This is a genomic window from Photorhabdus tasmaniensis, assembly GCF_011189505.1.
In the GTDB taxonomy this organism is placed as follows: Bacteria; Pseudomonadota; Gammaproteobacteria; order Enterobacterales; family Enterobacteriaceae; genus Photorhabdus; species Photorhabdus tasmaniensis.
Genome location: NZ_PUJU01000021.1, coordinates 1 through 57,671, shown reverse-complemented (window position 1 = coordinate 57,671; position 57,671 = coordinate 1). Strand labels below are relative to the sequence as shown.

The 57,671-nt window shown below is 44.9% G+C and carries 53 protein-coding genes and 5 pseudogenes (1 of these 58 running past the window's edge); 28 read left to right on the top strand and 30 right to left on the bottom strand.

Annotated features, from left to right (window positions below; all coding sequences use genetic code 11):
• The 6 genes from C5471_RS11800 to C5471_RS11775 all read left to right on the top strand — a co-directional run.
• On the top strand, nt 1–55 hold the final stretch of the coding sequence (locus tag C5471_RS11800; RefSeq protein ID WP_207627308.1) for a type VI secretion system baseplate subunit TssF. The gene continues 1,694 nt to the left of window position 1, outside the view; the window shows 55 of its 1,749 coding nt (coding positions 1,695–1,749); its start codon lies beyond the left edge, outside the window; it ends in the stop codon at nt 53–55.
• Nucleotides 56–79: 24 nt separating this feature from the next.
• Complete coding sequence (locus C5471_RS11795; RefSeq protein ID WP_133813421.1) at nt 80–1,963, top strand: lipase family protein; 1,884 nt, start codon at nt 80–82, stop codon at nt 1,961–1,963.
• Nucleotides 1,964–1,965: 2 nt separating this feature from the next.
• On the top strand, nt 1,966–2,697 hold the full coding sequence (locus tag C5471_RS11790; RefSeq protein WP_133813422.1) for a hypothetical protein: 732 nt from the start codon (nt 1,966–1,968) through the stop codon (nt 2,695–2,697).
• Between the two features lie 20 nt (nt 2,698–2,717).
• Nucleotides 2,718–3,452 carry a hypothetical protein gene (locus C5471_RS11785; protein ID WP_133813423.1) on the top strand — a complete coding sequence of 245 codons (735 nt, stop codon included), beginning with the start codon at nt 2,718–2,720 and terminating at the stop codon, nt 3,450–3,452.
• Between the two features lie 133 nt (nt 3,453–3,585).
• On the top strand, nt 3,586–5,565 hold the full coding sequence (locus C5471_RS11780; RefSeq protein ID WP_133813424.1) for a type VI secretion system Vgr family protein: 1,980 nt from the start codon (nt 3,586–3,588) through the stop codon (nt 5,563–5,565).
• Nucleotides 5,562–6,347, top strand: coding sequence for a DUF4123 domain-containing protein (locus C5471_RS11775; protein WP_133813425.1), 786 nt, complete (start codon nt 5,562–5,564; stop codon nt 6,345–6,347). Before C5471_RS11780 ends, C5471_RS11775 begins: the two co-directional genes overlap by 4 nt.
• A gap of 1,014 nt (nt 6,348–7,361) precedes the next feature.
• Here C5471_RS11775 and cas6e read toward each other — a convergent pair.
• From cas6e to C5471_RS24340, 7 genes are all read right to left on the bottom strand, one after another.
• Nucleotides 7,362–8,036, bottom strand: a complete 675-nt coding sequence (cas6e, locus tag C5471_RS11770; RefSeq protein WP_133813426.1) for a type I-E CRISPR-associated protein Cas6/Cse3/CasE — start codon at nt 8,034–8,036, stop codon at nt 7,362–7,364.
• The gene (gene cas5e, locus C5471_RS11765; protein WP_133813427.1) at nt 8,023–8,769 is read right to left on the bottom strand and encodes a type I-E CRISPR-associated protein Cas5/CasD; all 747 of its coding nucleotides are present in this window, start codon (nt 8,767–8,769) and stop codon (nt 8,023–8,025) included. The genes cas6e and cas5e overlap by 14 nt, the downstream gene beginning before the upstream one ends.
• Nucleotides 8,770–8,779: 10 nt before the next feature.
• Complete coding sequence (gene cas7e / locus C5471_RS11760) at nt 8,780–9,814, bottom strand: type I-E CRISPR-associated protein Cas7/Cse4/CasC (protein ID WP_133813428.1); 1,035 nt, start codon at nt 9,812–9,814, stop codon at nt 8,780–8,782.
• Nucleotides 9,815–9,834: 20 nt separating this feature from the next.
• On the bottom strand, nt 9,835–10,416 hold the full coding sequence (gene casB, locus C5471_RS11755; RefSeq protein ID WP_133813429.1) for a type I-E CRISPR-associated protein Cse2/CasB: 582 nt from the start codon (nt 10,414–10,416) through the stop codon (nt 9,835–9,837).
• Nucleotides 10,416–12,020, bottom strand: coding sequence for a type I-E CRISPR-associated protein Cse1/CasA (gene casA / locus C5471_RS11750; RefSeq protein ID WP_133813430.1), 1,605 nt, complete (start codon nt 12,018–12,020; stop codon nt 10,416–10,418). The genes casB and casA overlap by 1 nt, the downstream gene beginning before the upstream one ends.
• 14 nt (nt 12,021–12,034) lie before the next feature.
• On the bottom strand, nt 12,035–14,752 hold the full coding sequence (cas3, locus tag C5471_RS11745; protein WP_133813431.1) for a CRISPR-associated helicase Cas3': 2,718 nt from the start codon (nt 14,750–14,752) through the stop codon (nt 12,035–12,037).
• An 807-nt stretch (nt 14,753–15,559) separates the two neighbouring features.
• On the bottom strand, nt 15,560–15,757 hold the full coding sequence (locus C5471_RS24340; protein WP_479687636.1) for a hypothetical protein: 198 nt from the start codon (nt 15,755–15,757) through the stop codon (nt 15,560–15,562).
• A gap of 113 nt (nt 15,758–15,870) precedes the next feature.
• Here C5471_RS24340 and C5471_RS11735 point away from each other — a divergent pair, with 113 nt between their 5' ends.
• The 3 genes from C5471_RS11735 to C5471_RS11725 all read left to right on the top strand — a co-directional run bounded on the left by C5471_RS11735 (nt 15,871) and on the right by C5471_RS11725 (nt 20,732).
• Entirely contained in the window at nt 15,871–17,184 is a 1,314-nt protein-coding gene (locus tag C5471_RS11735) for a TonB-dependent receptor domain-containing protein (RefSeq protein ID WP_133813432.1), read from the top strand.
• Nucleotides 17,185–17,932: 748 nt separating this feature from the next.
• Entirely contained in the window at nt 17,933–19,018 is a 1,086-nt protein-coding gene (locus tag C5471_RS11730; protein WP_133813433.1) for a PLL family lectin, read from the top strand.
• Nucleotides 19,019–19,613: 595 nt separating this feature from the next.
• Entirely contained in the window at nt 19,614–20,732 is a 1,119-nt protein-coding gene (locus tag C5471_RS11725) for a PLL family lectin (protein ID WP_133813434.1), read from the top strand.
• Here the strand turns inward: C5471_RS11725 and C5471_RS11720 are convergent.
• Nucleotides 20,718–21,251, bottom strand: a complete 534-nt coding sequence (locus tag C5471_RS11720; RefSeq protein ID WP_133813435.1) for a recombinase family protein — start codon at nt 21,249–21,251, stop codon at nt 20,718–20,720. The two genes, C5471_RS11725 and C5471_RS11720, sit on opposite strands and share 15 nt — an antisense overlap.
• A gap of 202 nt (nt 21,252–21,453) precedes the next feature.
• Here C5471_RS11720 and C5471_RS11715 point away from each other — a divergent pair, with 202 nt between their 5' ends.
• The 3 genes from C5471_RS11715 to C5471_RS11705 are packed head-to-tail and all read left to right on the top strand — an operon-like array spanning nt 21,454 to nt 22,707.
• Entirely contained in the window at nt 21,454–21,807 is a 354-nt protein-coding gene (locus C5471_RS11715) for an antitoxin VbhA family protein (protein WP_207627307.1), read from the top strand.
• Entirely contained in the window at nt 21,782–21,970 is a 189-nt protein-coding gene (locus C5471_RS11710; RefSeq protein ID WP_133813436.1) for a hypothetical protein, read from the top strand. The genes C5471_RS11715 and C5471_RS11710 overlap by 26 nt, the downstream gene beginning before the upstream one ends.
• On the top strand, nt 21,967–22,707 hold the full coding sequence (locus C5471_RS11705) for a Fic family protein (RefSeq protein WP_133813437.1): 741 nt from the start codon (nt 21,967–21,969) through the stop codon (nt 22,705–22,707). Before C5471_RS11710 ends, C5471_RS11705 begins: the two co-directional genes overlap by 4 nt.
• A 9-nt stretch (nt 22,708–22,716) precedes the next feature.
• Here C5471_RS11705 and C5471_RS11700 read toward each other — a convergent pair.
• A pseudogene (locus C5471_RS11700) lies at nt 22,717–22,836 on the bottom strand (AbiEi antitoxin N-terminal domain-containing protein); the annotation flags it as partial.
• Nucleotides 22,837–23,079: 243 nt separating this feature from the next.
• On the opposite strand from C5471_RS11700, the gene mutS reads away from it, so the two are divergent.
• Nucleotides 23,080–25,635 (top strand): DNA mismatch repair protein MutS, encoded by a 2,556-nt coding sequence (gene mutS / locus C5471_RS11695; protein ID WP_133813438.1) that lies wholly within the window; start codon nt 23,080–23,082, stop codon nt 25,633–25,635.
• Nucleotides 25,636–25,639: 4 nt separating this feature from the next.
• The gene (gene miaE / locus C5471_RS11690) at nt 25,640–26,401 is read left to right on the top strand and encodes a tRNA isopentenyl-2-thiomethyl-A-37 hydroxylase MiaE (protein ID WP_133813439.1); all 762 of its coding nucleotides are present in this window, start codon (nt 25,640–25,642) and stop codon (nt 26,399–26,401) included.
• A 149-nt stretch (nt 26,402–26,550) separates the two neighbouring features.
• Here miaE and rpoS read toward each other — a convergent pair whose 3' ends face one another.
• From rpoS to cysG, 12 genes are all read right to left on the bottom strand, one after another.
• The gene (gene rpoS, locus C5471_RS11685) at nt 26,551–27,549 is read right to left on the bottom strand and encodes an RNA polymerase sigma factor RpoS (RefSeq protein ID WP_133813440.1); all 999 of its coding nucleotides are present in this window, start codon (nt 27,547–27,549) and stop codon (nt 26,551–26,553) included.
• A gap of 51 nt (nt 27,550–27,600) precedes the next feature.
• Nucleotides 27,601–28,578 (bottom strand): murein hydrolase activator NlpD, encoded by a 978-nt coding sequence (nlpD, locus tag C5471_RS11680; RefSeq protein ID WP_207627306.1) that lies wholly within the window; start codon nt 28,576–28,578, stop codon nt 27,601–27,603.
• 171 nt (nt 28,579–28,749) lie between these two features.
• The gene (locus C5471_RS11675) at nt 28,750–29,376 is read right to left on the bottom strand and encodes a protein-L-isoaspartate(D-aspartate) O-methyltransferase (RefSeq protein WP_133813442.1); all 627 of its coding nucleotides are present in this window, start codon (nt 29,374–29,376) and stop codon (nt 28,750–28,752) included.
• Nucleotides 29,370–30,134 (bottom strand): 5'/3'-nucleotidase SurE, encoded by a 765-nt coding sequence (gene surE, locus C5471_RS11670; protein ID WP_133813443.1) that lies wholly within the window; start codon nt 30,132–30,134, stop codon nt 29,370–29,372. The genes C5471_RS11675 and surE overlap by 7 nt, the downstream gene beginning before the upstream one ends.
• Complete coding sequence (truD, locus tag C5471_RS11665) at nt 30,112–31,161, bottom strand: tRNA pseudouridine(13) synthase TruD (RefSeq protein ID WP_133813444.1); 1,050 nt, start codon at nt 31,159–31,161, stop codon at nt 30,112–30,114. The genes surE and truD overlap by 23 nt, the downstream gene beginning before the upstream one ends.
• A 3-nt stretch (nt 31,162–31,164) precedes the next feature.
• Entirely contained in the window at nt 31,165–31,638 is a 474-nt protein-coding gene (gene ispF / locus C5471_RS11660) for a 2-C-methyl-D-erythritol 2,4-cyclodiphosphate synthase (protein WP_036841446.1), read from the bottom strand.
• Between the two features lie 13 nt (nt 31,639–31,651).
• Entirely contained in the window at nt 31,652–32,383 is a 732-nt protein-coding gene (ispD, locus tag C5471_RS11655) for a 2-C-methyl-D-erythritol 4-phosphate cytidylyltransferase (RefSeq protein ID WP_133813445.1), read from the bottom strand.
• A 5-nt stretch (nt 32,384–32,388) separates the two neighbouring features.
• The gene (gene ftsB, locus C5471_RS11650; protein WP_133813446.1) at nt 32,389–32,709 is read right to left on the bottom strand and encodes a cell division protein FtsB; all 321 of its coding nucleotides are present in this window, start codon (nt 32,707–32,709) and stop codon (nt 32,389–32,391) included.
• Nucleotides 32,710–32,854: 145 nt separating this feature from the next.
• Complete coding sequence (gene cysC / locus C5471_RS11645; RefSeq protein WP_207627305.1) at nt 32,855–33,490, bottom strand: adenylyl-sulfate kinase; 636 nt, start codon at nt 33,488–33,490, stop codon at nt 32,855–32,857.
• A 1-nt stretch (nt 33,491) separates the two neighbouring features.
• Nucleotides 33,492–34,934, bottom strand: a complete 1,443-nt coding sequence (cysN, locus tag C5471_RS11640; protein WP_133813448.1) for a sulfate adenylyltransferase subunit CysN — start codon at nt 34,932–34,934, stop codon at nt 33,492–33,494.
• An 11-nt stretch (nt 34,935–34,945) separates the two neighbouring features.
• Entirely contained in the window at nt 34,946–35,854 is a 909-nt protein-coding gene (gene cysD, locus C5471_RS11635; protein WP_133813449.1) for a sulfate adenylyltransferase subunit CysD, read from the bottom strand.
• A gap of 9 nt (nt 35,855–35,863) precedes the next feature.
• Nucleotides 35,864–37,276, bottom strand: coding sequence for a siroheme synthase CysG (gene cysG, locus C5471_RS11630; RefSeq protein ID WP_133813450.1), 1,413 nt, complete (start codon nt 37,274–37,276; stop codon nt 35,864–35,866).
• 741 nt (nt 37,277–38,017) lie between these two features.
• Here cysG and C5471_RS11625 point away from each other — a divergent pair.
• A complete protein-coding gene (locus C5471_RS11625; protein WP_339959281.1) occupies nt 38,018–38,494 on the top strand; it encodes a CesT family type III secretion system chaperone in 477 nt (158 codons plus the stop codon).
• A gap of 34 nt (nt 38,495–38,528) precedes the next feature.
• A complete protein-coding gene (locus C5471_RS11620) occupies nt 38,529–39,827 on the top strand; it encodes a Tle-like phospholipase domain-containing protein (protein WP_133813452.1) in 1,299 nt (432 codons plus the stop codon).
• Between the two features lie 87 nt (nt 39,828–39,914).
• Here C5471_RS11620 and ampC read toward each other — a convergent pair whose 3' ends face one another.
• Nucleotides 39,915–41,072 (bottom strand): class C beta-lactamase, encoded by a 1,158-nt coding sequence (ampC, locus tag C5471_RS11615; protein ID WP_133813453.1) that lies wholly within the window; start codon nt 41,070–41,072, stop codon nt 39,915–39,917.
• Nucleotides 41,073–41,471: 399 nt separating this feature from the next.
• Here ampC and agaR point away from each other — a divergent pair, with 399 nt between their 5' ends.
• The 9 genes from agaR (at nt 41,472) to C5471_RS11570 (ending at nt 50,218) form a co-directional block, all read left to right on the top strand.
• Nucleotides 41,472–42,245 carry a transcriptional repressor AgaR gene (gene agaR / locus C5471_RS11610; RefSeq protein ID WP_133813454.1) on the top strand — a complete coding sequence of 258 codons (774 nt, stop codon included), beginning with the start codon at nt 41,472–41,474 and terminating at the stop codon, nt 42,243–42,245.
• Nucleotides 42,246–42,310: 65 nt separating this feature from the next.
• A complete protein-coding gene (locus C5471_RS11605) occupies nt 42,311–43,606 on the top strand; it encodes a D-tagatose-bisphosphate aldolase, class II, non-catalytic subunit (protein ID WP_133813455.1) in 1,296 nt (431 codons plus the stop codon).
• A complete protein-coding gene (locus C5471_RS11600; RefSeq protein WP_133813456.1) occupies nt 43,603–44,784 on the top strand; it encodes an AgaS family sugar isomerase in 1,182 nt (393 codons plus the stop codon). Before C5471_RS11605 ends, C5471_RS11600 begins: the two co-directional genes overlap by 4 nt.
• 2 nt (nt 44,785–44,786) lie before the next feature.
• Nucleotides 44,787–45,269 carry a PTS N-acetylgalactosamine transporter subunit IIB gene (agaV, locus tag C5471_RS11595; RefSeq protein ID WP_152963109.1) on the top strand — a complete coding sequence of 161 codons (483 nt, stop codon included), beginning with the start codon at nt 44,787–44,789 and terminating at the stop codon, nt 45,267–45,269.
• Between the two features lie 11 nt (nt 45,270–45,280).
• Nucleotides 45,281–46,066: a PTS N-acetylgalactosamine transporter subunit IIC gene (agaW, locus tag C5471_RS11590; protein WP_023044129.1), complete on the top strand. Its 786-nt coding sequence runs from the start codon at nt 45,281–45,283 to the stop codon at nt 46,064–46,066.
• Nucleotides 46,056–46,949, top strand: coding sequence for a PTS system mannose/fructose/sorbose family transporter subunit IID (locus tag C5471_RS11585; protein WP_133813457.1), 894 nt, complete (start codon nt 46,056–46,058; stop codon nt 46,947–46,949). The genes agaW and C5471_RS11585 overlap by 11 nt, the downstream gene beginning before the upstream one ends.
• Before the next feature lie 21 nt (nt 46,950–46,970).
• Complete coding sequence (gene agaF, locus C5471_RS11580) at nt 46,971–47,405, top strand: PTS galactosamine/N-acetylgalactosamine transporter subunit IIA (protein ID WP_133813458.1); 435 nt, start codon at nt 46,971–46,973, stop codon at nt 47,403–47,405.
• 9 nt (nt 47,406–47,414) lie between these two features.
• Nucleotides 47,415–48,275, top strand: a complete 861-nt coding sequence (locus C5471_RS11575) for a tagatose bisphosphate family class II aldolase (protein ID WP_133813459.1) — start codon at nt 47,415–47,417, stop codon at nt 48,273–48,275.
• A 38-nt stretch (nt 48,276–48,313) separates the two neighbouring features.
• Nucleotides 48,314–50,218 carry an alpha-galactosidase gene (locus C5471_RS11570; protein WP_133813460.1) on the top strand — a complete coding sequence of 635 codons (1,905 nt, stop codon included), beginning with the start codon at nt 48,314–48,316 and terminating at the stop codon, nt 50,216–50,218.
• Nucleotides 50,219–50,348: 130 nt separating this feature from the next.
• Here C5471_RS11570 and C5471_RS11565 read toward each other — a convergent pair whose 3' ends face one another.
• Both C5471_RS11565 and C5471_RS11560 read right to left on the bottom strand, forming a co-directional pair.
• On the bottom strand, nt 50,349–50,759 hold the full coding sequence (locus tag C5471_RS11565) for a type II toxin-antitoxin system HicB family antitoxin (protein ID WP_133813461.1): 411 nt from the start codon (nt 50,757–50,759) through the stop codon (nt 50,349–50,351).
• Nucleotides 50,760–50,780: 21 nt separating this feature from the next.
• Nucleotides 50,781–50,960 (bottom strand): type II toxin-antitoxin system HicA family toxin, encoded by a 180-nt coding sequence (locus C5471_RS11560; protein ID WP_166295889.1) that lies wholly within the window; start codon nt 50,958–50,960, stop codon nt 50,781–50,783.
• A gap of 238 nt (nt 50,961–51,198) precedes the next feature.
• Between C5471_RS11560 and C5471_RS11555 the strand changes: the two genes are divergently transcribed.
• Nucleotides 51,199–51,738 (top strand): cysteine hydrolase family protein, encoded by a 540-nt coding sequence (locus C5471_RS11555; protein WP_133813462.1) that lies wholly within the window; start codon nt 51,199–51,201, stop codon nt 51,736–51,738.
• Between the two features lie 134 nt (nt 51,739–51,872).
• Here the strand turns inward: C5471_RS11555 and speD are convergent, their stop codons facing one another.
• From speD to C5471_RS11540, 3 genes are all read right to left on the bottom strand, one after another.
• Nucleotides 51,873–52,667 carry an adenosylmethionine decarboxylase gene (speD, locus tag C5471_RS11550; protein WP_133813463.1) on the bottom strand — a complete coding sequence of 265 codons (795 nt, stop codon included), beginning with the start codon at nt 52,665–52,667 and terminating at the stop codon, nt 51,873–51,875.
• 28 nt (nt 52,668–52,695) lie between these two features.
• Nucleotides 52,696–53,559 (bottom strand): polyamine aminopropyltransferase, encoded by an 864-nt coding sequence (gene speE / locus C5471_RS11545; protein ID WP_133813464.1) that lies wholly within the window; start codon nt 53,557–53,559, stop codon nt 52,696–52,698.
• A gap of 111 nt (nt 53,560–53,670) precedes the next feature.
• Nucleotides 53,671–54,018, bottom strand: coding sequence for a YacC family pilotin-like protein (locus C5471_RS11540; protein ID WP_036849730.1), 348 nt, complete (start codon nt 54,016–54,018; stop codon nt 53,671–53,673).
• Between the two features lie 189 nt (nt 54,019–54,207).
• Between C5471_RS11540 and cueO the strand changes: the two genes are divergently transcribed.
• A complete protein-coding gene (cueO, locus tag C5471_RS11535) occupies nt 54,208–55,752 on the top strand; it encodes a multicopper oxidase CueO (RefSeq protein ID WP_133813465.1) in 1,545 nt (514 codons plus the stop codon).
• Nucleotides 55,753–56,095: 343 nt separating this feature from the next.
• Here the strand turns inward: cueO and C5471_RS11530 are convergent.
• Both C5471_RS11530 and C5471_RS11525 read right to left on the bottom strand, forming a co-directional pair.
• A pseudogene (locus C5471_RS11530) lies at nt 56,096–56,338 on the bottom strand (transposase); the annotation flags it as partial.
• Nucleotides 56,339–56,782: 444 nt separating this feature from the next.
• Nucleotides 56,783–57,105 (bottom strand): annotated as a pseudogene (locus C5471_RS11525) (IS630 family transposase); the annotation flags it as partial.
• Between C5471_RS11525 and C5471_RS11520 the strand changes: the two are divergent.
• Nucleotides 57,103–57,339, top strand: a pseudogene (locus C5471_RS11520) (transposase); the annotation flags it as partial. The pseudogenes C5471_RS11525 and C5471_RS11520 overlap by 3 nt on opposite strands.
• Nucleotides 57,340–57,560: 221 nt before the next feature.
• Here C5471_RS11520 and C5471_RS11515 read toward each other — a convergent pair.
• Nucleotides 57,561–57,671: pseudogene (locus C5471_RS11515) on the bottom strand (IS630 family transposase); the annotation flags it as partial.

Genomic DNA, 57,671 nt, shown 5'->3' with positions numbered 1-57,671 from the left:
AGAAATCTTGTGGGACTTTCAAGAGATGATGTTCGGACTGCGTCCCTATATTTAATGTTAAAAGAAGGAAGTTAAACCAATGGGTATATCAGATCCGCTTCTGTGTATAGATTGTAAGAAGTATTTGAGACACTGGGTAGAGTTTCAGTTGGTAGATGAACAGGATAAGCCGCTGGTTAACCAGCCTTATCATTTGATCAGTCACGGAACCCCGGGTTATGTGCGTCAGGGAGTAACCAATGGTTTCGGGGTGCTCAGGGAAGAAGACCTGTCAGCTTATCCAGTGACATTGTATGTCCATGCCCAATCACTGGCCGATGAGATGGAACAGCGCCCGTTGCGGGAAATACGTGGTGAAGCGGCGTCGATGGTGAAGCCAAAAGCCGAAGCTGACGGTCATCAATATCACTATGTAACTATCGGGCAGATCAGTGATGGGTTGCCGGTGATTAAGGATTGGCATGATCCTAAAAAAATTCCGCCTCCCTATCATTTTCCGGACCCTGAGCCAAGTGGCTACACGGTTCATCCATTAAATCAACGGTATGTACTGGAAATATGCCCGTTTCGAGCCTGGGTTTTGCAGTTGCATCATCAAAAAGAGTATTCCATCGTTAATGCGTATAACCAGTGTTTAATGAGCGTATTGGCTTATGCCGGTGGTGATGTTGATACTGAAGGCTCGGTGACTCACTTTTTTAATCGGCAAATGGTGGATGTTTCAACGCTGCCCTATAAAGTTGAGAAATTATCGGCAACGCCTGTGGTTTATGATGTGCCGTTTAGTCAACGTTATTCTCGGGTGGAGTTTATTGATTCAGCAAATGTTGATGGTGTAGGAGGTAATACCCAGTTGTTTTATGCGGCCAGCCCGCGTGATGTGGTTATCAGTTGGAAAGGCACGGCCAGTATGACGGATGCTATTACGGATGCGACGTACCAACCTTTGGGATTAAGTTGTGATGAGAAAGCATTGTGCAGTGGGTTTATTCACAGCGGTAAAGTGCATAAAGGGTTCTGGGAAGCATTTAGTTTGGTTGAAACGTTGACAATTCCCAATGATGAAACTACAGCAGTATTCCTTGATATAGTCAGATTGGTTAGAAACAAACGGTTATTCATTTGTGGTCATAGTTTAGGCGGTGCGTTGGCATTATTGCATAGTGCACAACTGAAAGAACATGATCCTTGTCTCTATAGCTACGGAATGCCACGAGTGTTAACGGTTAGTGCGGTACGGGAACTGGCGGATATCACCCATTATCGTCATGTCAATGAAGATGATCCGGTTCCTGCTGTGCCCCCGGAAAAAAATCTGGATAACTGGCTTTATAATTGTTGGGGACCACTGGGTTATCTATTCAGCCCTGTTGAATTGCTGGACTTTACCAACAGCGGTGAAGTTTTTCTGCATCACGGAAAAATAGTGCACTTTTGTAAAATCAATCTGGTTATTGAATGGCTGGAAGAACGTAACCCCAGTAATCATGTACGGCTCAGAACCACCTTACCCACCAAAACAAAATTGTATTTAGTTCCGTCATTAAACAGTGAAACAGAAAATAATCTGAAGGATGCCGGGGACATTCAGAAAAAATTTTTTCAACAGATCAGTGAGGCAGATAAAGCTAAATGGTTTCCATTGAATGAAAACCCGACCTTAAAAGATGCGCTGGGTTTCCCTGATCACAGTTCATTGAAATATGCTCGTTATATTGGCGCACGGCTTGCCGAACTGGTTGCGCCGGAGAAATACCATTTTTTCCGGGATCAAGAACAATTATTTGAAAAAACGTTGAATGAAAGGACCGATATTGTTCAAGGTATTCGGCAACGGGATGCATTATTTTTACAGATGGATCATCAGTTGACACAAGCATTGATTTGTACTCAACAGGATAAACAAGGTCCGTTGGCCTTATTACGCTATACGGATAACGGGGTAGGAATTGAGGAAAATTGATCATGATAAATATAAAAAAATACTTACTGGTATTGTTAGTTATATTAACCTCAGGATGTGCTGACTCAAATGAACCACTTTCACCTCCAAAAGATAATCAGTGGATCACAGTAGAAGGGGTGGTGCCGAAATACACAAAACCGTATGTGTCCGCTGTGTACAAATCAGAAAAATGTATTAAATATCAATTTCATGCTGACATGTCACCTTATAAAGTGCCGACCTATCACGGATTGCATCCAGATGTAAAAACCGATCCTCAAACAGGTTATTTTCAGACAAAGTTGCCTTTCGATGGTGGAGGGTGGTGTAAATGGAAAATTGACCGGGCTTTTGTATCGGTGAGTTATATTGATGTCAGTCATTTGATGAAAGATGTTGTTAATGAGGGAGGAAAAGGAACAGGTTTAACTGCGTTTATCAATGATGCAAAACAAAACTATGGTACTGAGATTAATGCATTGAATATAATAGATTTCAGACCTGTTATTTACCCTATTCTGGAAATGGTTGAGGGACTTCCTAAACGCCTATTCTTACGGGGTGAAGTAGGTACACGTTTCTTTCGATTGAAATTATCTCCTGGAGCTGAATGGAAAATCACTTTTAAGCCTAATCTAGATGAAACCAAAATTCCGAAGGTCACTGTGACCAAACAAGGAGAATGGGTTGAATATCCCAATGGACACATTGAAACCAATACCCAAGAAGTCGATTACCGATATATAAAGTAATCTCATCAGGAAAACTGACCATGATAAATATCAAACAATGTTTATTGGTTTTGTTAATTACATTAATCTCAGGCTGCGCTAACCCAAATGAGCCGCTTTCTCCCCCCAAAGAGAATCAGTGGATCACGGTAGAAGGAGTTGCACCAAAATACACAAAACCGAATGTGTCTGCTGTGTATATCTCAAAAGATTGTCTAAAATATCAATGGTATGCTGACATGTCCCTTTATAAGGTGCCGACTTATCACGGATTACGTCTGAGTGTGAAGGCCGATCCACAAACGGGTTACTTTCAGGCGAAATTACCTTTCAATGGCGGAGGCTGGTGTAAATGGAAAATTGACCGGGCCTTTGTATCGGTGGGTTATACCGATGTTAGTCATCTGATGAAAGACGTTGTTATATATGAAGGAGGTGGAGGAACGGGTTTAACCGCTTTTATCAACGATGCAGAGCGAACAAATCTTAGCGAAACGGCAGCATCGAATACCATTAATTACAGTCCCATTATTTACCCTGTTTTGAAGATGGTTGAGAAACATCCGAACAGAATATTCTTACAGGGTGAAGTGAGAATGCGCCCCTTTCGATTAACGTTGGTTCCGGGAAAGGAATGGAAAATCACCTTTAAGCCTAAATTGGATGAAACCAAAATACCGAAAATCACCGTGACTAGAGAAAAAGAATGGGTTGAGTATCCCAACGGGCATATTGAAACTCAGACCCAAGAAGTCGATTACCGATATATAAAGTAATCTCATCAGGAAAACTGACCATGATAAATATCAAACAATGTTTATTGGTTTTGTTAATCACATTAATCTCAGGTTGTGCTAACCAAAATGAGCCGATTTACCTAAACACCAACACCAGAAATAAGAGGTCCCTATGAACGATGGATTACATTTTCTCTGTCAGATTACCGATTTGCCGGAGAAAACATTTGCGGTAGCTGAATTCTCTTTACAGGAAGAATTATCCGAACTGTTTACTCTCTCTTTAGTCCTGGTCAGTAAACGGGCCGATATTGATCTGGAGTCACTGTTATTACAATCGGTGAAATTTCGGGTAGTTTTTAACGGCGTTGAACAACGTCAGGTCAGCGGCATTATCGCCCAGGCGGTACTGGGTGACACCCATACTCACCGCACAATTTATCACCTCACCGTCCGGCCTGCGCTCTGGCGGATGACCCTGAATCAGGACAGCCGGATTTATCATCGGCAAAGCGTGCCGGAAATCCTAAAAAGCTTGCTGAAAAAACACTTTATTCTGGCCGATTCCCAACTCAATGAGTTTCATTACACACGCGAATATGTGACGCAAAAACGCGAGTCCGATTATGACTTTTTCGCCCGGTTAGTCGCCGAAGAAGGACTGAATTTCTGGTTTGAAGACGACAAACTGTTTTTCAGTGACTGCCATTTAGGCATGACGGCCAATTTACCGCTGGTTTACAATCCTCAGGGACAAGTCGCCACTGAAATGAATGTGGTTAATCAAGTGCGTCTGGGGGTCTCCATGACCCCGCAACGGGTGATCTATAAAGACCGAAATCCGCAAAACCCCGCTTACCGCCTGACACACCGGGCCAATGTCGATCCTCGTGTTGAGGGGCAAGAAACCCTGTTCGCGATCTTTGAAAGCTACGGCCGTTTTCAGAAAGACGCGGAGGCGAAACCGTTTGTCCAGCGCCGTCAGCAAGCAGTCCAGAATCAACAACAGGCGGGCAGCGGGCAAAGCAACTGTTTTAAACTGATGCCCGGTAAAATCTTTGATCTCAGTGAACATCCGGTTGATACCATGAACACCCGCTGGCAAATCGTGACCATTCATCATTACGGCAAGTGCCCGCAGGCGCTGGAAGAAACCCGTGGCGGATCAGGAAGTTATCTGCATAATGAATTCAGTTTTATTTCCGGTTATAAGGACTGGCGAGCGCTATATCGCTACAAACCACTGGCAGATGGTGATGAAGTGGCTACCGTGGCGGGCCCGGCAGGGGAAGAGATTTATGTCAATGAAGACGGCTGTATCCGCATCCATTTTCACTGGGATCGTTATGATAAGGCCGATGAAAACGCGTCTTGTTGGGTACGGTTCGCACAGGGTTGGAATGGCAGCGGTTACGGTTTTATGGCGGTTCCCCGTATCGGTCAGGAAGTTATCGTCTCCTATCTGAACGGCGATATTGATCGGCCGATTGTCACCGGCTGCACCTACAACGGCTTAAACCGGCCGCCGCTGAATTTACCCGCCGAAAAAACCCGTACTACCTTTAAAACCCGGACTCACAAAGGGGAAGGCTTTAACGAATTGCGGTTTGAGGATGCCAAAGACCAGGAAGAGATTTACCTGCACGGGCAGAGAGATCTGACCGCCCATATTCAGCATGATGCTTACTGGCATATTAAACACGACCATAAACAGCGGATCGACAATAACCGTTACAGTGAAATCCGCGCTGATGACCACCGGAAAATCGCCGGTTCCGGTAAATACAGTACCGATGGGGATGTATCGCACCGTATCACCGGCAGTCAGCATTTACAGGCCGGGGAAGCATTGGTCGCTGAAAGCGGTCAGGAAACGCACCTGAAAAGCGGCGGTAAAATCGTACTGGAAGCGGCGTCAGAAATCACCTTAAAAGTCGGCAGCCATTTTATTCGGTTAACTCCTGGCGGTATTCTGACTTCCCCAAATTTATCCGTCGGGCAAGGCTCTGCCGGTGCCGGGCGAGGCTTGTCTCTGCAATTGCCAGAGGGTGTTGCGCCTCTGCCGGGTGTTAAATTTCCAGCCAAACCGCTTTGTGCTGTGCAGGCTCAACTGGAAGCTAGTTTGATTATCGATAATCAGGAGGATGCATGAACATTTCTATTAATTGGCAACAGTGGCTGACAGCGCCTAATAGGCCACCCGTTTTCTTTATACTCAATTCACTGGCAAAGCCGGATCCTGTCACTCTCTTTTACAAAAACGACTGGGTAGAACAGGCTTTTCCGCTATACAGCGGGACACCGATGGATCACCTGCTGGCACAAAGCCCCTGGCTGGTTCAGCCTAAGTCAAGCTATCTGTCAGTCATCGGTCATCTGCTTGATAGCAAAACCCTGAGCGATAACAGTTGGGGCTGGGCTTACCGCAGTGAGGATTTATGGACCCAACAGCTTAATCACTGGCGTTCGCGCCAGCAGGTGATATTGCAGGAGAGGCAAGTGATTTTGCGCAGTATGGATGCGCGTGTTCTCAGTCAGTTATTACCGGTAATGATAATTAGCGATTGGTCAGGATTTCTGACACCAGTGAGTGAATTAATGATTGATACCCCTGAACCCCAGATTTATTCCCGCCCTGAGAATTGCGGTCAAGGTGGGAATGAGCGGCCTTTCGTCCTCGGTAGTCATTTATCGCATGCCTGGCATCATTCCGATTATGCCCTGAGAGGGAAGGTATTTGTGATCAGTAGTGATTTATGGGAAAACCACGGTAAGCTGGCAATAAAGCTGGATAAGCCACGAGGGAAATTACAGGAACAGATTACTCATTGGCTGAAAACACATTTAGAAAACGGCGATAACATCAGCAACCTGACCAGTGAGGATTATTTGCAGGTACTCAATGAACAACATACAGCCACTCTATCCCCGTAAGCACAGGGAATACTTCATATTGATTATCTGTATCTTTTCTATTATCGGTTTATCCCCGTCAGTACGGGGAACCGTTTCACTCTGTTACTACCACAAAACCTGAATCTGGTTAATCCCCGTAGACACGGGGAATTCTGGTACTATTGCGGGAATTTTCCTCCCCGATGACGGTCCATCCCCTCAAGTTACGGGGAACACAGTTACAACAGACGAAGAGGGTTCTGTATTTAGCGGTTTATCCCCAATGAACAGGGAACATGTATGTTTCCGCTAACTCAATCGCTAACTGTTCGGTTTATCCCAGTAATACAGGGAACCTTTTTCCAAGCCAGAGATACAACAATATCAGTTCGGTTCATTCCCGTACACAGGGAAAATTTTTTTAACTGTTTTTAACATGTTGAAACAATTTATCCCCGCAGAGACAGGGAACATAGGTAAAGCTAATCATCAGTGCCATTCTTATACGGGTTATCCCCGATGGTACAGGGAACTCATTCCTGGCTTTATGCTATTAGGAGCACTGCTAGGTTCATCCCCGTAATTACAGGGAACTTTTAGTAAATTTACTAAAGCATCACTCATGACGCGGTTTATCCCCGTCAATATAGGGAACATGTAAATTCGTTCATTAATAAGATTTATAGAGTTTGGTTCATCCCCGTAGACACAAGGAACATTCACCAACACGGTCTCTTATTGGTTAATTATAGCGTTTTATCCCATAAAGCAAAGGAAGTATATTCTTCCTGGTGCAAATGTATACCAAAATCCGGGTTTATCCCCACAGATGTGAGGAACACAGTAATTATTTTATCAGTACTTTTAGAGTAGCGACTGCACCCAACGCGATAGGATATCGCAGCATGAAGACATTAGTTAGTCATCTCGCCTTTTACTCTGCTAACTCGAACTCCTAATAACATAAATGAACCATCTTCAACAATCAAAATACCCTTAAGGCGACTGTATTACGATCCTTAACAGAAATAAATTTAAATTAAGTCAATGCCATTATACTGTTCTGATTAACATCAATCCGCACCCCATAGCCTTAGAACGACCAAAACCTTTTGTATATTGTGCCAAGAATAAATCACCATTGGTAATCGTCAGAAGTCCCTGGAAATCGACACTGGAGAATTGGATTTTTTGTCCCTTCCTTTTTACGCTTCGATGCTGAGTATAACCTTCAATATTCAGTAAATCATCAAACTGAATACCCCATTGCTGCATACGACGATTATCCAAGAGCCAATTACGGGCAGCATCCTCCATCATGGTCTTTATTTTTCCCTGTTCAGTTTCACCTTGCCGTCTTGCCTGAAACTTGGCATGCATTAAGACATCATGACGCCGGCGTTTTCCAGAAGGATCGGTAACACAGATTGTTGGATTAACTCGTAATTTGAAAGCTAAACGCTGTCCCTCATACAATAGAGGGTAAAATGATTTCGTTTCAACATCAAATAACGGTGACTGCGTTTGAGGTGATGTTTTAGATAAAGCATAGAATACAGGTAATCCCATTATTCCGATTTCTTGCCGGAATAGAAATTGACGCTGTACGTCTTCAGAAAATAATTTCCATAGCAATTGATGAGAGGTATAAACTCCATTTGCACCAAGTTTCGCCAATATATTTGCTGTCTGTCCTGATTGCCGAAGTGTAATTTTAGACAAATACATTAACATCCTCCCCGATAGAAAGTTGATACATGGTACGTTGCCTGAATTGCCAACGACCCCGGTTGATTGGCTCATCCCAAGGATGGCTTATTAAGATATTTGAAGCGATAATTTCATCTTTTTTTCCTTCCCAAAAGTAAGTAACAAGACCATTTGCTCCCAGCCATAACTTATCTTCCTTGTCAGAATGAATCAGTGGTGGAAAAGAGATATCCAACGCCGATTTTAATGTCGATCTCTCTGTTAATTTAGGGCAGAGAGGTAAAGCTGGTGGACAAGATTTACGTCCAAGATGCAAGACAAATACCGGTTTAAGTAAAGCATCCCGTAATTGTTCCAGCGTAAAAGCAGTTCGCTGGGTTAATGCAATGGCAACGATCCAAATACCATCACAGCGATAGTCACGATTAGATAATATGGTATTCAGTTTATCTGAACTTAATTCACTTTTACGGCTCTGGTGAATCACATTACTCTCGTGCGTTGGTACCTGCGTCGTATGGTAATCACGCATTAAAGAACTGGGAACAATTTGTTTAATTGCAATCAACACACTTTTTTGTAATTTTGCTAGTTCAGATTCATTATCTCGTCGAATGCCTAACGCGGCCCCTAATAATCCCAAAATCGCAGATCGGCCAGGATATGATCCAGTTGGCCTTTCCCCGCCAACCGCAGGTTGGCCCCAACTTGCCATCGGGCCATATAATCGAAAGACTAAATATGCTTTCATTTTGCCCCCATTACTGCGTAATAAACTCAAGCAGCTCTGTCAAACTTCCTTCCCCTGTGAATGTGTTGAATTTATAGCGGGCATCGGCACACGCACCGTAAACCTGATCAATATTGTGCATTTGGCTTTCTAATGCATGAATTGCCGATGGGCCTTGGTCACTGTTATGAATTGGTTTTAAAAATGCGACAGATAAAGAACGTGGTTGTTGTTCCCCTGTTTCAGCGAGAGCAAAACTGGCATAAGCACGAGAAGCAAAACTACTTTGTTTACCCGTCGGTGAGACTTTCACCGCCGCTTCTGTCAATGCTTTAATCGCTTTATTAGCAAGCGCTTTATTACCATCCAAATTCTCTATTAATTGCGTTTTATTAATGCAGATATAGCTGTAGAACAACGCTGCCGCAAAACCCGATTCTCCTATATGGGCCGAACCGGTGTCTTCCTTACCATCATTTAAATCATCCACCGCCGTAAAATAATCATCTTCAACGACAACACTGTGCACACTAATCGCATGAGCAACCTGGCAAGCGGCTTCGACGTTAAATGCAGGGCTTGAAGCTAACATTCGACCAAACAACGCAATATCTACAGCGGTTTGTTCAGCTTTTAACAAATTAAGCTCTTCCGATGTTGGTGCCCGGTCTTCTTCTGCCAGCACCGCGACCAGCGACATGACAGACCGCTGCTCTGCCGGGCTGATATGTGCCAATTGTTCAGTCTCTAACGCATCTTTTTTAGTTTTGCCAAAAACACCGGCAATATTTGCCGCCAATGCCTTAGCTGATTTTTCTTTCACGCCGGCACTGATCAAAGCTTCAAATACCTTGATACCAAAGCGCTTTGTGCGAATACCAATATTCTCTGATAACGCTTGTTCAAATAATTCAGAAGTACGCCAGTGGCGTTTCAAACTTTGAGAACTCACACGTAAACGTTCAAACCCCCCCATTTTCGCTGTTTTAGGCCGGCCTAAATCATCACGATTAAGATTGGATGGTGCATAGGAGGTTAATAGGTGTAACTGAATAAACTGGCTCATAGTCATTCTCCTAAATTTAATTAATAAGAATCTGATAAATCAACCCATTTACTACTGGCAGCACAGTAATAATCCATCACCCACTTTACATTGATACGCTTATCTGCTTTACACGGTCGTAATTGCCCATATTCAGCAAACCACTCCTCAATATCCTGAGCTAAAGCCAGTACAGAAACATTGCCTTTTACTTGCTGTAGGATCCGACGTAATCGATGTAATAACTCGTTCGGTGTTTTCGCATTTTGTAATTGTGAAAAGCGCAATTCACTGACAATCGGTTTATTCCCCCCTCCTTTCTTACCCGCCGCTACTGCCAATTTAATACTATTGTTGTTTCTGACATAAACTAATACCGCTGCCATCGTGGCCCAATATTCTATTTTTACCGGATTATCAGATAAGCTAATTTCGTCAGGTAAACTGAGCCATAAAGCCCGAAAACCTTCAGTTAACATCGCCATCTCAACATTTTCACAGCGCTTTAACTGGGCTTTATAAAGAGGAGGATATGGAACAATATCTTTCTCTTTTAACTGTTTTGGTGACAGAGACATACTTTGCCACCAACGCAATAATATAATTTCAGTTTTACTGTCCATTACACCTCCTCTTTGCCAGAATTAATGTGATTATTGGTAATAAATGTTTTGATCTCTCTTAAAGCTTTTTGCCCATATAACCCCATGATTAAGTGCTGACGTGCTCTTATACGTTTCGCCATTGAACGCTCATTACTAAGTTCAAATAAAGCGGCATGTTCATCAAATAAATCCAGACAGAGATGACGCAAGGTATTGAGCCAATGTTTGGCCTGTTCCGGGGTAAGAAAAGGATCATTCGAACGTGCATTGTCGATAAGTTGATGAACCACTGAAAAAAATAATGATTCACTTTGTTGCCAAAAAGCAAGGTCAATAAAAGAAGTGTCTCCTTTCACCTCTGCGGGCTTTTCAAACCAAGCCGCTTTTATTTGGTTTCGGCATAACCAAATTATCGTGGTTGCCAGCTTTTGTAGATCTTTAACTTGACACAGAATATCTTCCTGCTGTTCAGGTAAGACAAAAAACAGCGGCATGATAACGGAATACCAGCAACGTGCTTTCATATTATCCATATCGTAGCCAAACACCCACAAATAAGGCATGGCACTTTGAAGTTCAGCAAAATCACGACATAAAGAATAAAAATGGCCCACTACCGGCGCACAGCGTTGCCCTTTTTCATGATTGCTAAATACCAAAGTATCCCACGTTTTGTAGGTCACGCCTCCGGGCTGACCTTTAACAGATAAATGTTCTGCTGATTTTTTGGGGTCCCATTTATAGGGCGTTAATGGATGAAACCAATCACCTGAATAATTGCCACCATAATTCTGTGTGCGATATTCAGAAACAGTTAATGCAGAATGCTTGCCTAAAATTTTACAAATTTGTTCCTTCTCTTCCACCACAAGACGTATACGTCTTGGCATTGCCCAATACATATGCAAAGGATGAACATCTGAAAAATAAATTTCTGTCCCCTCCTTAACACTTGCTTTTGTTGGCGCTAACCAGGGAAAAACCTGAGCACTGGTTAAATCAGGTTCTGAATAATGCCATTGATTTCGGTTAATGACGTTTAACCACAGTTTTTGCCATAGTGTCGCGTCAGCCTGGCCCGGCAGCACTAATGTGGTTAGTGGCCCTCCCCCCCGCAACCCGACCCGATGCCCCACACCACCTGATGGCGCGTTAATTTGTAAGGTAAAAAGCGCCAAAGCGGCCATTTCAAGAGACATCACATCACCAATGCCTCGTTTAATGAAATGATCCGTATTCAGCCTTAAACCATTGGCTCCTGGTGCTTCAATTAACAGTCCAGCGACAGTGGTTGATTTTACCTTTTGCAGAGGATCAAAATCCTGCATAAAAAGGGGCCCTGTACCGGTAATATTGAAAGCATGTTCAGCTTTAGCAAAAGCTTGTTGTAATGTTTTCTTATCAGGCGATGTTTCATACAGGGAATGCCATTGATATTGATCTTCCGGCGCAAAAACCGTTTGCAATAAGCCAATAGCAAATTGACAAGCCGCTCCCTGAAAATCAGCTCTTGGTAAAGCAAAGTCCATAACATCATGGTCACATATCGCATTAATGGACAGTACTTTTTCACTACCATCACGTAATCGGAAAGGCAACCACGGGTCCTGAACTAAGTTCATAACACCTCCTGCTTTTATTTTTCACAAAAGCCCATTGTTGAAGAATAAGTAAAGTTTGGGTCCTGTTCTGGCAACCAAGGTTGCAAGTATCTAATTTGGTGATATCTCTGTTGTAATGCATTGAGAGCGGGAATTAATTTCCTTGGAATTGGCGCTAATTTATCCGCATACTTATTTTTAGATAATGTAACTGTACTCAATGACACTGAAAATTCAGCGGAATTTACCCAGGGTACAAGTTGTCCTGAATCAGTCTTTTTCAGTAATAACACCTCAACGGTTTCAATATCACTGTAGCGGGTATGAATATCGGCATCATCTTCATACCAATTATCAGCACTTCGATCACAATAACCATATAATTGCCACTGCAACCAATAAGATTTCGCTTTGGCTTCCTGACTTCTTTCCTCACCAATTAATACATTTTCCTGGCGCTTTAACTTTTCAGGCGCTTGCTCATAAGCATGACCATAAACCGCATCAATTAACTCACGGGTTTCCGCAGGCATACGTATTGCACCCAGCGTTCTCAACACACGCATGCTTAACCACAAACGTGCAGGCGAGCGATAAACATATTGTGTGCTGCGGAAATTATGGCTTAACCAATCTGATTCGGGCTGTTCCTTCCACTCAGGCGCGAGGATAAAGAGTATTGGCGCAGGACGTGAATCTTTAATTCCATGTTGATAAACGCCATCACTATCACGAGTATGGCGTTGTAAACGCCCTGCTCGCTGAATCAGATCATCAATAGGACAAATATCTGAAATCATCACATCGGCATCAGCATCCAAACTTTGCTGGAATACTTGTGTAGCAATTAACGCTTTACCGCGGCGTATCTCACTATGGCTATTTTTACCAAAAATAGTCATTACATGATTTTCAATTTCTTTCCGGTGTTGCAATACAAACCGGCTATGAAATAACAGACAACGTTCAGGTTCAGTGAGCAAGCTTCGCAATGTCTGATAAGCTTCAATAGCATCGTCTACTGTATTTCGGATCCAAACAACACATTGCCCTTGTACAATCGCAGACAATACTTTTTCAACACAACAGACAAAGCTATTTAAGAAATCAACCTTGACTTCCCGGTTAACATCTTTTCGACTTGATAACGGTTGTTCAATAACGGGTGATATGGCATTCAAGCTTATTTTTGTCGCTAAAGGAAAATCCGTTTTTTGCAATAGTTGTGAGCTCAATCCACCGGCGTTCAACCAAATATCGGTTAAACGTTGACGCTGTTTCAGGGTCAGTGTCGCTGTCAGCAAAATAGCCGAACCCCCTTGGTAAAGATGCAGAGCTAATAAATTTTCCAATAAATTAAACATAAATTCATCAGCGGCATAAACTTCATCAACGATTAATACCTTACGATTAAGCCCAAATAATCTCAGTGCCTGATAACGCCTGGGTAATACAGCCAATAAAGCCTGATCAATAGCGCCTATTCCAACAGGTGCTAACAATGCTTTCTTGCGTGGATCCGCTAGCCATTGATTGCACTGCGCTGAAGTGGTGATATCTGTTTCACCATAATTTCTGTCTGAATGACCTAACGCCAGAATGGCTTCACGAAATTGATCATTTATCTCTCGTGCACCATGAGCCAAAATAATACCTGGTTTACTGCCATCGTCTGTTGATAGCATTTGCTGATAATGTTCAGCAATCCGGTTAAACATGGCATTGGACGACGCCATATCAGGCAAACCAAAATAAAAACCATCGGCTGCTTTTATTTGCATTAAACGATGTGTCAGCGCTAATGCCGCCTCTGTTTTTCCTGCACCGGTAACATCTTCTAAAATAAAGAGTTGAGGAGAATCATCTACAGGTATTGATTCAGCCCACTGCTGCAATGGCGTCGCCGCAAAACCGTAGTAGTCCTGAATAGAAATAAATGGCTTTACTACCGGCGCTTTGCCTAAATCTGTCGCCATCACCGCTTTTTTTGCCACGGTTTTAGCACGTTGCCAATAATCTGTTAATGGCATAGGTTCAGATTGATATACAAAATAGTGACTATCAGAACCAATCCAATCCGCCAATATCGCAATACCAGCAAACTGCCAGCTCACTTGCTCTAATCGCCGTCGCCATTCTTTGGATTGTAATTTTTCAATAGGAAACTCAGGTTGGAGTAAGTCCATTAAATGATGAACAAAGAGTGTGGCGGCATCGAGATTATGAGGTTCGGTAAAATATTCGATAGCTTTATAGTCTGTTTTATCTATTGGCTGACCATGATGTCCTAATACACAGTCCATCAGCACCATTAAGGTATCGAAAATCTCTTGCTGTTCTCTCCGTTTAATATCCTCAATATTAATCAGCTTTTCAAGCAACTTCGGTTTGATATTTTCCCAAAAATACAGCCCCATACGGTCATGACAAAAATAACTTCCATCATAGCCTTTGCAGCAATAAGGTCGATACAGACCGGCTGACTGACCAGGAAATAATTTTTGAAAAGCAGATGCGAATTTACCAATATCGTGCAACGCCAGTACAAAAGAGACAATACTTTGTAACTGCTTTGTCGATAACGCTAAAAAATTAGTGAGATCTTTAGTCAGCGATCTTTCTAAAGAAAGTAACTGTATGCCGACAGCCGCGACATCCAAGCAATGATAAGGAAGTAGATGATAATCTATACTCTCAGCTTCTGATGTTCGCTTCGCCTTACCCCAGTATTGAAAATAAATTGGTATTTCCATTTAAAATCCTTACTTAAACATTTTTTTTGCCTGCTTTTAGAACATAATGCGAAAATTTAGATCAAAAAAATACTACTTTCTGTTTTTTTAGGATAATCCTGTATAAATATGCCCTACTTAAACAGATAAACTTCCGGTTTATCTGTTTAAGCACAAACCAGCATTAAAGCGACATCGTATTGCAAGGAACAACTTGATAACGTGACCAATCTTATCCATCTTTTTGATAAATAAGTTAAAAATGTGTGCCGTTTCATCAAGGATTCATTGATGCCAGCAACCCTGCATATAATGTCTGACCAAGTTGAGATGAAAATACTGATGGGTGTTTAGCGATGTCAATACAATCATATGAGAATTGTATTCAGTCTTTAGCGGTACAAGCTGAAATCCTGATGCGATAACATAGTGAAAGGATTAATTTACTAACAAAAATAACTTAATATAATGATTAATATAGATATTTTTACAGATGAACGACTAATTTAATTAAGTTAACGAAAAGATTATCTGTGTTTTCCCTTCCATTCTTCAAATTGTGAAGGCCGGAGACCATACCTTGCCAGAACACCTTCATGTAATCGTCGTAACTCCTCAATAACCAATGCCTTATAACGTGTCACGTTCAGATGGACTTAATTGATTGGAAATTAATTTATCTATAACCTCAATTGAATCCATTTCCAGAGTCACAATAACCTGATAAACAATTTGTTTGACGGTATTTCGATATTGCAATCTTAATGGGTCTGGTTCTGCTATTTCTTGCCTAAGAGCCAAATATTCTTGGGTAGAACGCTCGTAAGCTCATAGGTAGAGATCTCGTCGCAATTCAACTCTGGTCATTTCATAAATACCGAGCATTGCACGGCTATATGTCTCTTCTGATACATCCAGAAAGGTCAACGGGCATAGGTTTGAACGGAGCAACGGCAAATTAGCAGCCAAGCGGGAAGTTCGTTTATTTATATCTGCAAAAGGTTGTAAATATGGCAAGTGAACCATTATAAAAAACGATTGCTCAAACGGATCTGAAATAACTTGTGTTTTCGCAAGCAACGAATCCAAAACCTCACTAATATGAACCTCTCCCGATAATGGTCTGAAAGCACTTGGACATGGCAAACTTGAGCCAAACTTTCATGATCTTGGATCAGGGTCCACTGACACGGCTCAACATGAACAGGCACAGCCTCAATTATAAATGGGAGCCGGCATCGAATCCTTGGATTAATTTGGACATAGGCGTGTGGCAAACACGGGTTAACGATCGTCCCCGAACTTCGAATAATACCCTCGGTGATAAAAAATTCATGCGTACAGTAGGGATAAATCTGAGTAACACCTCATTATTTGAGCTTTCAATGCAAGATATTGAACTGAACTACGGTGCCAGTTTTATCCGTGAACGCACTGGCCCAAGCAAAGGAAAATGGGAGTATGCCGTTAATCGGGAAGGAGAGCGTAAGGAAGGCCATCTTTTCCTGAACGGCAGCTATATGCTTGCCGAACGCTTTACCTTAATGGGTGGATGGGATTACAAATCCTATCAGGTAGAAGATTATAGCCCATCCCATCTAGGTAACGCCTGGTTACCACAACTGACCTCAGGAAAGGTAAACAACAAACAAGATCATGCCCACGGTTATTGGGTAGGCACTAAGCTTGAACTTAATAATACAACCGCACTACATGCCAAATATGCCTATGCACCACGCTTTCCATCAATGGTTGAAGGTATTCGTGGTTATCTGATGAGTGTTGATGACCATATAAAACCTGAAATTTCAAAAAATATAGAATTAGGGCTGACATCACGCTTCCTGGATGTGATTGCCGACAATGACAGTTTCGATATCAAAATATCCTACTTTGATAACCGGGTAAAAGACTATATCAATCGGTCATGGATGGATGATTATTGGAGTATGTACATCAGCAATATTAAAGCCGCGAAATTCGCAGGATTGGAATTGGCGAGTGTTTACCACAGTGATCATTTTGATGCTCGTTTATCTATGAATTACTACACGAAAGTCAGATTCTGTACTGAAAATGAAGGCTGTGTCGCACGCAGTCTCCCTTCAGATTACGCCACTAATCATATTCCTCCTAAATATGCTGTATCACTCGATCTGACACGAAAATTCTTTGATGACAAAATGTCCATCAATGCAAGAGTTTCACATTATGGTCAAAGATCTGTACCCGCAGCAAAACCGGGGCAAGGTTCCGCTCTCCTGCTGTCACCCATTATTTGGCGACCCGCTACAGTGGCAGATGTCTCCCTGACCGCAAGGGCGAATAAACATGTCGAGTTTGAGTTTGGTGTGGATAATGTCTTCGACAAATATTATATCCAGCCTCTCAGCTTGGGTTATATTCCTTCGCCGGGAAGGACATTCCGTGCCGGGATCACGACTTACTTTTAAATCAATTAATTAAACTAAAGGCATATCACTGAGCTGATATGCCTTTTTTTGACAGCACGCCATTTATCCCCGTGAACACAGGGAACGCTTTTTGATTCTGTCTTTAATACATAAAAGATAAGGTTCATTCCCGAAAATACGGAAAACACACACAAAGTGGTTAATTTATTTTTAAGTATTTTAATAGAATAAAGGTTTTACTCAGTTTTTAAAGGACTAAATAGTAATAAATTTGAAAATCAAAACCAAACTTACAAATTAATGCTAGATTCTACCTATATAAGTTTATGGAATGCACAAGCAATTGGTTTATTTAAGTTGTTATGATTTAATTACTAGTAAACATAGTTTCAAATAAACTCACTAAATCATTCCGTTGCGCCATTAACAATTTACTGTACCTGACGGGTTTTATTTCTAATAAAAATAGGGTAACCATGGTATAAATATATTTTTAATAGAAATACAGGGTGATTTTTAAATAATAAATAGTTTGTGTGTGATTAATAATTCTTAGGTGCTTGTACGCAAAAATACATATTAACACATGGGGTTTTATAAAATAGAATCACGTTTGTTTAATGCTTAATAAATCAGAGGTTAGCTTCAAGTAAAATATTTATTATTTCTCTTCTTAAGAAAGTAAGAAAGGGGATAAGTGGTAATATGAATGTAAGAAATTAAATGTCTTGCTTACTAAATTACTATTTGGTAAGTCATAAAGATTTTTTAAAATAGGAAAATACATATGCAAAAAGATTCTGTTGAAATATTAAATTTAGATAATACCCAGAATTCTATCACCGCGTTATCTGGAATTGTCTCGGTGACAAATAACGCCGATGGTCGGCTCGAAGCTTTCGGTGTGGGTACTGACAACGCAGTGTGGCACGATTGGCAAACAATACCAAACACCAGCTCTTCCTGGTCTGGCTGGAGATCACTCAGTGGAGGAGTCACCAGCAAACCCGCCGTTTACATCAATTCGGACGGCCGATTGGAAGTATTTGTACGTGGCACAGATAATGCACTATGGCATAACTGGCAAACCGCTCCCAATTCAGGTTGGTCAGGCTGGCAATCTTTAGGTGGCAGTATCACCAGTAACCCGGAGATATATATTAATTCCGATGGGCGGCTTGAGGTCTTTGCACGCGGCACCGATAACGCACTTTGGCACATCTGGCAAACGGTTCCCCATGCAGGTCCGTGGTCGAGCTGGGATTCGCTAGGTGGCGTGATCACGAGCAATCCTGCGGTCTGCATTAACTCCGATGGTCGGCTTGAGGTCTTTGCACGTGGTGCCGATAATGCACTCTGGCATATCTGGCAAACAGTTTCCCATGCTGGCCCGTGGTCAAACTGGGAGTCATTAAAAGGCGTGATCACGAGCGATCCAGTGGTATTCGGCAACTCCGATGGTCGGCTTGAGGTTTTTGCACGCGGCACCGATAACGCACTCTGGCATATCTGGCAAACGGTTCCCCATGCAGGTCCGTGGTCGAGCTGGGAGTCATTAAAAGGCGTGATCACCAGCAACCCTACAGTACATATCAACTCTGATGGTCGGCTTGAGGTCTTTGCACGTGGTGCCGATAATGCACTCTGGCATATCTGGCAAACGGTTTCCCATGCTGGCCCGTGGTCAAACTGGGATTCATTAAAAGGCGTGATTACCAGCGCCCCAGTGGTGGCGAAAAACGCTGACGGCCAGCTTGAAGTCTTTGCACGCGGCGGTGATAACGCACTCTGGCATATTAAACAAGCCACATCATCGTGGTCCGCTTGGGCATCCCTCGGCGGCACCTTGATCGACGCTTCCGCGATCAAATAATCTGGAAGGAACCAGCTTCGCGCCATACGCATGTAATCTTCTAGCCCGATGCATTTAAGGAAAATATTTACTGTGCTGCATCGGGCTAATAGTACCTAATTTGCTAACGTTAGCCCAACGTGCAATACATAAATCCAGCATAAGTTCGAACTCGCATATTATTATTGATAGCAAGGATATATTTTTGCCTATCCCAAATAGGCTTTTGGTTGGATATGCTTGGAAAGCAACTTTAAACAGAATAACCGTTTTAGGGAACACAATTAAATCAGGAACTGTGTTTCTCAATAGCCAGGCTATGAATTATGTGCTTTAATAATGGTAAATCAGATATTTTAAAAATAAAAACCCCAAGAGGCTTTAAAATAATTTATATGCAATTAATCAGCTTTAAATGATTACGTGAAATGACATAATGTAAAACCATATTTACCTTGATCTTATATGGGTAAAAATCATCATAAAATAAAAATATTGTTATTTATTTTTTAAAGAATAGGAGGTCAGTGAAAACGCTAATATACGAAATAAAGTATCTCTCTTATTAAATTATCATTTGGTTAATCTGAAAAGTTATTTTTAAAGAGGATATGTAATGAAACAAGAATCTATTAAAACATTAAATCCAGATAATATCGAATCCTATGTTTCCGGTGAGATAGAAATTGAAAATTCTGCGATAGCGTTATCTGGAATTGTCTCAGTGGAAAGCAATGCCGATAGTCGACTTGAGGTTTTCGGTGTAAGCACTGACAGCTCAGTGTGGCACAATTGGCAAACAATACCGCTCCCAAACTCCTCTTGGTTCGGCTGGAATAAATTTAACGGAGTAGTGACCAGCAAACCCGCCGTTCATCGTAATTCGGACGGTCGATTAGAAGTGTTCGTGCGCGGCACAGATAATGCACTATGGCACAACTGGCAGACCGCCGCTGATACCAATACTTGGTCGAGTTGGCAACCACTGTATGGTGGGATCACCAGCAACCCGGTGGTATATATCAACTCCGACGGTCGACTTGAGGTCTTTGCTCGCGGTGCCGATAACGCGTTATGGCACATCTGGCAAACCGTAGCCCATACCAATTCGTGGTCAAGCTGGAAATCTCTGGGTGGTACGCTCACAAGTAACCCAGCAGCACATATCAACGCCGATGGCCGGCTTGAGGTCTTTGTGCGCGGTGCCGATAATGCCCTTTGGCACATTTGGCAAACGGTTCCACACACTGATCAGTGGTCAAGTTGGCAGTCACTAAACGGTGTAATTACTAGCGACCCAGTGGTCATCGACACCTGCGATGGTCGGCTCGAAGTCTTTGCGCGTGGTGCCGATAGCACACTCCGGCACATCTCACAGATAAGCTCCGATTCCGTTTCATGGTCAAACTGGCAGTGCCTGGATGGTGTGATCACTAGCGCCCCGGCTGTGGTGAAGAATATCTCTGGTCGGCTTGAGGTCTTTGCACGCGGCGCTGATAACACACTCTGGCGCACCTGGCAAACTTCCCATAACGGCCCGTGGTCTAACTGGACCTCATTCACAGGCATCATCGCCAGTGCCCCAACTGTAGCGAAGAATTCAGACGGCCGGATTGAAGTCTTTGTACTTGGCCTTGATAAGGCACTCTGGCATCTCTGGCAAACCACTTCATCGTGGACCACTTGGGCTCTTATCGGCGGCACTACCTTGATCGACGCTTCAGTGATCAAATAATCTGGAGGAAACCAGCTTCGCACAAGACGAATGTAATCTTCTGGCCTGATGCACAAGGATGCGCTGCATCCGGCCAGAATACTTACCGGCTGCTTTGGCAAGTTGTACACCCTGTCGTTGCCTTTCACGGCGAAGTTCATAATCATCGCGAGCCACCTGAAAAGCTACTTTTAACAACAGTTCCTGTATAGACTCTAGGACTATGCGGGATACACCGTCGTTTTCAGCCGCCAGTTCTGATAAGTCCACGATGCCGGGAATGGTCAGTTTGGCACCTTTCCCCCTGATAGATGCGATAAGTTTTTCTGCTTCAGGAAGAGGAAGACGGCTGATGCGGTCAATCTTTTCAGCGATCATTCGGAGTAGCTCAGGCCTGTCTGGCCGGGCACCCGGTGCTTTTTCCCGGTAAATTCCTGCAATGTAGAAACCGTTAGCTACTGCCATCTTTTCGATATCAGCTTGGCGGGTTAGATCCTGTTCTGATGTACTGACTCTTTCATAGATACCAGCAATTTTCATTTGGAGGTGGCTAAAATAAGTAAAGCCATTTTGACCAATTGTAAGTGGACCGGCCAAGAATTCAAAGCCCGATCTAAATCGGCCACCCTGTTGTTAGCCACCCTAAATAGCCATGTATGTACATTGACTGTGCAATGTACATACATTAAAATAGAGATTGGCTTATACGCCAAATTGCCATTTTTTGAAAGAGGTACACGCCATGTCCAAAGAAGTGCAAATGACGTTCCGGGTTGAGCCGGAATTGCGTGCCGAGTTTGCCGACGCCGCTTTGCTGGAAGATCGCCCGGCCGCTCAGGTGCTGCGCGAATTCATGCGGGCCTATGTCAAGCAGTCGCGCGAGCGCGGCCACAGCCCGGCCAACGATGCCATTTCCCCGGCTGAGAGCCGCCGCCGCGAAGCCGCCGTGAATTTCGCCCGTTCGTCCGTAGGGCTGGAAGGCTTCAAGCCGTCCAAGGCCGCCGAGACGGGCGCACGCCAGTTCATCAAGGGTGACATCCAGCTTGCCGATTTCGTCCAGGTGAAGCCCGATGCAGAACAAGCCCACAGCCGCTAATGCGTTGACGGCCGAGCTGCGGCAGCGGCTCGAAGCCGATTACACGTTCAAGCGGGTTGTAGAGCTTGAGCTAGACCCGGTGCGCGGCAACTTCGACGCAGCGCACTTGAAGGAAGTCAACTGGCGCATCTTTCAGGACTTGCCGATGGCTTGGACTGGATGAAGCAGCGCGGCCTATCGACCGTGGACGGCCTGTTTTATGTCGCCTATTCGCGGATGGACGATGCCGCCACGGCCCGACTGGACAAGGCGCTTGAAGCAGCCAACCCCGACGAGCTGTGCGGCTTGAAGACGCCTGAATTCACGGCACGGTTCGCCAAGATTTACGCAGAGCTGGACTATGTACACCCGTTCAGCGACGGCAACAGTCGCACGCTTCGCACCTTCACTAAGCAGCTTGCCAAGGAAGCCGGCTATGAAGTCGATTGGGAGCGATTCGGCCGTAGCGATGTCGGGCGCGATCTGCTTTACATCGCCCGCGACCGCAGCGTGAACGAGCTGGCGAAGCCGAACGTCCAGCATGAAAACACTATGCGGAAAATCCTGCACACGCAGGACAGGCTAGAAGGCAACCGGGCCTTGCCCGACTTGCTGCGCGATGCAGTATGGCCAAGCCGCGCTGTGGCCTTCGAGCAGATGACTGAGCACGAAGCGTTGAAAGAGCATCCCGAGCTGCAAGAGGCATACAAGACGATGCACACGGCAGCAGCCTACTTCGCATCGAAGATGCCGGGCAAGCCCGAGGCGCAAGAGGCCGGCATTCAGTCGGTCATGAACCATGTTCAGAACCGCTTGAACGCCGGGGAGACGGCCGATTTCAGTCGTGGCCGAGAGCAGGAAAAGCAGGAGCGCCAGACCTCGCAGCAGCGACCCGAGGCAGGGCCAGAGCGTGAGCGATGACGGCTTACAACCCTTATTCATGTATTTATTCGCTAAAGAGGGGCTGATGTTGTGCTTTGTCAACCATGATTGCAACACCAAGAAGCCCGGCGTAGTATTTTGCAAAAGCCAGTTTAACTTTGATGACATAGATTCACCCTGGGGGTAACAATATGACAAATAGTGAACTATTGGGTTGCTGAAGTGTCAATTTTATTGCGCTGTAGTAAAATATCTGCCCTTTTTTCCGATCCATTCAGATCCTTACAATTTAGCCAGATCAATCACAATTAAATTTGCGAATTACTTCCAGATTTTACTTGTGTAAGTTTAAGGCTTGGTGCGATACCATAACAAAAGAATTAATTCACAAATTTAACGTAAGACAACTGCATGATTAATACAGAAACTTTCGACGCCCACACGCCCATGATGCAGCAATATCTCCGTCTTAAAGCACAGCATCCCGATATCCTGCTGTTTTATAGAATGGGGGATTTCTATGAACTCTTTTATGACGATGCTAAAAAAGCCGCAAAATTGCTGGATATTTCGCTGACCAAACGAGGTCAATCTGCCGGGAATCCTATTCCGATGGCGGGTGTGCCACATCATGCAGTAGAAAACTATTTAGCTAAACTGGTTCAATTAGGCGAGTCAGTCGCTATCTGTGAGCAAGTTGGTGATCCCGCCACCAGCAAAGGCCCGGTTGAGCGTAAAGTTGTTCGCATCGTTACCCCCGGTACCGTAACAGATGAAGCTTTATTACAGGAACGGCAAGATAACCTGCTCGCAGCCATCTGGCACGATAATCAGGGATTTGGCTATGCCACGCTGGATTTAACATCTGGTCGCTTCCAAATATCCGAAACGGCAGAACAGGAAACGATGTCAGCTGAATTGCAACGTAGCCGTCCTGTTGAATTGCTCTATCCTGAAAGTTTTGAGTATATGGCTTTGATTGAAAATTATCATGGCCTGCGCCGTCGTCCTTTATGGGAATTTGAACTGGATACAGCAAAGCAGCAACTTAATCTGCAATTTGGTACCCGTGATCTGGTCGGTTTTGGTGTGGAAAAAGCAACTCTCGCTCTGCGTGCCGCAGGTTGCCTGTTGCAATACGTCAAAGATACTCAGCGCACAGCTTTGCCTCACATCCGTGGCATCACGGTGGAGCGTCAGCAAGATACGGTCATTATGGATGCAGCAACCCGCCGTAATCTGGAGCTGACACAAAATTTGTCTGGTAGTACAGATAATACTCTCGCTTCCGTTCTTGATCTGTGTGTAACGCCAATGGGTAGTCGAATGTTGAAGCGCTGGTTGCATGCTCCTGTCAGGGATCGCCAGATATTGGCGAATCGTCAGCAGGCCATTGCTACCTTGCAGGAAATTGGGTTGGAGTTGCAGCCATTTTTACTGCAAGTCGGTGATTTGGAACGTGTGTTGGCCCGCCTGGCTCTACGCTCTGCCCGGCCACGGGATCTGGCAAGAATGCGCCATGCATTCCAGCAATTGCCTGATATCCATCAGATTATGGACTCTTCGGATTCACCGTATATCAAACAATTACAGAAAAACATTGGTCAATTTGATGAGCTACAGGAATTGCTTGAAAAAGCGATTGTAGAAACACCACCGGTATTGGTTCGGGATGGTGGCGTGATCGCGCCCGGCTATAACAGCGAGTTGGATGAGTGGCGTGCATTGGCTGATGGTGCCAGTAACTATTTGGAACAACTGGAAATCCGCGAACGTGAAAAACTGGGCATTGATACTCTGAAAGTCGGCTTTAATGGTGTTCATGGCTACTATATTCAAGTCAGTCGTGGACAGAGCCATCAGGTGCCCATTCATTATGTCCGCCGCCAGACACTGAAAAATGCTGAACGCTATATCATTCCTGAACTAAAAGAATATGAAGATAAGGTTCTGACTTCTAAAGGGAAGTCTTTGGCAATAGAGAAAGCCCTGTACGAGGAATTATTCGATCTATTACTGCCTCACTTAGCCAAATTACAAGCCAGCGCCGAAGCACTGGCTGAACTTGATGTATTGGCAAACCTGGCTGAACGAGCAGAAACCTTGAGTTATGTCTGCCCAACACTGAACGATAAACCGGGAATTCAAATCACCGGCGGTCGTCATCCCGTTGTTGAGCAAGTTCTGCGTGAACCATTTATCTCCAACCCACTCTCGTTATCCTCACAGCGACGTCTGCTAATTATTACCGGTCCAAATATGGGCGGTAAAAGTACCTATATGCGTCAGGCAGCCCTTATTACACTTCTGGCTTATATCGGCAGCTTTGTGCCTGCCGAGAAAGCGGTAATCGGCCCAGTTGACCGCATATTTACCCGTGTGGGTGCTTCCGATGATCTGGCATCGGGCCGTTCAACTTTTATGGTGGAAATGACAGAAACTGCCAATATCCTGCACAATGCAACAGAACAAAGCCTGGTGTTGATGGATGAAATTGGCAGAGGGACATCAACTTACGATGGTCTTTCTCTGGCATGGGCATGTGCAGAAAATCTGGCAAACCGCATTAAAGCAATGACTCTGTTTGCCACTCACTATTTTGAGTTGACCACGTTGCCGGAAAAACTCGAGGGTGTGGTTAATATTCATCTGGATGCGGTGGAACATGGGGATACCATCGCATTTATGCACAGCGTACAAGATGGCGCAGCCAGTAAGAGTTATGGGCTAGCAGTGGCTTCTCTCGCAGGCGTGCCACGCGAAGTGATTAAACGGGCGCGCCAGAAACTTAAAGAGCTCGAATCGCTGTCCAACAATGCAACTGCAAGTCATGTGGATACACCGCAACTTGCGCTGTTAACAGAAGAAACCTCACCGGCGGTTGAAGCATTGGAAAATCTCAATCCAGACTCCCTGACGCCTCGCCAAGCATTGGAATGGATTTATCGGTTGAAAGATATGGTGTAAGAAAGTGTTCGACAAAAACCTTTTACAACCGATCTCCCGTTTTTTGCAATGTGAAACCCCTGATTTGTGGGTGGATAAAGCAAAACAACTGGAAAATTTACCTGTGCTTCTGCGCGATCATTTATTGTGTGAATTGAAAGCAGCACAGAGCGCTATGTACTTGATCCGCAAGTATGCTGTGGATCAGCAAAGCGCGGATACACTGCTGGCATGGTTTAAACCCTATGAAGATTTTGCCTATAAAAAAATTGGCGATCTCCATTCATTAAGAAGTCAAAACCAGGCTACTAAGCAGATCACCGCCAAAGCTGATTCACCATACAGTCAAGATCTGATTGATAAGATGGTATTGCTGATCAAAGAAGAGTTACATCATTTCTATCAGGTGCTGGAGATCATGGATGCACGTAATATTCGCTATGAAAGTATCAGCGCCAGCCGTTATGCCAAAGGAATGTTTAGCCATATCATCAACCACGAACCTTATACACTGGTGGATAAATTGATTATCGGTGCCTATATTGAGGCACGCTCCTGTGAGCGTTTTGCCAAACTGGCACCTCATCTTGATGAAGAATTGAGTAAATTTTATATCTCGCTACTTCGCTCTGAAGCACGCCATTACCAGGATTATCTTGTACTGGCTCAATCTATTGCGAATGAAGATATTACCGAGCGGGTTAACTATTTTGGTCGTGTTGAAGCCGAACTGATTCAAAATCCAGATAGCGATTTTAAATTCCATAGCGGCATTCCAGTTGATTGAACAGGTGAAAATTAAAAAGGTAAACTTATCAGCTTGATAAAGATATGACATCAGCAGAATCATACTGTTGGGGCTTCATACAGCCCCTTTCATGGCGTGGTTCTGCTGATATCCCTGTTTATAGTGCAAATCATTTAATCAAAATAGGATTAAGTACGAAATAACGCTTCAATATTCAAACCCTGGGTTTGCATAATATCTTTCAAACGCCGCAAACCTTCGACTTGGATCTGACGCACTCTTTCCCTTGTTAAACCGATCTCTTTTCCTACATCTTCCAGCGTTTCAGCCTCATACCCCAAAAGACCAAAGCGACGGGCTAATACTTCACGTTGCTTCGAATTCAACTCAAACAACCATTTGACGATACTCTTCTTCATATCATCTTCTTGCGTTGTTCCCTCCGGTCCTGTTTCATTTTCATCAGATAGAACGTCCAATAATGCTTTATCGGAATCGCTGCTAATGGGTGTATCAACCGAAATGATACGTTCATTTAACCGCAACATACGGCTTACATCATCAACCGATTTATCCAGTTGTTCTGCTATCTCTTCCGGGCTAGGTTCATGGTCTAATTTATGGGCGAGTTCCCTTGCTGTACGCAAATAGACGTTGAGCTCTTTAACAATATGGATTGGCAACCGGATAGTACGGGTTTGATTCATAATCGCCCGTTCAATAGTTTGCCGAATCCACCATGTTGCATAGGTAGAAAACCTGAACCCACGCTCCGGGTCAAATTTTTCAACAGCACGGATAAGACCAAGATTGCCTTCTTCAATCAAATCAAGAAGCGCTAACCCCCTATTACTGTAACGACGAGAAATTTTAACAACCAGCCTCAGGTTACTCTCGATCATTCTCTGGCGGGCCAGAACATCACCACGTAATGCCCGCCTGGCGAAAAAAACTTCTTCTTCCGCAGTCAACAAAGGAGAAAAACCAATCTCGCCGAGATAAAGCTGTGTCGCATCAAGAACTCGCTGGTTCATACCCTGCAATACATCTAAATCATTCTCGAGATCAGCCTGGTCATCCTCACCATTTTTTAATAATTTCTCATCGAAGTTGTCAGCTTCAATACCACTTTCATCTAAATCCGCATCATCATACAACTCGTTAACTTTCAGCGTATTTTGGCTCATAAGCTGCCCCTACCCATGATAATGCAGGCAGAATTCAGCATTCTGCCCAGTTTATCGCTGCGAAAGATAACGCAGCGGGTTTACGGATTTTCCCTTGTAACGAATTTCAAAGTGTAATCTTACAGAGCTGGTACCCGTGCTACCCATAGTGGCAATTTTTTGCCCCGCCTTAATGTCCTGTTGCTCACGAACCAGCATTGTATCGTTATGAGCATAGGCACTCAGGTAGTCATCGTTATGTTTTATAATTATCAGATTTCCATATCCACGTAAGGCGCTTCCGGCGTAGACAACTCGGCCACCTGCTGTTGCGAATACTGACTGACCACTACTGCCAGCAATATCAATCCCTTTGTTACCCCCTTGGGTATCAGAGAAATTTTCAATCACTTTGCCTTCAGCGGGCCACATCCAACTGCTGACAGTACTGTTTCCACTGCTCACGGTTGTCGTCGGTGATTTTACATACGTATTGTTTACGGTTGACGTAGTTGCCTGTGGCAACATTTTTACACTTTTCTGTTTTCCGGAATTTGCAGGATACGCATTAGTTGATTGAGAATCAACCAGCGTTGTTTGCTTTTGATTATGGCTATAAGTGGTTAACATCCCGCCGCTGCCGGTCCTCAAAGTCTGTCCTACCGTCAGGCTATAAGGTTCTGAAATATTATTTTTGCACGCAAGATCACGAAAATCACTCCCCGTTATCCAAGCAATATAAAACAGAGTATCACCGTGCCTTACGGTATAAGTGTTGCCGTTATAGCTACCTTTGGGAATACTTTCATAATCACGGTCATAAATAATTCTTCCTTGTGAATTGCTACCGGTAGTACTCATTGATGACCGTGAAGATAGCATTGGTGTAGAGATAGCAGAGCGGTCTGAAGAGATTTCCGGACGATTGATACCCCTGCTTTGTTCCTGATTAATACTGGTGATAGGTGCTGGGCGAGTTGGCGGATTTGTACAACCAACTAACCAGATTCCCATCAATGAACAAATTACAATCCGCTGTATTTTCTTCATTGGGCTTCCCGAATTCATACTTTCTTCCCCCATAACGGCAAAATAATAAGCGTAAAAATCAATAACTCTTAAAGGTTATACATAACCACAAAAATTTCAAAACAAAAATAATTTCGCTTATTAAAGCAAATATAACCATTAATTGAAAAATAGTTGCAATAGACTACAAATTTAAGCCAGTTCCCCTTGAACAAGAGGCACAAACCGTACAGCTTCAATCACTTCACTATGAAAACCATTGCCATGACGTTTCACAGATTTAAGTATTTGTGTCTGTTCACCCACGGGCAAAACCATAACACCACCATCAGCAAGCTGGAACATCAGTTCTTGTGGGATATACGGAGGCGCTGCGGTTACGATAATAGCATCAAATAACCCACGCGACGGCCATCCTTGCCAGCCATCCCCATGACGGGTTGAGACATTATGCAAGTCAAGCTGTTTCAATCTGCGTTTAGCCTGCCACTGTAAACCTTTTATCCGTTCTACCGAAAAAATATGTTTGACCAAATGAGCTAATATCGCCGTCTGATAACCAGAGCCTGTACCAATTTCCAGTACCTTCGCGTCAGGTGTTAATTGAAGCAGTTCAGTCATTCGGGCGACAATATAAGGTTGAGAGATCGTTTGCCCATAACCAATAGGCAACGCCGTATTTTCATACGCTTTATGCGCCAATGCTTCATCGACAAAACGCTCCCTGGGCACAGCAGAAATGGCTGCCAGTAAACGTTCATCTTTTATTCCCTGCTGGCGTAATTGTGTCAGCAAATTTTTCATTGCCCGACTTAGCATTCTCCATCAACCTCAGCTTTAGCTAACCAGTCTCTGACTAACTCCTGCGCTTTATACGCAGTCAGATCGACCTGCAATGGTGTAATAGAGACATATCCCTGTTCTACAGCTGCAAAATCTGTTTCAGGCCCCGCATCATGTTTATCTCCCGGCGGCCCCAACCAGTAAAGCATGTTTCCTTTCGGATCTTGCATGGAGTAGACCTCTTCTGCGGCATGACGACTACCACAGCGCGTTACCCGAAAACCTTTAATTTGATCAAGTGGCAGATCAGGTACATTCACATTCAGAATATTACCTGCTCTCAAAGGTGCTGTTTGTAACATTTGCAGCAAACGGCGTGTGATTTCTGCCGCCGTTTCGTAATACGATTCGCCATCAAGTGAAATAGCCAATGCCGGTAATCCCAAGTGACGGCCTTCCATCGCGGCAGCAACAGTACCTGAGTAAATCACATCATCCCCAAGGTTGGGGCCACGGTTAATACCAGAAACAACAACTTCCGGGCGTGGAAGAACTAAGCGATTAACACCGAGATAAACACAATCTGTTGGTGTGCCATCCAGCACCGAGATATCCCCATTCTCCAGCGTATGAATTCTTAATGAACGATCAAGTGTCAATGCATTAGATGCGCCGCTCCGGTTACGATCAGGCGCAACAATCTGCACATGATAGCTTTCCCGCAATGTTGTCGCCAAAACCTGAATACCTGGTGCGGTGACACCATCATCATTACTCAGCAATATTCGTAACATTATTTTGATCCTGATTGATGATTTCCCTGACCACACTGGTAGCAAAACTGCCGGCAGGCAACCAGAAATTGATTTTTACCCTGCTATTATCTGACCATTCCCAACGCAGATTCTGAGGCTGAACCAGAATAGCCCTGCGGGTACAATCTACTCTTTCCCGTTTGATAAGTTCCCACAATGATTCATAAGGCTGCAAATATTGCTGTTCAAAATCCGCAGATTGATGCTGTGTTCCCAATTCACCACTGCCAGGCAGTGGCGCGGTTATCTGTAGCTCGCCGTCGATGACCCGCTGCTGCAATAAAGGTAACTCTGCTTTGTCAGCAACAAACCAACTACCACGCCCCGTTAATTGTAAGGCGTCACCATTAATCACCTGCTGCTGCTGTTCAAGAGCAATCCGCGCACTCGCCACCGCATTAAACATAGCACTGCGACTGGCTGAAAGATAAAAGCTGCGTTTATTTCTCTCTTTTACCTGGATTTCATTATCCGCCCAGCGTTGCGCCTGAACCAGATTCTGCCCATCCCGTCCAAAACGCTGTTCACCAAAATAGTTAGGAACCCCAGTTTGTTGAATCAGTTGTAATCTGTTTTCAACAAATTGGTGATGGCTGATTTCCCGTAAAATCAGAGTAAATGAATTTCCTTTCAGTGCCCCAATGCGCAGTTTACGTTTCTGACGATTTGTCGCCAGAACCTCACATCCTTCAAGCTGAAACGATGCAAAATTAGGATCCTGTTTACCGGGTAAGTGTAAGCAAAACCATTGTTCTGTCACTGCGTTGCGGTCTTTTAAACCGGCATAACTGACCGATCTAGGCGGTATACCTGCGAAACGGGCGAGGTTCTCTGCAACAAATTGAGTATTACAACCCGTTTTACGGATATGCACCATCAAGTGCTCACCTTCCCCGTCAGGAGAAAAACCTAAATCCTCGCGGACAATAAAATCATCTGGTGAAGCTTTTAATATCCCCGTCGCTTCCGGTTGCCCATACAGCCAATTTAATTCAGCTAATACCATCAATTATTCCTTAACCAGCAAAGCCACCGCTTCGCAAGCAATACCTTCTTTACGTCCAACAAATCCCAATTTTTCGGTCGTTGTGGCTTTAACATTGATATCATCAATGTGGCATTGCAGATCTTCTGCCAGATTGACTCTCATTTGCGGGACATGCGGCAGCATTTTTGGTGCCTGAGCAATAATCGTAATATCCAAATTACCGATCCGATAACCCTTTTCTCTGATACGACGATAAGCTTCACGCAATAACTTACGGCTATCCACACCTTTAAATGCCGGATCAGTATCCGGGAACAATTTCCCGATATCACCCAATGCCGCCGCCCCTAACAAAGCGTCAGTTGCTGCATGGAGAGCAACATCACCATCAGAGTGAGCCAATAGCCCTTGTTCATAAGGGATACGGACACCACCGATAATAATCGGCCCTTCACCACCAAATTTATGCACATCGAAACCGTGTCCGATTCTCATGATGTCTGTTCCTTCATTTTCTGGACAGATAAAATTCTGCCAATGCCAAGTCCTCGCGGCGCGTGACTTTTATATTGTCCGAACGCCCGTGAACCAATACCGGTTGATAGCCACAATATTCCAGTGCAGAAGCTTCGTCAGTGATATTAGCGTGTTGTGACAGTGCTTTTGATAAGCTATCCCTCAGTAACATCAGTGGAAAAAACTGCGGTGTTAGCGCATGCCAGAGATCTTGGCGCTCTACCGTATGGTCAATAACCTGACCAACACCTCCACGTTTCATCGTATCGCTGACCGGAGATGCTAGAATACCACCACATGCCATATTTCCCTGTTCATCCGTTTCTGCCAATTGTAGCAAACGTTCAAGATCGTCATGGTGTAAACAAGGACGGGCTGCATCATGCACTAAAACCCAGCGATTATCATTCCCGGCCAAATGAGCCAGATGGTTTAAACCAGCCAATACAGAATCTGCCCGCTGCTTCCCTCCGATTACCGTCGTAATGCGCGGATTTGATGCAACCTCAAGAAATTGAAACTGTGTATCAGCAGGATTTAAAACAACCACAACGCGTTGAATACGGGGATGAGCAAGTAATGCAGCCAGAGTGTGTTCAATAACAGCTTTTCCGGCAATAGACAGATATTGCTTTGGGCAATCCGAATTCATTCGGCTACCAATGCCCGCTGCGGGTACCAAAGCAATAATATCAGCACAGGAATGCAATAATAGATCGTTCATTTTAATTATTGAGTATTATTTGGAGTCGAGGGACGTGAAGTATTTTCTTTAGATTTATCAGTGACTAAACGATAGAAAGTTTCACCCGGTTTGATCATGCCCAATTCATTGCGGGATCGCTCTTCAATGGCCTCCTGTCCGCCAGTAAGATCGTCAATTTCCGCTGATAACTGATCGTTACGCAGTTTAAGTTTGCGGTTTTTGCTCTCTTCCATAGCAACATCATTCTTAACCCGTACATAATCATGAACACCATTTTTACCAAGCCACAGTGAATACTGTAACCATCCGAGTAAAACCACTAATAGTAGCGTTAGCTTACCCATTTCCGCCCCCTGAAATATCCGTCAATCATCCCATAACTCAAAGAGCGACGCTACTATCACAAAACAGGATGGGGGAAAAATAGTTGAGGATAAAGTCATGAAATAAGCACATCACTGAAGATTCAATAATGTGCTTATGTTGATGTTATAGGTCATTAATTCCTGAACGTATAATGCCGTTCTTTTTCAATTCCGCCAGCAACTGTTCCACTGATGCTTCAACAGGTTGTTGACCTGAAAGATAAATTTCTGGGTTATCGGGAATCTCATAGGCTGAATCAATCCCGGTGAAATGACGGATTTCACCCGCACGGGCTTTTTTGTACAATCCCTTAGGATCACGGGATTCGCAAATTTCCAATGGTGTATCGACAAAAACTTCAATAAATTGCCCCGGCTCCAGCAATTCACGCACCTTTTGCCTCTCGGCTTTATGAGGAGAAATAAAAGCGGTCAGTACGACTAAACCTGCATCCACCATCAGATTGGCGACTTCACCCACACGGCGGATATTCTCCTGTCTGTCCTGTTCTGAGAAACCTAAATCACTGCAAAGGCCATGACGCAAGTTATCACCATCAAGCAGATACGTTTTTATTCCTCGTTGAAACAGGGCCTGTTCTAAAGCCCCAGCCACCGTGGATTTACCTGAACCAGATAAACCCGTGAACCAAATAACCAATGCGGGATGTCCATTTTCTGCTTCCCGTCGCTCTCTGGTCAGTTGATATCTATGCCAGACAACATTTTCTGGTGCCAAATTTTCAATTCCTTCTGCCAATTTATTTACCTCCCAGTAAATCTCTGGCCCCCCAATGGGGGAAATGGCGGCGAATCAACCGGTTCAACTCCAGTTCAAATTCGCTGAACTCTTTTGGCCCTTCATAAACATCTGTCTGAATTTCACGTACCAAACCCGCACCAACCGTGACATTAGTTAGCCGGTCAATAAAGATGATGCCGCCAGTGTCGCTATTTTGCTGATAGTTATCGAGCATTAATGGCTCTTCAAAAGAAAACTCCACTGATCCGATGGCATTCAATGGCAAATCAACCGCCACTCGTTGTGTCAGATTCGTAATATCCACCTGATACTGGATATTCTCAACTTTCCCACGGCTCTTTTTACCTGCCACTTTGATATCAAGATTTTGTCCCTGCACCAAAGGCTGTTCAGACATCCACACGACATCCACCAACGCATGCCGGGTAACCGTCATCTCATCAGCAGCAGAAATCAGGAGATCACCCCGGCTGATATCAATTTCATCTTTCAGCACCACGGTAATGGCTTCACCGGGGACAGCAAAATCCAAATCCCCCTCAAAAGTCACGATCCGCTCTACTTGTGAGGTTACACCCGATGGCATGACTTTAATTTTCTGCCCTTTGCGTAAAATCCCGGATGAAAGAGTACCGCTGTAACCCCGAAAATCGAGATCAGGCCGGCTGACATACTGTATCGGGAAGCGCAGTAATTGCTTCGAAGCTTCTTTCTTTACATCTGCGGTTTCAAGAATGTCCAACAACGCAGGTCCTTCATACCAGACCAGATTGGTACTTCTGGTGACAATGTTATCGCCATCAAGTGCAGAGATCGGAACAAAATAAATTTTCAAATCTGTCGGCAACTGAGCGGCAAAGTTCAAATAATCTTGTTTGATCAGGTCAAAAACCTCCTGTTTGTATCCCATCAGATCCATTTTATTCACAGCAACCACCAAGTGGCGGATCCCCAGCAAGGTACTGATAAAACTGTGACGGCGGGTCTGCTCCTGAACACCTTTACGGGCATCAATTAGCAGAATCGAAAGATCACAGGTCGATGCACCTGTCGCCATATTACGCGTGTACTGTTCATGTCCTGGCGTGTCGGCAATAATAAATTTGCGTTTTTCTGTGGAAAAATAGCGATAAGCGACATCAATGGTGATGCCTTGTTCACGCTCTGCGGCGAGACCATCCACCAGCAAAGCCAAATCCAATTTTTCACCCTGAGTACCGATTCGTTTGCTGTCATTCTGTAATGTTGAAAGCTGATCTTCGTAGATCTGACGGGTATCATGTAACAGACGACCAATCAGGGTACTTTTGCCATCATCTACGCTGCCACAAGTCAGGAAACGCAGTAATCCCTTATCCTGTTGAGCACGCAGATAGGCTTCCACACCACCCTGTTGTTTAATTTGATCAGCAATAGCTTCATTTTGTGCAAGTGCGGACATGGTTGTTCTCCTTAGAAATAACCCTGACGTTTTTTCAGTTCCATAGACGCAGATTGATCACTGTCAATCAGCCGCCCTTGCCGCTCACTTGTCGTGGATATCAGCATTTCTTCAATAATTTCTGGCAATGTTTCAGCATCAGATCTCACGGCTCCCGTCAGCGGCCAGCAGCCAAGAGTACGGAAACGAACTTTACGTTGACTGATAACTTCGCCAGGTTTTAAATCGATTCGGTTGTCATCAACCATAATCAGCGTGCCATCACGCTCTATTACCGGACGTGGTTTAGCAAAATAGAGAGGAACGATATCAATTTGTTCCAGGTAGATGTATTGCCAAACATCCAGTTCAGTCCAGTTGGAAAGCGGGAATACGCGAATGCTTTCACCTTTGTTAATCTGACCGTTGTAATTGTGCCACAATTCAGGACGCTGATTTTTAGGATCCCAACGATGTGAGCGATCACGGAATGAATAAATACGCTCTTTGGCTCGTGATTTTTCTTCATCACGCCGGGCACCACCGAAAGCCGCATCAAAACCATATTTATCCAGTGCCTGTTTTAACCCTTCCGTTTTCATGATGTCGGTATGTTTGGCGCTACCATGCACAAATGGGTTTATTCCTATCGCGTCCCCTTGCGGGTTGCGATACACCAGGAGTTCAAAACCGTAATTATTGGCAGTACGATCACGAAACTCGTACATTTCGCGAAATTTCCAGCCCGTATCCACATGCAGCAAAGGAAATGGTAAGGTTCCCGGATAGAACGCCTTGCGTGCAAGATGAAGCATGACCGAAGAATCTTTACCAATAGAGTAAAGCATCACTGGGTTTTCAAACTCTGCGGCCACTTCCCGTATAACATGGATACTTTCAGCTTCAAGTTGCTGCAAGTGTGTCAATCTTTTCTCGTCCATTACCACTCCTTATGCAAAATCGACTACTGCCGGACGGCTTATCCTGGCAATAGGTTGTTGCCCAAACCAGGCTATTTGATGGTGGAGTTGAGCTACTTCCCCCACGACCAGTAACGCCGGTGACGGTGCCAGCTGTGCCAACTGTTCCAGTTCCAGCAAAGTGCCTGTCAACACTTGCTGCTCTGGACGAGTACCACAACCGATAACAGCTACGGGTGTATCTTCTGCCCGCCCATGTAAAATTAATTGATGACTTATCAAGGCGGATTTCACTGTCCCCATATAAATCACTAGAGTCTGATTGCCTTTGGCCAAAGCCTGCCAATCCAGTTCATTACCATTTTCCCGGCAATGACCTGTAATAAAAGTGATACTCTGCGAGTGCTCCCGGTGAGTCAGCGGAATTCCCGCGTAAGCAGTCGCTCCAATAGCGGCGGTAATTCCCGGTACGACTTGAAAAGGAATACCTGCTGATGCTGCAACCTGCAACTCTTCACCACCACGGCCAAAAATAAAGGGATCACCGCCTTTAAGGCGAACCACTTTTTTCCCTTGTCTGGCAAATTTCACTATCAATTGGTTAGTTTCTTCCTGAGAAACAGAGTGATTACCGGCTCTTTTACCAACACAAATTTTATCTGCATCTCGACGGACCAGATCCAACACTTCACTGCTGACCAGATGATCATAAAGCACCACATCAGCCTGCTGAATAACCTGTAATCCTCTCAATGTCAGTAATCCCGGATCACCTGGGCCTGCACCGACCAGAGCCAATTCTCCCGGTGAACCAGGTTGTTCCAGTTGTTGCTCAAGCTGCTCTTCCGCCTGTTGGATCTGACCATTTGCAACCAACATAGCGAAACGACCATTAAAAGCCTGTTCCCAAAAAGAACGACGCTGGCGCATGGAAGTTAATCGCTGTTTCACCCGTTCACGCCAATTCCCGGCAATTTTCGCCATTGCACCAAGACTGGAAGGTAGCAACGCTTCCAGCTTTTCCCGGATTAAACGTGCCAATACCGGTGCTTTTCCTGCCGATGAAATCGCCACTAAAACAGGAGAGCGATCGATAATTGATGGAAAAATAAATGAGCAATGAGATTGATCATCAACGACATTAACCAAAATACCGCGCTTATCCGCCTCGGTAAAAACCCGATGATTTAGAATGTGATCATCAGTCGCTGCAATCACCAGAAAAATGCCATCAAGATATTCAGGCTGGAATTCTCTTTTATACCATTCCAGTTCACCAGCTTGATAACGCTGTTGTAATTCAGAGCATAATTCAGGCGTTACAACCTGTAATAATGCTCCTGCTCGTAGTAGTAGCGTCGCTTTACGTGCGGCCACATCTCCACCACCGACAAGTAATACAAGCCGCCCTTTTAACTCAACAAATATCGGTAAGTAATCCACAATTGCCCTTTGTATCCAGTGAAATATTTATAAGTAATGAAACTGTTTCGAATGAATATAGGAGTCGGTGGTAAGGTTATGAAATGACAAAAAGGCATTAATAGTTCTGTAATGGAATATAGCTAGCCATCTCTAGAATAGGGTTGGAGCAGTTTTCATTGAATTGCGAAGGGCAGTAAAAATAAATGACTTCATAATTTGACTTCTTATCTCACTGGATACTGATAAGGGAGCTGTCGTCAGTCTGCGGGAATGGTTAGAAAGCATAGGCGTTGAGCAATGAAACACACGTAAAAATCCATTGCACAAAGCCCCGCCTTTTGCTCGCAGGCGAGGCGGGGGAACAAGTGTAATGTCATCGTTGAAGTCCGCGACAACATTTTCTTCCCCCGCTGAAACTGTGCCCATCACCGTCCTGGACGGATAAAAGCATCATGTCAGGAAATTGCTTTTGGCATCGTTTATCGGGTAACCAATGCCATTTTTCCATCTGAAATTCTCATTTATTTTGGGGAAAGAAAATGAGGTAAATCCATGTAGATTTCCGAGGGAGACACTGTTGTTGATATAACTTTTCCAGGTGCAACCCAACTGCCGATAAGTCGCTATTTCGACGTCGATATAAAAAACTTCGCCCTAAGGATAAATCATGGCTTGCCAGTGATTGTTAACATGCTCCCACTTCCTATTTGCGTGCGAAACCCTTCGGTTTGCAAGGGATAACGAGCGGAGAACATCATAGTGAAAACATATCAACAAACAGTATCGGAATGGTTGCGCCTTGTTGGTGAACGCCAGGGCGTGGCTTTGAGCCTTGGCAGCGATGGTCACTGTACAGTACCTTTCGGCCAGGATGGAGAGTGCATCATTGAAGTGCCGGACAACAACGACGTTCAGGCATTTTATTTCTATATTCCTTTATTGCGATTGCCAGCGGATGAGCCGAGCCAGTTAATGCTGACTCGGGCTGCCCTTGAGTTGAATATGTTCGGTCTTACCACGGGCGGCAGTCAGATCAGTCTGGACAGTCGTACCAATTATCTGGTGTTGAGTTTCTCTGCGTTGATCGAGATGTTCGATGAAACTACATTTATGCAGACTCTGGGAGAATTTCTTGATCTTGGGATCAGCTTGCAATCTCAGTTTCAGGTAATCAACACCCAGCAGAACGGAGCATCCGCACTGCATCCATTACCAGGTTCAGCCATCGTATGCTGAGTCACGGTCATCTAAATAACTAAGGAAAATTAAGATGCCTATTCAAGGTCTTGGGCACACCCCCAACGCTACTGCATTGTCGCCCCTCTCGAACGGAGAAGTACAGACACCATCTCGCAGCAATAATGTTCATCATCATCTTGCCTCCCATTACACCAGTACTGGTATTGGTACTCAGGTGTCGCCGGGCAAGGTGCTGACCACCACACTGAAATATCTGACATTGAGTGCCCCGGCTCGCAAGATTGGCACTGCCATACAGGGAGGACATGACTCTCATGCACAGAGTGCCAAAGGTAAGGCGCGTTACTGGACTGGGGCTATTATCAAGGGATTGGCTAATATCACGGGCGGTGCCAGTAGTGTAACGAGTGGTGCGATTTCGGTTGGTGTCGCAGGCGTTAAAAACTTGGCGGAATCCACAGGACGTTTGCTGGCATCCTCTGCCTTGGGGCTGGCCGGAGCGGGCGCGAAGGGAGTCTCGCACCTACCGCTTGGTGCGTCCGATCGTTTGCAGGTTGGAACGCGTGCTGAGCAATTGCTGAATTCTGCCAAGGTGATCGCTAAACCCACATTTGTGGCTAAAGCAGAGCAAGAGCCGTTGAATGCTGTGGGAGCCCGGGTGGTGATGGATGCGGCCCAATTGGCGAGAGTCAGCTGCTCCAGTAGTTATCGGGATATGCCGGCTGGTTACAGTCATGCCACCTTGGCTGATATCCCATCCTCAATATTGGCTCGCCGGGAGGATGGCAGTGGTGGGACTGGCAGTGAGTTAACCCTGCATGTTCGCCTTGGCAAGGGGGAGAATGAGCCTTTAATCCTTGAGGGGGATGCATGGTCTGCGCTCAAGGTTGCTGTCTATAAGCGTGACGATACCATGGTGCTTTCCTTTGTGGGCACCCAGCCAACCAAGCGTCCTGGTACTGTGAAGAGTGATGTTGGAGCGGCTTTAGGGATCAAGGACAGCGCGTTTCAGGATGCTGACCGCTTGGTCAAGGCTTTTACCAAACAATATAGCGGCAAGGTTGAGGTTCTGGGCCACTCTTTAGGCGGTGGGTTGGCGCAATATGTGGGCATCAAACATGGGATTAAGGTCACCGCATTCAACAGCATGGGGTTGCATGTAGGATTGCGGGATCGGCTGGCCGACAAGTTGGATAGTGCCAACGTCACTCACATCAATACCAGTAGTGATCCACTGAGTCAGAAGGTCGAACATGGTATTTGGGGCCTGGATGCCTCTTCTCAGGTAGGCAAGCGTTATGTGATTGAGCACTCAGGTGGTCACCGTATGGAGGCGGTGACCGCTGGTTTGGAAGCCTTACTTACTTAACGTTTAACGACTCGATATGCCATGGACAACGCCCCACAGGGGGCGTTGTCGCTGTCAACAGACACTGTATCTAACGTAGCTGCGTGTTTATTTCAGCGCATCAAGGATTTGCCAGGCTGCTTTGATACGCGCCTCGTTGGGGTAGTTTTTGTTGGCTAGCAGTACAATACCCATTTGCTCTTGCGGCACAAACGCGACATACGCGCCGAAACCATTGGTGGCACCGGTTTTATTGATAAAAAGCGCATCCGTTGGCGGCTCAGGCGGCGACAGTTCCGTGGTTTTGTTGGCTTGATAAGCGATCTGCGCTGAGTTGCCGCTCAGTACCTGCTCAAGGGTAACGGGCCAGTGATAAAGCTCCCAACCCAGCCCTTGCGTCATTTCCCCCACCCGGTAGTAGCCGGTATGGGTTGCCCGAATGGCCTGTGCCAGCTTGCTATCACTGATGCGGGAAGGATCGATATTCGCATCAACGAAGCCGATCATATCCTGCGCACTGGCTTTCAGACCGTAGGCTTCCTCATCCAGTACGCCGGGGCTTATACGAATCGGTTTATTCTCTTTTGAATAACCCCAGGCATAATTCCTCATCTCCTGCGCGGGCACGTTAAACCGGGCATGATGCAAACCAAGCGGTGAAAGAATTTGGTTTGCTACTAGCATTGAGTAAGGTTTTCCAAGGCGTTGGGCAGCGATATAACCCGCCAGGCCAATGCTGGGATTGGAGTACTGGCGGTGGGTTCCAGGTGCATACTTCGGTTGCCAGTGCTGATACCAGTTCACCATTTTGCTATTGTTGTCGATCTCGTCAGGGAATTGTAATGGCAGGCCGCCCGCAGTGTAGGTGGCAATATTCAGCAGGCTTATGTTGTCAAAGGCGCTGCCTGCCAGCGGTTGAAAATGCTGGCTGGCCTTATCGGAGAGGGAAATGGCTCCTGTCACTTGCGCCCAAGAAATTAGGCTGGCGGCAAAGGTTTTGCTGACCGAGCCTAATTCAAAGATCGTCTCTTTGGTGACCGGCGTGTTGTTCTCTTTTGACGCGTCACCGTATTGATAGAAGAAATGCTGACCGCGGAAAGTTACCGCAATCGCCATTCCCGGAATGTCATATTCCTGCATCAGGGAGTGTATGGTCTTATCAACAGTATTTGTCAGATGGGTCTGATCGGGGGTATTCGAAGCTTGAGCTCCGAAAGAAGCGGCGAGTAGGAGCCCGCCAGTCAGCACTGAAAATCGTTTTGTCATGTGGTGTGTCCTTTTATTACAGTGAGAGCATTCAGTTCTGGATTTTATCAGTCTTTTCACATCCAATCACAAAATTTGTGATCTCTATCACCTGACAAAATAAAACTTTATGGTTGTTGATTGAAAACCAAGGGCTTTCGTTTCTTTAATATCAATTTCTACTAACAAAGCGGATGAAAGCTTGTTTTGGGGTAAGCATAAGTAACGATAGAACTTAATATTCTCTTTCGTTTTGTTTTCAATCGAAACCTTTTTAACCTTATTTTGTCTATATAATAGACTGTAACACCGATCACAATTTCATTTCATTGCTTTTGTTGTAATTTAACCGAAAGAGAGGGAAAGCAATTCATCACAGGCGACGTGAACTTGTTGCTGAAATCTGAGGAGCATAACGGAATGGCAATGGACACTGTAAAAAGACGTGAACAGATTATTGACCTGCTGTGCCATGAGGGCAGTGTACGTGTTGAGCATTTGAGTTCCCGTTTTGGGGTTTCCAGCGTCACTATCCGTAATGACCTGCGTTATCTGGAGCAAAAAGGTTGTGCGCTGCGTTCTTATGGTGGCGCCATGTTGAATCAGCAATTCGCCTTTGATCGCCCCTTGCAAGATAAAGGCCGGATGAATCGTGATGTGAAATCACGCATTGCGGCCAGGGCGGCACAGTTTGTTAAGGATGGTGATGCCCTGATCCTTGATTCCGGCTCCACGACTACGCAAATCGTGCCATATCTTAAGGAGCGGCGTGATTTGGTGATAATGACTAACGCGTTGAATATCGCCTATGAACTGGCGGGATTTGATCAGATGGAAGTGATGGTGCTTGGCGGGAGTGTGCGTCAGAACTCCTACTCGCTTTATGGTCCGGCGGCGGAACAGCAATTGCGTCAGTATCGCTTTAATACTCTGTTTCTTGGTGTCGATGGGTTTGATCTGGAAGCAGGGATTACCACGCCCCATCCCGGCGAAGCTCACCTTAATCGCGTAATGTGTGAGGTGGCGCATGAAATTATCGCCGTGGCGGATGCCAGTAAATTTGGGCGCAGAAGCTTTTGTATGATCCGTCAGGCTGGACAGATTCATCGGCTGATTACTGACAGCCGGATCCCCGATAACTATAGGCGGGCATTAACTGAACTCGGCGTAGATGTGGTTATTGCCGACGAATAACTCTTACAGAGATTAGAACTTGCCTAAGAGTTGATAAACGGGTTCTTGCCCGCATGGGAGACACCATGCAGTCACTATTACAACTTATTCGTCGCCATAAATCAGGTGAAGCGGTGGGGATCTATTCGGTCTGTTCCGCCCACTCTTGGGTATTGGAAAGTGCTTTGCGCGTCGCTAAAGAGCGTAAGACGCCGATATTGATTGAAGCAACGTCTAATCAGGTTAATCAATTTGGTGGTTATACCGGTATGCAGCCCGCTCAGTTCCGTGATGCAGTTTGGCGACAAGCTGATCTTATCGGCTTGCCGCGTGATCGTGTTTGGTTGGGCGGCGATCATCTTGGGCCGAACGCCTGGCAGGATCGCTCCGCAGCAGAGGCGATGAAACTGGCTGAAACGTTGATACACGATTATGTGGCCGCAGGATTTCGTAAGATCCACCTCGATTGCTCTATGTCTTGCGCCGATGATCCAATACCGCTTGGTGATGATGAAATTGCGGTACGTGCGGCTCGTTTGTGCCAGGTGGCTGAACGTTGCTGGCAGCAGGTGGGGGGAGAATCACCGGTTTATGTGATTGGCACCGAAGTGCCGGTACCGGGCGGCGCTAAAGAAGCGTTGGAAGGAATGCAGGTCACGACACCTCAGGCAGCAGCCACAACGTTGAATGTACATCAACAAGCCTGGCGATTGGCCGGGCTGGAACAAGTATGGCCGCGGGTGATTGCGCTGGTGGTGCAGCCCGGTGTGGAGTTTGATCACCATAATGTCGAACATTATCAATCGGAACGTGCGGCGGCACTGAGTCAATATATCGAATCTCAGTCTTACTTGGTCTATGAAGCGCATTCTACCGATTATCAAACTGCACAGGCTTACCGGGAATTGGTGCGTGATCATTTCGCTATTCTGAAAGTCGGTCCTGCTTTGACTTTTGCTCTGCGTGAGGCGCTTTTCGCGCTCGATAAAATTGATGGTGAATGGAATGGGGAACAGACCGCAGCGAATTTGTGCGCTACATTGGAGCAGGTCATGCTTGAACAGCCGAAATACTGGAACGGCTATTACCACGGTACACCGCATCAGCAGTTTATTGATCGTCAATACAGTTTGAGCGATCGCGTGCGTTACTACTGGCCGCACCCGCAGGTACAACAGGCAGTGAGTATTTTGATGGATAATCTGCGCCGTCATCCGGTTGCCCTTTCATTGTTGAGTCAGTACCTGCCAGAACAGGCGCAGGCAGTTAACGCGGGAAGGTTGGAAAATGACCCGTATGCTTGGGTGTTGGACAAGATTCGTTCTGTGCTCTTGAACTATGCCCAGGCTTGTGAGTCTGAGGCACAAGGAGCTTTCGTATGAATGAACTGTTTTTCTATACCGAAGCTTGGCTGCGTGAGCATCACGCGTTACATACTGCCAGAGAGATTCACCAACAGCCTGCGCTTTGGCGTCAGTTATATCAAAACCTGCAACGTGAGGAAGCGTTGTGGCGGCCCTTTTTGCTGCCTTTGTTGTCTGACCCGGCGTTACAGGTAGTGCTGTGTGGCGCAGGTTCATCTGCGTTTGTCGGGCGAGCGTTGGCCCCCTGGTTGCGTGAGCAGTGTGGGCTGAATGTGGTCGCGTACAGCACCACGGATATTGTGCCTTCTCCTTTGCAATACCTCGATCCAACACGTTCAACGTTGCTGATTTCCTACGGGCGATCCGGCAATAGTCCGGAGAGCGTGGCAGCGGTAAAACTAGCAGATCAGATACTGCCACGCTGTTATCACCTGATGTTGACCTGCAATCCTGATGGTGCACTGGCTCGTTATGCCGAAGGACGTGCTCATGTCTGCTCATTGAATATGCCGCAGGGTTCTCATGACCAGAGTTTTGCTATGACTTCCAGTTTCAGTTGTATGACGCTGGCGACAGCGTTGCTGTTAGGGCCGTTAACGCTGGAACAGAGTAGTGCGCCACTGATGGCGATGGCTGCGTTGTGCGAGCGCGAGTGGAGACAGTGGCAGGTACAGACTAAGCGACTGGCACGCAGCGGCTTTAAGCGCATGATGTGTCTGGGCTCCAGTTGTTTTACCGGTATAGCCGAAGAAGGGGCGCTCAAGATGCTGGAGTTGACTGCGGGGTACATTGCCACCCGTTACGATTCGTCGATGGGAGTGCGTCATGGGCCGAAGTTTATGATCGAACGCGATACGCTGGTGGTCATGATGCTTTCTGCTGATAAGTATCGTCGTCGTTATGATCTCGATTTGTGGCATGAGCTGAATCACGACGGTCTGGCGCGTCAGGTTGTTGCACTGAGTGGCACGCCGGGGGAAGGATTTACGGCGATTAACAGTGAACAAGATGATATCTGGCTGCTTTTTCCCTATCTGATGTTTTTGCAGATGTTAGCGTTTGAAACCTCGCTGGCGTTGGGTATAGCGCCGGACAATCCATGCCCAACAGGGGAGGTCAACCGTGTAGTGAAGGGGGTGGAAATTTATCCTTATCTCCCATCTTATTCACAAAGAACAGCATGTAAGCAGGAGTGATTATGTCGATACCGAATATTTTAATGACCCGAATTGATAACCGGTTGGTGCATGGTCAGGTAGGTGTGACCTGGACCAATTCACTGGGGGCCAATTTGGTATTGGTGGCTAACGATCAAGTTGCCGGTGATTTGATGCAGCAAAACCTGATGGATATGGTGGTTTCCGATGGGATTCAGACCCGTTATTTCACTCTGCAAAAAACCATTGATGTGATCCATAAAGCGGCTGAACGCCAGAAAATTTTTATCGTCTGTAAAACACCGCAAGATGTACTGACGTTGGTAAAGGGTGGAGTGCCGATCCGATTTGTTAACGTGGGAAATATGCATTTTGCTGAAGGGAAGCGCCAGATCCATAAGACTGTTTCGGTTGATGATAGTGACGTAGTGGTGTTTCGTGAACTAGAGCAACTGGGTGTTACCTGCGAGATACGGCGGGTACCGGATGAAGCGGGAGAGCTTATCGATAAACTGTTGTTCTAAAGAGGTGAGTTATGCTGATTGATGCGATATTGATTGGATTACTGGCCGGGTTGGCGGGAGTGGATCTGTTTGATGGATTGACCCATTTTCACCGCCCTGTGGTGATTGGCCCGCTGGTCGGGTTGATTTTAGGGGATGTACAGACGGGTTTGTTGGTGGGGGGGACTCTGGAGCTGGTCTGGATGGGAATGGTGCCGCTGGCTGGCGCTCAACCGCCAAATGTGGTGATTGGCGGGGTGATTGGCACCGCATTTGCTATTTTGACTCAGGCTGATCCTAAAGTGGCGATTGGTATAGCGGTGCCATTTTCCATTGCGGTACAAGGCTGTATTACGCTGCTGTTTACTCTGTTCTCACCCATGATGCATAAATGCGATCAGATGGTGAAAAAGCTGAATTGGCGCGGTGTAGAACGTGTGAACTATCTGGGCATCACCATTCTGTTTTGCTTCTACTTTATTGTGGCGTTTTTGCCCGTCTATTTTGGCGCTGATGCTGCCAGCGTCATGGTGCAGAAAGCGCCGCAGTGGTTGTTGGACGGGTTGGCTGTTGCTGGCGGAATGATGCCTGCCATCGGTTTTTCCATGCTGATGAAAATCATGATGAAAAAGACCTATATAGCCTATTTCATTCTGGGCTTTATTTCGGTCACGTTCCTTAATATGCCGATTATCGCTGTAGCACTTGGCGCATTGGCGATCGCATTAATCGATTTCTTTAACCGTTCCCGTATAGAAGATGCAGCTGAACGAGGCGCACCTACCACCCAGTCTCAGGAGATGGAAGATGGCATTTAACGACACCGATGCTGCTATGGCAGCTAAAGCTGAGAAAAGGATGGCGCAGGCACTGGCAACCAGTCAGGTTGAGCAGGATGACTATCAGGACAGTACGCCGGGTGAAGATCTGACTAACCGCGATCTGAATCGTATGGCGTGGCGCTCCCTGTTGTTACAGGCATCATTTAACTATGAGCGTATGCAGGCGGGAGGCTGGTTGTACACCTTGATCCCTGGGTTGCGTAAGATCCATAAAGATCCGCAAGATCTGGCGAATTCTATGAAGATGCACATGGAATTTATCAATGTGCATCCGTTTGATGTCACCTTCCTGTCCGGGTTGGTGCTGGCAATGGAACGGAATAAAGAGAAAATTTCGACTATCCGTGCCGTGAAAGTCGCGTTGATGGGACCGCTGGGCGGGATTGGTGATGCGTTGTTCTGGCTGACGCTGTTACCCATCTGCGCTGGGATTGGGGCATCTTTGGCGCTACAGGGCAGTTTGTTTGGCCCCCTCGTATTTCTGTTGCTGTTTAATATCGTACATTTTGGCTTGCGTTTTGGTCTGGCACATTATGGTTATCGTACCGGAACCAGTGCGTTGGTATTGTTAAAAAAACATACCAAAAAGATCTCCCACGCGGCATCAATCGTGGGAATGACGGTGATCGGGGCATTAGTGGCTTCCTATGTTCATCTCTCAACACCGGTGGTGGTCAACGCCGGTAAAGCCAGTGTGGCGTTGCAAAAGGATGTACTGGATAAACTGATGCCTAATTTATTGCCGTTATGTTTCACCCTGCTGGTGTTTTGGCTGATGAAAAAAGGGTTTTCGCCGGTCAAGTTGATTGGCTTGACGGTGGTGATCGGCATTGTGGGTAAATTTGTTGGTTTTCTTTAACAAGCGCACTGAGGAGATGGCATGTTAGGTATTGTAATCACCGGTCATGGGTATTTCGCCAGTGGTTTGTTGCAGGCGGTGGAACAGGTTGTAGGGCAGCAGCCCCAGAGTTGTGCTGTCGATTTTCCTGAGGGGATCAGCACTGAGAAATTATTGGTGTTGCTGGAGGCGGCTTGCTCCGCCTGTGATAGTGGTGATGGTGTGATTATTCTCAGTGATTTGCTAGGGGGATCACCGTTTCGGCAGGCGGCACAACTGGCGATAGTCAATCCACGTTATGAAGTTATCACCGGTACGAATATGCAGTTGGTGGTAGAAATGATGCTGGACCGTGAAGGTATGGCGCTGGAAACCTTTCGTGATATGGCGCTGGAATGTGGGCGGCGGGGATTGACCAGCCTGTGGCATGAACAACAGAAACGGCGATATGACAGCCTGAATCTGGATGGCATTTAAGGAGCGTATATGTACCTGATTTCCAGTCGTCAAATGCTGAAAAAGGCTCTGCGTGAAGGTTATGCGGTTCCTGCTTTCAACGTCCATAATCTGGAAACTATCCAGGTGGTAGCGGAAACCGCTGCTCGCTTGGCATCACCGGTTATTTTGGCAGGTACGCCGAGTACTTTCAGTTATGCGGGGACTGACTATCTAGTGTCAATTTGTCAGGATGCCGCTCGCCGCCACAATTTGCCGCTGGCGTTGCATCTCGATCATCATGAGGAGTTAGAGGATATCAGCCATAAAGTGACCTCAGGTGTACGTTCAGTGATGATTGATGGCTCGCATTTACCCTTTGAGGAGAATATTCGTAAGGTGGCAGAGGTGGTACGATTTTGCCATCGTTACGATGTTAGCGTTGAGGCGGAATTGGGGCGGTTAGGGGGGCAGGAAGATGATTTACAGGTCTCCAGTGCCGATAGTTTCTTTACCGATCCGCTGGCAGCGAAAGCCTTTGTTGCCCGTACCGGTATTGATTCTCTGGCGGTAGCGATTGGTTCTGCGCATGGTTTGTATCATGGTGAACCGCATCTGGATTTTGATCGGTTAGCAGCAATCTGTGAACAGGTGGATATTCCGTTGGTGCTGCATGGCGCATCGGGTATTCCTGAAGTGATGATACAGCAGGCGATTGGTCTTGGTGTAGGTAAAGTCAATGTGGCGACTGATCTGAAAATTGCTTTTGCTGATGCGGTAAAGCGCTATTTCATCCAGCATCCAGATGCGAATGATCCACGTAAATATATCGTGCCGGGAAAACAGGCTATGCAGGCAGTAGTAGAAGAGAAGATCCGGATTTGTGGCAGTGCAGGTAAGCTGTATTCGTGACGGTTCTGTTTTTTCATTCTGACTATAAGGAAACTGCTGTGAAAATAAGAACGTTAAATAAAATTACGTTAAGTTTATTAGCTAGTTCCGTGTTGTATAGTGCTCCAGTCTGGGCAGATAACTGGCGATTGGAGGGTGACAATTACCGTGTAACTGTTAGCGACGAACACGGTAAAGTGACGCAACTAAAATTTGAAAATCCGAAAAACCACGATCAAATCATTACTGACAATCTGTTTGAAATCACGTTGAAATCAGGAGAGAAGCTCGCGGCTAAAGATTTTCAGATTACTGATATCAGCAAAAAAAACAATCGTATTGTTGTCTCCCTGAAACATGGCGACATTCAGGTAAGAAATATCATTACTGTGGAGGATAAAGATAAGTACGGCTCGTTTGAAATCACCATTACACCGCAGGAAAACGCGTTAGAGCTCAGCGCTGTCTCGTTGATGCCATTTAGCACTAAAATCCCTTTTGTTCACGGGTCTATCGCCAGTTCACCGATTATCAGTGATAGCTTCTTTATTGTTCCCGGTAATCCATTGATTTCCACTGAGGCTTATAAAGGGAGCGCTTCGCAAAAAATTGCGCTCTCTATCCCGTTAGAGCCGGGGAAAACGTTAAGTTATAAGACGTATGTTGGTGTTTATCAGGAAGGGCAATTGCGGCGCAACGTCAATGAGTTTTTGAACAATACTCGTTCGCGTAAATATAGTCCTTACCTACATTACAACTCTTGGTACGATATTGGTTACTTCACGCCTTATACCGAACAAGAGTCGTTGACTCGTATCAAACAGTTTGGGCAGGAGTTGGTGACTAAGCGCGGTGTGAAGTTGGGTGGTTATCTGCTTGATGATGGCTGGGATAACCTCAAAGGAGATTGGGGTTTTAGTCAGGCATTTCCCCATGAGTTCAAAAATCTTAAACAGGAAGCAGATCAATATCGTGCTCGTTTAGGTATTTGGCTTTCTCCTTGGGGCGGTTATGGTAAACCCGGTGAGCAACGTGTTTCTCATGCGGAGGAGTTTGGCTATGAAGTGATAGATGGCAGATTTGCGCTTTCAGGCCCTAATTACTACGCCAATTTTCATAACCGGGTGCTCAATCTGATTCAACAACAAAATGTGTCCATGTTTAAGCTAGATGGCACTGGCAATGCTGATCGTGTGATTAAAGGAAGTGCATTCACCAGTGATTTTGATGCCGCTATCCATCTTATTGAAGATATGCGCAGTACCGGAAATGATCTGTTTATCAACTTGACCACAGGCACCAAAGCCACGCCTTCCTGGCTATTTTTCGCCGATTCTATTTGGCGTGGTGGCTATGATGTGGGGTTTCACGGTACAGGTTCCAAAGTGCAGCAGTGGCTTACCTATCGTGATGTAGAAACTTATCGTAATGTCGTAAGAAAGGGGCCGTTATTCCCACTGAATTCGTTGATGCTGCATGGCATTGTTTATGCTAAACAGGCTAAGCATCTGGATAAACAGTCACCTAAAGATTTTGCCGATCAGGTTTGGAGCTATTTTGGTAGCGGTACTCAGTTACAGGAGATGTATGTTACGCCTGAATTGTTGACCACAGAGGATTGGGATACGCTGGCAAACGCGGCGAAATGGTCAGAGAAAAATAAAGATGTGCTGTTTGATACCCATTGGATTGGTAAAGATCCCACCGAGCTAGAGGTGTATGGTTGGGGAGCCTGGAGTCCGGAAAAATCAATTATTACTTTGCGCAATCCTGCTAATGAAGTGAAACAATATTATCTGGATCTGCAAAGCGATCTCGAATTGCCTCATGATCAGCTTTCGGTATATGACGTTAAGATAGACTATGGCGAAAACAACTCGGTGCCGAAGTTTATCAATAAAACGGTGCTGCTTACCCTTCAGCCGTTAGAGACATTGACCTTTTCTCTGACCCCATCGAAATAATCACCGTGTTATTAAACTGCCCTGAATAAACTATTTTATTCGGGGCAGTGATGATTTGAAGAAACTATTGTGATGGTGTTTTATTAGAAAAAAGCTAGCTTATTATTAATAACTTGACACCTCAGAGATATTATATTTTGACTCTGCCAATAACTTTTTCTGCCGCTATATGTGATAGAAAGCCAGAGCGACTCTTGTATTCTGGATGGCTTGTGACGAATTGATCAATACGGCGGATCAGTAATGATGGAAGAGTTACGTTGATTTTCTCTGATTTTCCCATTAACTGAGTAATATCCACATCAACTAATGCCCATATTGCTCCCGTATATTCAGGATCTGTTAGGTAGTTTTCTACGTTTGTCGCTTCTGGTACTGCTTCATTATCATCAATTAGCAATTCGATATGCGCTTCAATTGCTTCTCGGACGCTTTCTATTGCATCTGTGAAATTGTCCCCACCAGAAAAGCAACCTGGGATATCAGGGACACGGACGCCGAAGGATGAATGACCTTTATCAATAGCAACTGGATATAACATTTACACCTCCGAAAAGTGGACTCAAAGTCCCGATTGTTTCTTGATACTTTTCAATGTTGGTAAAGGTATGTCCTTTTGTAGGTGTTTTACCGTTACCAATCCTTTCTTGGTTGGATGTTTGAATTGATGATGACTACCTTTAACCCTCACCAAATACCATCCGTCAGCTTCTATCATTGCTATCGCGTTTCTGCTATCCATCCTCCGGTTTTCTTGTTTTATCTTGATAGGGTTATAATAACCCTACAATGTTATGTATCAAGTATAGTAGAGGTTACTGACATTGTTGTTAGCTAATGGAATAGCTAAAAAACTGACCAGCTTGGTTTCATGAACTATTATTAATCATAAGAAAATCTTGTCAAAATTGTCTGTAACTGAGTGGTGGGAGTAAGTCACAGTGATTGTTTTTTAAGAATTCATTTAAAGAGCAAAACTAATGAAAGCGTTGATCGTAGTCGACATGTTGAACGATTTTGTCACAGGAGCGCTGGCCAATGAGGAGGGTGCGATGAAGATCGTACCGGTAATCAAACGGTTGATTGATCATGCCCGGCACCAACCGGGGTGGCTGGTGGTTTATGCGAATGATGCTCATCGAGCGAATGATCGAGAAATGAGTATCTGGGGCAAACATGCAATGGCCGGAACACTTGGGGCTAATGTCATTGAGGCACTGGCTCCAATTGGGGCAGATCGTGAAATTGTTTCACCCAAGCGATTTTATGGAGCTTTCGATGGCACCGATCTGGAAGATGTTTTTAAAGAATATGGCGTAACGGAGGTTGTGTTAACAGGGCAGCATACTCATTGTTGTGTCAGGCATACTGCCTATGGCGCGTTTATACGCGGTTATCGCATTAAGGTCTTGTCAGATGCTGTGTGTGCCTTTCCTGGTGTTGATCAGCAAGCAGCTCTTGATTATCTTAAAGCCATTTACGGTGCTGAAATTACAACGAGTGCGGCATTAGGTGTGTAATGAGGATAATCTATTAATATAATTAATTTAGCTGTTGTGGAAGAGAAAATATAACCGCTAAAAATTGATCTGGCAGATATCTGAAAATATGGGCATCTGCCAGCTAAATATAAATATATATAAATGAGTGAAATTTAAATGTCGGGTAAATTACGTCCGTAATAAATTTCTTGTATCTCTTTTTTCAAGAGATGGGTAATTTCCTGCTTCTCAGTTTCACTCAGTTGCTCTGGTGTGGCATTAAATAGATAATCATTCAGGTCAAATCTTTTTTGCATCATTTTTGTATGAAATAAATTTTCCTGATAAATATTGACATCCATCATGTAATACTGAGATTGTACCTCTTCGGTCATATAATTCTGAATAGAACTGATTTCGTGATCGATATAGTGCTTCACGCCATTCACATCTCTTGTGAAACCACGCACGCGATAATCCATCGTGACAATATCCGATTCCAATTCGTGGATCAGATAGTTCAGCGCTTTGAGAGGTGAAATAACACCGCAGGTTGATACTTCAATATCAGCCCGGAAAGTGCATATGTCACCGTCCGGATGGCTCTCTGGATAAGTGTGAACGCAGATGTGGCTTTTATCCAAATGGGCGACAACGGAATCGGGTAACGGGCCGGGATTTTCAGTATTGTCCACATCTTTTGGGTCCATCGGCTCTTCGCTAACGAGAATGGTGACGCTTGCCCCTTGAGGTTCATAGTCCTGGCGAGCAATATTCAGAATATTTGCACCAATGATCGAACAGGTTTCGCTGAGAATTTCCGTTAAACGGTTGGCGTTATATTGTTCGTCAATGTAAGCGATATAACTATCCCGATCGGCTTGGCTTTTTGCGTAACAGATATCGTAAATACAAAAACTCAGGCTTTTTGTCAGGTTATTAAAGCCGTGCAATTTCAGCTTGTGCAATTTATTCCACCTCCTGGCTAATAGGTGATTATGGGTTTACGGATAGTGCATCCAGCAGATATTGCGGTAAGGCAAAGCTACCTGCGTGAACGGCTGGGTTGTAGTAGCGGCAGGTGAAGCCTGCGGTATCAAAGCGCTGTTGCAGTGTTGCCAGATCCACATGACGTAATGCCCGGTTTTGACTTGCCCAGGCAAAGGTCATTATTCCGCCGTAATAGGTTGGAATAGCAGCCTGATAGAAACTGCTGTCAGCGAAATAGTTGCTTAGTTTTTTATGGCTGGTGACAGCTTCATCTTGTTGCAGGAAACAGACACCATTTTGGGCAACAAAAACGCCATTGTCATTCAGACAGCGCTGGCAACCTTGATAGAATTCCGATGTGAATAATCCTTCACCAGGTCCGATTGGATCAGTGCAGTCAGAGATAATGACATCGAATTTCTGATCGGTTGTGCTAACGAAATTAACACCATCGTCAATGACCAGGTTGAAGCGCGGATCATCATAAGCACCGGCATGATGGTTAGGCAGATATTGGCGGCAGAATTCAACTACGCCAGCATCAATTTCAACCATCGTAATGCTTTCAAGGTATTGATGACGACAGACTTCGCGTAGCATACCGCCATCACCACCGCCGATAATCAGCACTCGTTTGGCGTTCCCGTGGGCGAATAGAGGAACATGAGCCATCATTTCGTGGTAGATAAATTCATCACGTTCAGTCGTTTGTACTGTGCCATCCAGCGCCATGATGCGGCCAAACTCCGCATTTTCAAAGATGATCAAATCCTGATGCTCAGTTTTATCGTGATAAAGCACTTTATCGACCGAAAAATACTGACCAAAATTGGCGTGCAGGGTTTCGTACCAAGTTTCTTTTTGTGACATGACCCGGCTTTCCTCCACTGTGACGGCCGTGAAAATTGGGTTCACATAATAGCCAACAATTCTTACAGTTGCACGGTGAAATTTACCCTTTAAGAGGTATCAGGAGCCGGACTATTTAACGTAAGCAAATAAGCTCAACGAATCTCTAGCGAGAGCATGGCACTTTATCGCATTGGATAGATAAATACCTTTCAGATCCTGGTAGCTTTCTTCATTGAGTCTATCCATCAATTGGCTGTTGTAATTGGTCAAATCCCACTTATTACGTTGAGCGAAATAGATAATGGCCCGCTTAATTTCCCGGTCAGGGATTTGGCTGTAACCACAGTCATATTTCAGATAGATAAACACCGCCGTCAGATCTGCCAGATCTTCGGCTTCATTTTCTGTCAGTGCTTTTGCGGGGTGGGAAAAACCGAAAAGAACTAATAGGTAAGTCAATAAGGCTAATTTTCGCATTTGTATTATAATAATGAATCCATGTCAGGTTACGTTAACATATTAATATCTTTGTCCGGTAAAATTTATTTTTGTGAATTATTGTAAAGATCGATTTAAATCACATTCCCATCACTTGACCTTCCTGTAAGGGTAACCTTTACGTTGCTGCTATGTGTGGTTTTTTTATTGGTTAATCAGGAAATGAATATGCAACGACGTGATTTTATTAAATTAAGCGTTGTGATTGGTGTATCCGGCATGTTGCCTGTATGGAGCCGTTTCTCCTTGGCTGAATCCTATCCTGCACTACCGATCCCTCCACAACTGGAGCCTGATGCGGCAGGTAAAATTGCGATTGAAATCAAAGCGGGACAATCCCATTTGCGGGCGGGATCGGTGACTAAGACCTGGGGTTATAACGGTGATTTACTTGGCCCGGCACTAAAATTAACTTCAGGTAAACCTGTCACTATTGATATTCGTAATCATCTGCCGGAAGGGACGACTGTTCACTGGCACGGCTTGGAAATTACCGGGGAGGTTGATGGTGGTCCACATGCGATGATTGCACCAGGTGGGAGTCGAACCGTTAGTTTTACCCTTGAACAACCGGAAGCAACTTGCTGGTTCCATCCGCATACACATGGTAAGACGGGTTATCAGGTGGCAATGGGGCTTGGTGGATTAGTACTGATTGAAGATGAAAACAGCATTAAAACGGGTTTGCCAAACCAATGGGGTGTGGATGATATCCCGGTGATTTTGCAGGATAAGCGTTTGAATAAAGAGGGCCAGATTGATTATCAACTGGATGTGATAAGCGCCGCTGTTGGTTGGTTTGGCGATATGATGCTGACTAATGGCGTTGTTTTACCTCAGCATATTGCGCCGCGCGGTTGGTTACGCTTGCGTTTGCTGAATGGTTGTAATGCTCGCAGCCTGAATATCGCTGCGAGTGATGGCCGAGAATTGTATGTTGTTGCCAGTGATGGCGGCTTGTTAGCGGAACCCGTTGCAGTTAATGAGTTATCGATTCTGGCGGGGGAGAGTTTTGAAATATTGGTAGAGACTGCGGATGGAAAACCTTTCGATCTGGTGACGTTACCGGTGGTGCAGATAGGAATGACATTACCGCCGTTTGATCAACCATTGCCAGTTTTACGTATCCAACCTCAGCTTTTTTCTAGTCGCACAATACTGTCGGAGCAGCTGGTAACTCTTCCTGTCTTGCCTTCTTTAAAGGGCTTGAATAGACGTAATTTGCATCTGGCGATGGATGGTCGTCTGGATATGCAGGGGATGATGCAGTTGTCTCAGCGCTACGGCGAACAAGCTATGGCGGGTATGGGAATGCATCATGGGAATATGAACCACGGAGATATGCATCATGGCGGTGAATTCAATTTCCATCGTGCGAACACGATTAACGGGTTGGCTTTCTCCATGACAGAACCTGCTTTTGATGTTAAACAGGGGCAATATGAGCACTGGGTGATTTCGGGTGTTGGCGATATGATGCTGCATCCGTTCCATATTCACGGTACCCGCTTCCGCATTTTGAGTGAAAATGGCCGTAAACCTGCCGCTCATCGTAGTGGTTGGAAAGACATTGTTCATGTGGAAGGTAAGGAGAGTGAAGTGTTGGTTCAGTTCAATCATACGGCGGGAGCTAAACATCCATTTATGGCGCACTGTCATCTGCTGGAACATGAAGATACCGGTATGATGCTGGGTTTTATTGTTAGTAAATAATTTATAATTTTGCCAGAAGATTGTCTCTGATTGACTTATTGGGGGCGGTTTTATCGTGCTTTTTAGGTTATAGTGGTGGAATTCTTCATAAACAGGATCTTTAGCGGTAACCTGTTATTTTAGATAGAAAAAGGCTTTATTTATGATCTGATAATTGTCGCCAAACAAAATACCGAGATCAGAGAATAAAGCCGATGACAATTATCTCCACAAAACCTCAGTTAATGCAATTCTTCAGTGACACTTTTCTTGAAAAAACTGCCCGCAGATGTGGCTTTATCGAACGACTCAGAAATATTGGGCCACAGTCTTTGGTCCTCAGTCAGGGTGAGAGCGTGAATGTTCACTGTTTAACCATCGAGCATAATCCTGCTATTAACACCTTATCCATATAGGCACTACTCATACTGGTCATCTTCCGTTTGCGCCGAATACTGGCTTTTTCAATGGTTTCTGCCCTCAGCATATTGAGAGACAGATATCGCATACAGGCTAAAATCTCTGCGGAGTCACCACGACAAATAGCACACGCATCTTCATTCATTGAGACATCAAGGACCCAGTGGACACGATTTTCAATTCGCCATGGTTCAATTGATTGAAAACGTTCTGTCACTCTTACCCAAAAAATTTGGGCAATTTCACGATGTTGATGTCTGGTTGTTGCCGATATTAGGCGCTATTATTTATCATGCCGGGTCGGAAATAGAACAACATCTGGATTGGGCCATGAAATATCTCTTCAAAAATGCGTTGAAGTTGCCTCAAAGAAAATCCAATAAAGATAATATGTTGGAGGGTATTTTCGAGAGGCTTAAGGTTCAGTGTATGTGGAATTCTTAGCTTATATGCAATTAATACCATTTTAATTAAGTTTTTTCTTATTAATCATTTGAGTGTGAAATTATTTTATCGCTGGTTTTAACAGTTTAGTTAGGTTATAAATTCTAATGACAGTTGTCATGTTGTGTGCCAAGATTGTGTTGCTCAATATAGATTGAAAATTGATTTAATATAGCTAAATAAGGTTTCATAATAGTGCTACACTCATTTTTTGCATTCCTGGTTTTGCTGTGATGAAAACGATGCCAAAAAAGCATCAACATAATTAAGCAATTGCCACATAAATTGACAACAATGATTTGGTGTTATTGTCTCATGGAGCGATTGCCATAACCGTTCTATTTTATTTAGCCACGGTGAATAGACGGGTAAAAACAACAGAGTAAATTTTGGATGTTGTGCCAGCCAGTCCTTTACCTTCTGACTTTTATGAATACCGTAGTTATCTAAGATTAATGTGAGGATTTCCGCATGGGGATATTGATGATTCAGTTCATCTAACATTTTGATTTATTTATCACCCTGTTAAAGGAAATGGGTTTCCAATATCGCCATGTGGAAAGTATCACGGTGATTTTAGATAACCATGGTATTCATAAAAGCCGGAAAGTCAGGGCATGGTTAAAGCAAAACGCTAAATTTAATCTATTGTTCTTACCTGTTTATTCTCCCTGGCTAAACAAGATTGAACACTTGTGGCAATCGTTACATGAAACGGTTACTCGAAATCATTGCTGTCAGTATAAATAACGTTTCATAATTCTGCTACACATGACCTTCTTCAAGCCATTGTTATACATAGAATTATGAGTAGTATAAGATGTAGCGCTATTTTGGAGTCTTATTTATGTGGCAGTGACTTAAATATGTGGAAGAATTCATGAAGGCGCTTTCGTTACAACAACCTGGAATGAAAAAATGAGTGTACCACCATTATGAAAGCTTATTTATATACCCAAGAAACTTCAAGATGCAGTTTTTAGCACCTGAAAATGGTCGTTAATTCTGGACATCAGCGAGTCCGCTATATCAGGTAGCGTTGTGGTGAAAAATTTGAATACTTTGTCTCGAAATTC

What these genes read in the sequence shown, in the direction of transcription:
- C5471_RS11560 (WP_166295889.1), bottom strand. Translation starts at nt 50,960, where the DNA reads ATGGATAGCAGAAACGCGATAGCAATGATAGAAGCTGACGGATGGTAT.
- cysD (WP_133813449.1), bottom strand. Translation starts at nt 35,854, where the DNA reads ATGGACGAGAAAAGATTGACACACTTGCAGCAACTTGAAGCTGAAAGT.
- C5471_RS11575 (WP_133813459.1), top strand. Translation starts at nt 47,415, where the DNA reads ATGTACCTGATTTCCAGTCGTCAAATGCTGAAAAAGGCTCTGCGTGAA.
- C5471_RS11585 (WP_133813457.1), top strand. Translation starts at nt 46,056, where the DNA reads ATGGCATTTAACGACACCGATGCTGCTATGGCAGCTAAAGCTGAGAAA.
- C5471_RS11730 (WP_133813433.1), top strand. Translation starts at nt 17,933, where the DNA reads ATGCAAAAAGATTCTGTTGAAATATTAAATTTAGATAATACCCAGAAT.
- truD (WP_133813444.1), bottom strand. Translation starts at nt 31,161, where the DNA reads ATGGTATTAGCTGAATTAAATTGGCTGTATGGGCAACCGGAAGCGACG.
- C5471_RS11620 (WP_133813452.1), top strand. Translation starts at nt 38,529, where the DNA reads ATGCCTATTCAAGGTCTTGGGCACACCCCCAACGCTACTGCATTGTCG.
- C5471_RS11785 (WP_133813423.1), top strand. Translation starts at nt 2,718, where the DNA reads ATGATAAATATCAAACAATGTTTATTGGTTTTGTTAATTACATTAATC.
- casA (WP_133813430.1), bottom strand. Translation starts at nt 12,020, where the DNA reads ATGAACTTAGTTCAGGACCCGTGGTTGCCTTTCCGATTACGTGATGGT.
- agaF (WP_133813458.1), top strand. Translation starts at nt 46,971, where the DNA reads ATGTTAGGTATTGTAATCACCGGTCATGGGTATTTCGCCAGTGGTTTG.
- C5471_RS11780 (WP_133813424.1), top strand. Translation starts at nt 3,586, where the DNA reads ATGAACGATGGATTACATTTTCTCTGTCAGATTACCGATTTGCCGGAG.
- mutS (WP_133813438.1), top strand. Translation starts at nt 23,080, where the DNA reads ATGATTAATACAGAAACTTTCGACGCCCACACGCCCATGATGCAGCAA.
- C5471_RS11775 (WP_133813425.1), top strand. Translation starts at nt 5,562, where the DNA reads ATGAACATTTCTATTAATTGGCAACAGTGGCTGACAGCGCCTAATAGG.
- ispF (WP_036841446.1), bottom strand. Translation starts at nt 31,638, where the DNA reads ATGAGAATCGGACACGGTTTCGATGTGCATAAATTTGGTGGTGAAGGG.
- C5471_RS11605 (WP_133813455.1), top strand. Translation starts at nt 42,311, where the DNA reads ATGCAGTCACTATTACAACTTATTCGTCGCCATAAATCAGGTGAAGCG.
- cas6e (WP_133813426.1), bottom strand. Translation starts at nt 8,036, where the DNA reads ATGTATTTGTCTAAAATTACACTTCGGCAATCAGGACAGACAGCAAAT.
- ampC (WP_133813453.1), bottom strand. Translation starts at nt 41,072, where the DNA reads ATGACAAAACGATTTTCAGTGCTGACTGGCGGGCTCCTACTCGCCGCT.
- speE (WP_133813464.1), bottom strand. Translation starts at nt 53,559, where the DNA reads ATGTCACAAAAAGAAACTTGGTACGAAACCCTGCACGCCAATTTTGGT.
- C5471_RS11705 (WP_133813437.1), top strand. Translation starts at nt 21,967, where the DNA reads ATGAAGCAGCGCGGCCTATCGACCGTGGACGGCCTGTTTTATGTCGCC.
- rpoS (WP_133813440.1), bottom strand. Translation starts at nt 27,549, where the DNA reads ATGAGCCAAAATACGCTGAAAGTTAACGAGTTGTATGATGATGCGGAT.
- C5471_RS11600 (WP_133813456.1), top strand. Translation starts at nt 43,603, where the DNA reads ATGAATGAACTGTTTTTCTATACCGAAGCTTGGCTGCGTGAGCATCAC.
- cas3 (WP_133813431.1), bottom strand. Translation starts at nt 14,752, where the DNA reads ATGGAAATACCAATTTATTTTCAATACTGGGGTAAGGCGAAGCGAACA.
- cas7e (WP_133813428.1), bottom strand. Translation starts at nt 9,814, where the DNA reads ATGAGCCAGTTTATTCAGTTACACCTATTAACCTCCTATGCACCATCC.
- agaV (WP_152963109.1), top strand. Translation starts at nt 44,787, where the DNA reads ATGTCGATACCGAATATTTTAATGACCCGAATTGATAACCGGTTGGTG.
- C5471_RS11720 (WP_133813435.1), bottom strand. Translation starts at nt 21,251, where the DNA reads ATGAAAATTGCTGGTATCTATGAAAGAGTCAGTACATCAGAACAGGAT.
- C5471_RS11555 (WP_133813462.1), top strand. Translation starts at nt 51,199, where the DNA reads ATGAAAGCGTTGATCGTAGTCGACATGTTGAACGATTTTGTCACAGGA.
- cysN (WP_133813448.1), bottom strand. Translation starts at nt 34,934, where the DNA reads ATGTCCGCACTTGCACAAAATGAAGCTATTGCTGATCAAATTAAACAA.
- C5471_RS24340 (WP_479687636.1), bottom strand. Translation starts at nt 15,757, where the DNA reads ATGGTTCACTTGCCATATTTACAACCTTTTGCAGATATAAATAAACGA.
- C5471_RS11710 (WP_133813436.1), top strand. Translation starts at nt 21,782, where the DNA reads ATGCAGAACAAGCCCACAGCCGCTAATGCGTTGACGGCCGAGCTGCGG.
- C5471_RS11795 (WP_133813421.1), top strand. Translation starts at nt 80, where the DNA reads ATGGGTATATCAGATCCGCTTCTGTGTATAGATTGTAAGAAGTATTTG.
- C5471_RS11540 (WP_036849730.1), bottom strand. Translation starts at nt 54,018, where the DNA reads ATGCGAAAATTAGCCTTATTGACTTACCTATTAGTTCTTTTCGGTTTT.
- agaW (WP_023044129.1), top strand. Translation starts at nt 45,281, where the DNA reads ATGCTGATTGATGCGATATTGATTGGATTACTGGCCGGGTTGGCGGGA.
- ispD (WP_133813445.1), bottom strand. Translation starts at nt 32,383, where the DNA reads ATGAACGATCTATTATTGCATTCCTGTGCTGATATTATTGCTTTGGTA.
- agaR (WP_133813454.1), top strand. Translation starts at nt 41,472, where the DNA reads ATGGCAATGGACACTGTAAAAAGACGTGAACAGATTATTGACCTGCTG.
- C5471_RS11735 (WP_133813432.1), top strand. Translation starts at nt 15,871, where the DNA reads ATGGCAAACTTGAGCCAAACTTTCATGATCTTGGATCAGGGTCCACTG.
- C5471_RS11675 (WP_133813442.1), bottom strand. Translation starts at nt 29,376, where the DNA reads ATGCTAAGTCGGGCAATGAAAAATTTGCTGACACAATTACGCCAGCAG.
- surE (WP_133813443.1), bottom strand. Translation starts at nt 30,134, where the DNA reads ATGTTACGAATATTGCTGAGTAATGATGATGGTGTCACCGCACCAGGT.
- nlpD (WP_207627306.1), bottom strand. Translation starts at nt 28,578, where the DNA reads ATGAAGAAAATACAGCGGATTGTAATTTGTTCATTGATGGGAATCTGG.
- casB (WP_133813429.1), bottom strand. Translation starts at nt 10,416, where the DNA reads ATGGACAGTAAAACTGAAATTATATTATTGCGTTGGTGGCAAAGTATG.
- C5471_RS11725 (WP_133813434.1), top strand. Translation starts at nt 19,614, where the DNA reads ATGAAACAAGAATCTATTAAAACATTAAATCCAGATAATATCGAATCC.
- ftsB (WP_133813446.1), bottom strand. Translation starts at nt 32,709, where the DNA reads ATGGGTAAGCTAACGCTACTATTAGTGGTTTTACTCGGATGGTTACAG.
- C5471_RS11790 (WP_133813422.1), top strand. Translation starts at nt 1,966, where the DNA reads ATGATAAATATAAAAAAATACTTACTGGTATTGTTAGTTATATTAACC.
- cueO (WP_133813465.1), top strand. Translation starts at nt 54,208, where the DNA reads ATGCAACGACGTGATTTTATTAAATTAAGCGTTGTGATTGGTGTATCC.
- C5471_RS11715 (WP_207627307.1), top strand. Translation starts at nt 21,454, where the DNA reads ATGTCCAAAGAAGTGCAAATGACGTTCCGGGTTGAGCCGGAATTGCGT.
- C5471_RS11565 (WP_133813461.1), bottom strand. Translation starts at nt 50,759, where the DNA reads ATGTTATATCCAGTTGCTATTGATAAAGGTCATTCATCCTTCGGCGTC.
- cas5e (WP_133813427.1), bottom strand. Translation starts at nt 8,769, where the DNA reads ATGAAAGCATATTTAGTCTTTCGATTATATGGCCCGATGGCAAGTTGG.